The sequence below is a fragment of the Streptomyces sp. CA-294286 genome, assembly GCF_050947155.1.
Taxonomy (GTDB): domain Bacteria; phylum Actinomycetota; class Actinomycetes; order Streptomycetales; family Streptomycetaceae; genus Streptomyces.
In genome coordinates this window covers 1,075,369-1,131,840 of record NZ_CP192004.1, presented here as the reverse complement: position 1 = coordinate 1,131,840, position 56,472 = coordinate 1,075,369, and the positions used below count along the sequence as shown (strand labels likewise).

The window sequence follows — 56,472 nt, the reverse complement described above, 5'->3', positions numbered from 1 at the left end:
CGCCTTGGGTGAACCTGATCCGTACCTCACCTCCCATGATGCTTTCGAACGCTCATCTCGACGCTGGCCGACGGCCAGGCGGCGAACCTGCATCACGACGAACTGGAAGCCCAGCTCGAACAGCTGGGACGCGAACTGCTGCGGCAGCTCATGCAGGACCACCTCGATCAGCGCGCCAGGAAGGAAGAGGACACCCTGCGCGCGGACGGAGAACACCTGCGGGTGATGGGTCCGGAAGGACTGCTGCGGACCTGGCGGGAACGGGGACACAATCGGCTGCTGACCTGTGTGTCCGGGCAGGTGCGGGTGACCCGGATCGCCCATCGAGGCCGGAGCCTGGCCAACGTGCACCCGGCGGATGCGCAGCTGTCACTGCCCGCCGGCCGGCACGCGCGCGGGCCTGGCCCGGCTCGCAGTCCTGGAAGCGGTGCGCGGCTCGTTCGACCAGGCCGCCACAGCGGTCGAGCGGCGGTGCGGGAAGGTTCTGGGTAAGCGCCGCCTCAAGGAACTGGTGGTCGCCTCGGCCGTCGACATCACCGCCTTCTACGCGGCGAAGATCCCCACCCCGTGCACCCGTGACAGGCCGCTGTTCATCCAGGTCGACAGAAAGGGGGTGGTGATGAGGCCCGAGGCCCTGCGCGAGGCCACTCGCAAAGCCGCCGCCAAGACCGCCGCGGCCGGCAGGCGAGGTCGCCTCGCGCCGGGCGAGGAGCCCAGCCGGAAACGGATGGCCACCGTGGCCTGCGTCTTTGACACTCTGCCCGCACCCCGCACCCCGCCGACCGCACGACAACATCCACCGGCCCGGCGGCCGCACCGATACCCGACCGCCCCGGCCGGGCCTGAAAGCGGAGCGGAAATGGGTGACCGCCTCGCTGGTCCGCACGCCTGAACAGGTCATCGCTGACGCCTTCGACCAGGCTGCGATGCGCGACCCAGGTAAACAGCGCGAGTGGATCGTGCCCGTCGACGGCGCCCCGCCACCAACTCGACCTCATCCATGCCGAGGCCGCCCGCCGCGGCCACGCTGGTCACGTCCTGCTCGACTTCGTGCACGTCCTGGAGTACACATGGACGGCAGCCCGCGCCTTCCACCCGCCAGGCAGCCGCGCGGCCGAGACCTGGGCCGCCACCCACCTCACCACGATCCTCGCCGGACACGCCGACCGCGGAGATGTCCGCACAGGCAGCAGCCGAAGACCTCCCCGCCGCCCGCCGTGAGCAGGTCGCCGCCTGCCACCGCTACTTGACCGGCCACCTCGACCAGCTCCGCTACGACACCGCCCTGAAGAACGGCTGGCTCATCGCCACCGGCGCAGTCGAAGGAACTTGCCGCCACCTGATCGCCGACCGACTCGACATCACCGGCGCACGATGGGGACTCGACGGGGCCGAAGCTGTCCTCCATCTTCGTGCGCTGATCACGAACGGCGACTTACAGGACTACTGGAACTTCCACGCGGCCCGCGAACATCAACGCCTCTACCCCAGCCCTGACCAGCAGAACTACCGCCTCACCGCTTGATCCCGACCGTCACTCCAGAGGATCCACACCCAACGGCGATGCACCCCTGGTCCGCCTCGCAGAAACCGAGCCATGTCCCGGCGCGGGCCTCCTCGGGATCACCGCCGAAACAGCGGATCACAGCCGCCTCGTCGGTGGTGTGCACCGCGGTGACAGTACAGGCTTCCGCCAACCCGAGTTCGGAGCGCAGCAGTTCAGACGTGACCGCTCCCTCGTCCGTCAGTCGGAGGTGGTGGACGGTATTCGTCCGGGTGACGGTGGCGCGGCCGCGCTCGTCGCCTGCGAGCAGGAGCAGTCAAGAAAATCGACGCGTTCATGCCGTGGAGACTCCCGCGCGGGCAAGGATCCGCCCGCCTCAATGAGACACCACGTAGGCAGAACCCCTCACGTGCACATCAGGCCGTGCCGTCCCGGTGGACGAAGGGATGGCACGGCCCAGGAAGCAGAGACGATCGTTGCCGACGGCCTTTCAGCTACGCGCAACGACGGCGTCGCTGTTCTTCGCGACTCTCACGGCGCTGACCGTCGAAAACCGAAAGCGGGCCACCTGCAGAAAAATGAGCTTTCACCATTTTTGCGACTTTCGGCGGCCTGCTGTCGATTCCCCTTAGAAAGGGGCCTTTGCAGCGACATGTGCAATGGTGTGCTTGGGCCAGGCCCCGTCTGCCTCGCCCGGGGCGCCGGTCGTCGCAGAACCAGAGTTCGAGGCGCGATAGGTCCAACCCTTGGTCATAGGCAGTGAAATAGTCGGTGTGACACACTTCGTAGCTTTGGCACACGCCTTGCCATCCGAAGCAAACGTCTTCCCGTTATTACCGGAAAGAGCGACCGTGGGGCGCATGATCAGGGCCTTCTTCGAGCAGACCTGGGTACCGTACGCCTTGACCTTCGATCCGCTCACCCACATGGTGACGATGTTCTTGCAGCCCTTATAGGAACCCGAAGTGCTTTCCCAGGTCGTGCCTGCCGACGCCGAAGTTGCCGTACCCACGACACATGCAGCAGCGGTAACACCCACGGCAATCCCGCGCAGAATCTTATTCATTTCCATTCCCCCATGTATACCGGTCAGGCGCGTAGTCATGGCGCCTTCACCAACAGGACGAAACATAACACTCATGAGCCGGAAAAATAAACTCGGAGCATAAGGGAATTAAACTCCCAAAGCACGGGCCCGTCCGCGCGCCCGCAGGGGCAGCGATGCGCGGAACACGGATTGTCGTATCTGCGTGAGCAAGTTCGACTCCTGCGTCGAGGTATGCGCCGACACCCCGAGGGGCTCTCGCTTTCTGGACGACTCGGCACACCGTCAAGTGAGCTGTACTGAGTGGACGTTGAGTCCGTTTCTGGTAGCGGTCTCGTCCGGGCTGAATGAGGAAGCCTTGGCGAGTGAGGCGTCCGAGGCGGGTGCGGGTGATGTTGACGGATGCTTCGTCGGTGGGCATGCCGAGGAACTCGTGCAGCTCACGGGCTCGAAACACCTGGTGAACCCTCGCCTCCCGGGCCAGGGCTGAGCGCATGGTGCCCTGCCGCGGTTCGCTCCGATACTCGCCACCCCCGGCGCCTTTCCTGCCCCGCAGTCGGAGCACCGGTGGAGCGCGGAGACCAAGTACGACGGGCAGCGCGCTCGTGTACCTGCCGGGCGACGGCACGCTCGTGCTGCGCTCCCGGTCGGGGCCGCGGTGACGGAGGCCTATCCCGAGCTTCACTCGTTGGGCGATGCCTTGGGCGGGGTGCCGACGGTGCTGGACGGCAGATCATCGCCCTCGACGGGCAGGGGCGAGCGGATTTCGTGCGCCTGCAATCGCGGTGGGGCTGTCCGGCAGTCCGGCGAAGGCCGCCCGCCTCGCCGCACAAGACCCCGCGCATCTGCTCCTCTTCGACGCGCTGCATCTGGGCGGCCGCGACCTGACTCGCCTGCCTTACACCGAGCGCCGCTACACCTTGGAGGACCACGCTCTGCACGCCGCGCACTGGTCGACTCCCGCCGCGGTGATCGGGCACGAGGTCCTGGCACCCGCGCCCCGTCCCTGGCCGAGGCCGAGGCCATGAAGACCGCCACAGCGGCCACCGCCGCCTCGGGTGCCCGGCTGTGCTCGGCCGCGTTGGCGAGCAGTTCCGCCGCAAAGGAGTAGGCGAGCTCCGCTGTTGCCGATCCCGTTGCGCGAGGTCCGAATGAAGACCCGCCAGAGGCACGGGCCTCGGGGGAGAGACAGGCGCAGCCGTTGGCGACGGGACCGATCGCGGTTGGACTTGCGGCGAGCGCTGCCTGACCGCCCTCTGCTGATCACCCGACCAAGGCGGTGCAGAGAATATCGGGTGACCGGGCCGGTGTCGCCACAGGATGGGGCCATGGATGACACGACCCTGGTATCCCGTTTCCTCCGCGACGGCTTCGTGAAGCTGGAAGGCGCTGTCGCACCGCGCGTGGCCGCGGACTGCGCGCGGCTGCTGTGGCGGGAGACGGGCTGCGATCCAGACGACCCGTCGACGTGGACGCAACCCGTGCACCGGGTGCCCGGCATGATGCAAGGGCCGTTCGCCGCCGCGCCCAACTCCCCGTCGCTGCACCGCGCCTACGACCTGCTCGTCGGTGTGGGGCGCTGGGAGCCTCGCTACTCACTGGGCACGTTTCCGCTGCGCTTCCCGCACGAGGAGGAACCGGCCGACGCGGGCTGGCACATCGAGGGAAGCTATCTGCCGGAGGGAGAGAGCTGGTACTTCACCAATCTGCGCTCCCGGGGCCGGGCGCTGCTGATGCTGTTCCTGTTCAGCGAGGTCGGGGAGGAGGACGCCCCGACTCGGATCCGGGTCGGCTCGCACCTCGACGTGCCGAAGGTGCTGGAGAAGTACGGGGATGACGGGGCGAGCGGGCCGGCCCTCGCCCCCGATCTGGTGGCGGCGTCCGACCACCGGCCGCTCGCCCTTGCCACCGGGTCCCCGGGCGATGTCTTCCTGTGCCATCCGTTCCTGGTACACGCGGCGCAACCGCATCATGGGGTGAGGCCTCGCTTCATGGCCCAGCCGCCGCTGATGCCGGCCGCAGCATACGAACTGGAACGGGCCGACGCCGCGTACTCACCCGTGGAGATCGCGATCCGCCGGGGCCTGGGACAGGACACCCCCTGACCGAGAGGGGGCAAAAGCAACCACAGCGCCGGACAGGCGTGCTTCACGACCATCGCCGGCAAGGCAGTGGTGAGGAAGGGAAAGGACAAGAGAGACAGGGGTGTTGGAGCGACTGAATCAGGCCATGGCGCACATCGAGCGTCAGCTGGAGCGGACTTTCGACGTAGCCGAACTGGCACGCTTCGCGCCCACTTCCGAGCACCACTTGCGCCGGATGTTCTCCGCGCTCGCTGGCATGCCGCTGCCGGAGTACGTCCGACGCCGCCGGCTCACCCTCGCGGGCGCGGAAGTGCCCGCGAGGCACGACACGCTGCTGGATATCGCGGTGCGCTACGGCTACAGCTCCGGCGAGGCGTTCGCACGGACGTTCCGTGCCATGCACACCTGGGTGGTCTTCATTGCCTCTGGGCCGACACCACGGGCCATTCAGGAGCTGTGGCGGGACGTGTACACCAAGTGGCTTCCGTCGAACTCGTATCGCACCCGCACCGGCCCTGAGGTCCTGCGCACCCGCCTATCGCCGGACAAGACCGAGACTGACGCCGAACTATGGCTCCCCCGGTCGAGCCCGCGCACGGCTGAACGCAGCATGCTCGCACCGATCACCACTTCGTCTCAGCGTCTCGTCCGCCGCCCAAATGCGGTTGCCCCACCCCGGTGAAGGGGGTACGCCAATCTGCTTCCGCCCTATCGGGGAGCGCCTCTACGCTTCTCGCTCCGGGCCTCCACCCGCGGACTCAGGCCCCACAAACTCCTCGCAGACAAGGGCTGTCTACCCCGTGAGGTCTGCGCTGAGCGTGGTACGTGGAACGCAGACGACTGCGTCGTAGGCATCCAGGGCCGGCACAGGCAGGAAGCCGTCGTCCATGCGGATCTGAGTCGGCTCTGACAGGCCATGCTGTCGTGCATGCGCGCGTAGGGCCCGGGTGTCGATCATGGTGGGTGCTGTTGGGGCGCCTTCGAACAGTGCCTCCACACTGTTGGGTGGCGCAGCCGGGGCGTCAGTCGCGCACTGACGCATCCCGGCGGGGTGAGCCGGATCGGGCACGTTCGTCACGGTCCTCCCGCCACTGCTGGTCATCGCCACTGAAACGTAGTCGTTTCCGAGCTGCTGGGCGAGGGCGTGCCCCATAGGGACGCGAGGCAAGGGGGTGCCCTCGGGATTGGCCGTGCGCTGGATGTGGGCGTTGTGCGCGGCGAGCACGATGCGGGTGTCGGGGGCGGATCGGTCGAGTAGCGTCAGCAAGCTGTCGGCGAGGTAGCGATCGCGGGCGGAGAGGTCAGCTGCATCCGGCCTCCCGTTGAACAGCTCAGCCATTGCACGCTGCATCTGGTCTGGGCGCCAGGCCGCCCAGACGTCCGAGACTACGTCCTCGTACAGGGTGGGTCCTGCGGAGTGGATGAATACCTCGCGCATCGCCGTGACGCGGTTGAGCAGTTGACTGAGCGGGGCCGAAAGTTGGTCCTGGATCGCAGCGTCCAGGCCAAGGCGGGCCTGGGCCGAAGCAAAGCCCGAGCCTCCTGCAAGTGGCTCTGACAATTCAAGGGCAGTCCGGGCGTAGCGAGCTGCGTGGGGGTCGATGTCGGCCAAATGCCGGGCTACCGGTTCAAGAGCCGGAGCCAGGGAGCCGCCGGCCGCGGGTATGTCGAGTCCGGCGAAGTGGACTGGGCGCGCCGTTCCGGCGTTATGGGCGCGCAGCCACCGCAGGGTGTCGCGGCCTTCGGCCGACTGGCTCGGGTAGCCGCCGGTAGGGGGAGTGAGAAGGGCATCGAGATCTCCGTCGCCGCCCCGCATCCACACATCGACAGTCCGGCCGGAGGCGGTCCCGAGCTCCACGGCGTAGACGGTGAACCCGCGCTCTTGGATCAAGAAACGCAGTACTCGGTCCCGTAACAGCCCGTACTCCCGTATCTGATGGGAGCTTTCGCCCAAAGCGACGACGCGTGCACCGCCGATGAGACGATCCAACGGTGCCAGATCGTCAACTGCGGCATCGGCACCGCCAATCGACGCGGCGTTGCAGGCAGTCCATTCAGCAAGGGGCGTTGGGGCTGTGAGGTCCATGATCACGACCCTAGCAACCGGCGCCTGCACACCGAGCGGGCTCTGCTAAGTCAGCAGGGGGCGGCTACGCAGGGTACGAACGCTGAACTTCGCCCGGTCGCGCGAGGACAGTGCTCCCTTCGGTCGGAGGCCATCGGTGAGTGTCTCAGATCTGGTCCCGGCGGCGAGGCCGCAGCGGACGGTAGCCGGCCAGGTCGAGCTTGGCGCGTTCGGTGTCGACCTCGACGTTGATCGTGCCGTCCGCCGCAGCCAACGCGTCCACCAGCTGGTGCTGGACCGAAGCGACGAACGGGCTCCCGAAGTACACATCCTCCTGGCCGTCGAACTTTCGGTCGAACAGCATCTTGTGCACAGCCCGGACCTCGTCGATCGAGTCCAGATGTACCAGCGGTATGACACCGTCTCCCGCCACGAGCCCACATCCTCGGTCTCAGCAACCACGTACCGAGGAAACCGTAGTGGCAACAGAGCGGGTCTGAGCAAGATCCACTGAAAAAGAGCAAGATCGACCGGCACAGGACAGCCTCTCTCACTCCCGCACGTCGGCGCCCACTGACCTGTCGCAGTGCATGCTGAGCCTTCTCGCCGAACGTTGGGGGCCGATACCTGTCGGGCGGAGTGGGCAGGAGCCAGCGACGTGCTGCTGAGGCAGGCCATCAGCCGTTGTGCTCGGCCGTTGCGTCGAACCGTTCCCACACGCGAGGAGGCGGGACAAAGTGAGCTGTACTGAGATTTGTGGAGTCCCTGATGCCAGGGTTACGGTCCTGGCGAAGGAGAACCACCAGCACCATGGCAGCACCACGTAAGTACCCGGATGAACTGCGCGAGCGCGCGATCCGTGAGGTCCGCACCACCGGCCGCCCGATCGCCCACGTCGCGAAGGACCTCGGCATCCACAAGGAGGCCCTGCGCGGCTGGGTCCGCCAGGCCGAGGCCGACCGCGGCGAGCGGGACGACCGGCTCACCACCGCCGAGCTCGACGAGCTGAAGCAACTTCGCAGGGAAAATGCGGAGTTGAGGCGGGCGAACGAGATCCTGAAAGCCGCATCGGTGTTTTTTGCCCAGGAGATCGACCGTCCCCGGACGAGGCCGAGCAGGTGATCGACCACCTGCGTCACAGAGGTCTCGGGGTCGATCCCGTCTGCCGGGTGCTGGAGCTGTCGCCGTCGACGTACTTCGCCCGCAAGAAGCGGCCGAAGTCCGCCCGCCGGCTCCGCGACGAACAGCTCATGCCGCTGATCGAAGAGGTCCACGCCGAGTCGGGCGGTACCTACGGCGCTCGCCGGATCGCGCGGGCCCTCGGGCGCAAGGGTGTCGAGGTGGCCCGCTGCACCGTCGAGCGGCTGATGGCCGAGCTCGGCCTGGAAGGCGTCATCCGTGGCCGGCGGCGCCGGACCACGGTTTCGGAGCCGTCGGCGCCGCGTCCGCCGGACCTGGTCGACCGCGACTTCAGCGCCTCGCGGCCCGTCCAGCTCTGGGTCGCGGACATGACCTATGTCCGCACCTGGTCGGGGTGGGTGTATGTGGCGTTCGTCCTGGACGTGTACTCGCGGATGATTGTCGGCTGGCAGGTCGCGAACCACATACGGACAGAACTCCCGCTGGACGCCCAGGAGATGGGGCTGTGGCGGCGTCGGATCAAGAAGGACTCCGGGCTGATACATCACAGCGACCGCGGGTCGCAATACGTATCAATTCGGTATACCGGCCGGCTCTCTGACATCGGTGCCTCCGCGTCGGTCGGCTCCGTCGCGGACAGCTACGACAACGCGATGGCCGAGGCCCTGAACGGCACCTTCAAGGCCGAGCTGATCGAGATGCAGGGCCCCTGGAAGGACGTCGACCAGGTCGAGCGGGCGATCTTCCAGTGGATCACCTGGTACAACGAGGAGCGTCTTCACTCCGCGCTCGACTACGTTCCGCCGGCCGAATACGAAGGAGCCTTCTGGCGGTGCCACGAGCAAATCCCGCAGTCCGCCTGAACCAATCAAGATCGGACTCTACGAAACTCGGGGCAGCTCAAGAGCGGGCCCATGATGGTTCTGCTCACGTAAACGCCGGTTTCTGGCACAGATCTTGGGAGCGGTCGCGGAGGGCGCCCAGGGTGTTCGGTTCCAGGGAGGCGGCGACCGCAGGGACCGTCAGTGTTCACGCGATCTGGTCCACCACCAGCGCGTCGTTGCCCACTCGTTGCAGTCGGGCTCCGGCAAGGTGCGGCGCTCGAATTCCTCATCGGTAAGCGTGAGCAATCGGCCCAAGTCCCGTCCGGCTCCGGGCGGAAGACACAGCATCGCCCACTCCAGGTCATCGCGGGCATCTCCCACCCCGGGTGAAGCAAACGCGGAGGCGTCCAGGTAGCGTCCGGGCTGTTCAAAAGCCCACTCGAAACACGAGAGTGCTTTGGCGACCGCGTTGGGCCACATCTCCTGGTCTTCGACCCGGCGAATCGCTGCACGAGTCCGCGCGGAGACACCGGGGACCCGCAGAACCGGATACTGCCTTCGTGGCCGCCACCGCTGTACACGGACGGCCTTGGGACGCCTACGCAGCATCGCCCTTTCGGATCAGCATGAGGCCATCCTGCCACGGCTGGGCACCCCCATGCGCTGGCTGTATACCGGCCACAGCAGGAGTTCTCTCCATCTGGTTCTCGCGCAGCTCTTGGGGCACGTCGGGGTGGTACCGGAGGAGGATCATTTTGTGGAGTAGTTCGAATCCGGTCGGCCGTAGAGCTGCCGCTTGGTCAAACGGCTCCCGCAGTGGCTCGACCCCGGCGCCAAGACGACCTGCTCAGTCTCTGCAGTCTCGCCGCAGACATCGACCGAGACCGCACCGCCGTTATCGCCGGCCTTACCCCTGCCTGGAGTTCCGGTGGTGTTGCACGACATGTCAACCGGATCAAGATGCTCAAGCGCCAGTGGTTCGGCCGAGCCGGCTTCGGTCTCTTGCGCAAGCGTGTCCTGCTCCACCCGTAGAGCCCCGTTCCCGAGTCGCCGGAGGTGCTGGCAGACGCGGCTCAGTACGCCGTGTGTCGGAGGAGCTCCCGTGACTTCTGCTCCAGTGCGCCTGTCGACTCCTTTGCATGGGGCCCGAGCCGTCTTGAGGTAGTGGCTCTCGGCGCGCTCGGACTTCTGCCGGCTCACCTCGATGTTTGCTGTTCCAGCCAAGGCCAGCACCGCGGCAACGAAACCTTCGGACGGGCCGGCCATGGCAGCGTGCCCGGTTTCGCTGTGCCGGGCGAGCAGGGCAACGACGAACGCTTCGAATGCGAGGGGGTCAACCTGACACTCGTCAGCGCCGCAACGTGCGCCCACGCAGCCACCGGGACGCCGCTCGCCCGAGGCCGTCGACGCGGTGCGGCCGGGCACGGCGGAGCTGTGCGAAGACATCGAGCCGGTCGTGGAAGACGCGTCGTGAGGTGCTGCCCGACCTGAGCTCTTCTCCTGGTACGCCGAGGCCCACACCGGCAGTGGTGTGGGCCTCGGCGTACCCGGCCTGGACCGAGTAGAGGGCAGTCAGCCGACGAGCCTGCCGAACAGGTGGTTGGCAGGGGCGTCCGGGTCGTTGCCGTAGAAGAACTCCGCGACCGCCTGGTGAAATTCGGCGCGGTCCAGCGCACCGGAGCCGTCCTGGTCCAAGGCCGCGAAGACCGCGGCGCAGTCTTCGCCGGGAACGCCGGCGACCGAGTGGTACATCTGCTGGAACTCCGCCTGGTCGATCCTGCCGTCTCCGTTGAGATCGGCCAGGTCGAAGAAGCAGTTGGTCACCGGTGCGATCTGTTCCGGATACAGGGCCGGGTCGGTGAGGACCTGCCGGAACCCTTCGGTCATCTCCCGCAGATCGACCTTCCCGTCACCGTTCTGGTCCATGGGGGCGATGACCTTCGCCCAGAACCCGTCCATCCCCTCGGTGAGCGTGCGGGCTGTTGTGGAGTCCGGCGCGGCGCCACGAGCAGCGATGTAGCGCTCGCTCATCATCCGGACGTCCTGGTGGGTGATGAACCCGTCGCTGTCGACGTCGGCGCCGCGGAACCACTGGCCGTACTTGAGGTCTTGAAGTGCAGTCACAACTGCGCACAGTAGTCATGTGACTACGCGGGAGCAAATGCGGGTGTGGTGGTTCTCTCTGCGGACGGGGCAGCTTGCTCGCGGTGTGTGCCCACGGAGGGTGGGAGGACGACTCGAAGCGGCGAGGGCCTTCGTGGTCAGCGTTCGAGCGTGGGCGGTGCAAAGGCGAGCACCTCGGGGAGAGGGTCGCTGTACAGCTCGACGTCGACCAGCGCGCTGAGTGCGCTCGGGCCCTGGGAGAGGCGTGAGCACGGCCGGTCCGCCGTAAGGGAGTTCGGATTGCCATGGCGGTCCAGCGTGCCGCTCAGACCCGGCTGGGCCGGATCCCACCACGCCCCCGTGGACAGTTGTACGACGCCTGGCATGACGTCGTCCGACAGGACTGCGCCCGCCAGACAGCTGCCTCGGTCGTTGTAGACACGTACGACCATGCCGTTTTCTATGCCGCGCGACGCTGCGTCCACTGGATTGAGCATCGCGGGTTCACGGCCACGAATCTTGGATTCGAGGCTGCGGCCACCGTTGTCGTACTGGCTGTGCAGACGCGAGGCGGGCTGATTGGAGATCAGATGCAGCGGGAAGCGGTCCGCCAGAGCAGCGTGGAGCCACTCCACTGGTTCACACCATGTCGGATGTCCGGCGCAGTCCTCGTAGCCGAACGAGTCGATTTCCTCGGAGAAGATCTCGATCCGACCCGATGGCGTCGCCAGGGGGAAACGCTGCGGATCGGAGCGGAGCGCCGCGAAGCTGCCGGGAAACGGCCCGCCCAGCGCCGGTAGCTCAGTGGTGGAGCTTCGCCAGAACTCGTCGAAATTCGGCAGAGCGCTGTTTTCACCGACCTCGGACCGCGTCTGCTCGTAGAGGTGCCGGACCCACTCGGCCTCGGAGCGCGACTGTGTGAACTCCTGCCCGTATCCGAGCCGGGAGGCCAGGGCGGCGAAGATCTGGTGGTCGGTACGTGACTCGCCCTCCGGCTCGCGGACTTTCGGCATCGCGACAAGATGGGGATCGGAGAAGCCGGCAGCGAAGTCGTCGCGCTCCAGGCTGGTGGCGACGGGCAGGACGATGTCCGCGAACTTGGCATGGGTGTTCCACCAGGCTTCGTGCACCACCACGGTGTCAGGTGTCTGCCAGGCACGGGTCAACCGGTGCAGGTCCTGGTGGTGGTGGAACGGGTTGCCTCCGCACCAGTAGACCAGTCGAAGCTCGGGCAACGTGAGGCGTCGGCCGTCGTAGTCGATGGTCCTGCCCGGATGCAGCAGAGTGTCGGCGATCCTTGCGACTGGGATGAAGTCCGGGACGGGGTTGGGGACCTTGGGAACGGTTGCCACGGAGTGACGACCCGGGGCAACGCCGGTCGCGTCCATCGTCGCGTAACCTGCGCCCCAGCCGCCGCCGGGCCGGCCCATCGAGCCCGTCATGGCGGCCAGCACGACAGACATCCAGATCGGCTGTTCGCCGTGGTCTGCTCGTTGCACCGCGTAATTGACCATTATGAGCGAACGTTGGGTCGTCAGCCGGTGGGCAAGGCCGGTGATGGTGTCGCGGCTGACGCCCGTGATCTCCGCTGCCCAGGCTGCGTCCTTGGGAATGCCGTCGGATTCGCCGACCAGGTAGGAGGCGAAGCGGTCGAAACCGACGCAGCACCGGCGCAGGAAGTCCTCGTCGTGCCACCCGTTGACCAGCATCGTGTGGGCGATACCAAGCATCAGAGCGGTGTCGGTGTTGGGGACGACGGGCAGCCACTGGGCGTCGAGGAAGCCGTCGGTGTCGCTGCGAAGGGGGCTCACGTTCACGAACTGCACTCCGGCGTCACGACACTGGCGCTGCAGGTTCTGCGTCTGGTGCCTGGCCAGCCCGCCGGGGTTGATCTGGCTGTTCTTGAGGGCCAGCCCGCCAAAGGCCACCACGAGCTCGCAGTTCTCGGCGATCTCGTCCCACATCGGCATTCGGGACTGGTAGCTCCACGGATGCCCCCCGATCACATGGGGAAGGAGGACCTCCAGAGCCGCGGTGCTGTACGTGTTACGAGAGTCGGTGTATCCCCCGCCCAGCGCCAGGAATCGGTGAAGTTGACCCTGCGCGTTGTGGAATGCGCCCGCACTCGCCCATCCGTAGGATCCGCCGAACACCGCGCTGTGTCCGTGCTGTGCCCGCACCCGACTCAGTTCGTCACTCACCAGCGCGATCGCATCGTCCCAGCTCACTTCCACGAACACGTCCGAGCCTCTGGCCGAGTCTCGAAAGCGCGGCTCGCCGTTCAGCCAGCCCTTGCGCACCGCGGGACGCAACACGCGAGCCCTGTCGTCGGCGGCTGTCACCATGCCGGGGCCGATCGGCGACGGCGCAGGGTCATCGCCTCTTGGCTCGATGCGCACCAGGCGGCCGGAATCGACCACCGCGACGAAACTGCCCCAATGGGTCGCCACCGACAAGCGCCGTTCCGCCATGCGTCAACTCCACCCCGTAAGCCTCGCCCGCGCCCGCACAGCGGCTGCCGACCCCGCAAGGACCCCCATCCAGCCGTCGGCCCGCAGACCCGCAGACCCGCAGACCCGCAGAAAGGAGGCTTCCCTCGTGACCGGCTGTCCAACCCACCCGCATCCGGCCGAGGAGAGGGATCGCTCCCTCTGCCGTGGCCGGTGATCGCGGCAGACCACGACTACGGCTGCGACGCCTCCTTTGACCCACACTCCTCAGGACGCGCACGGTCTGGTCTTGATGCGCCAGAGGTCGTGCGGGCTTTCGCCATCAGCAAGGACACGGCTGCGCTCTTGACGGAATTGAGTACGAGCGCTCACACGCGGGGCGCGCCTCAGCCGGCCGCAGTCGACAACCGCCCCGGGATTTCCTGTACTCCAAAGGAGCCACACCAAGAGGACAATGAGCGAGCCGGCCGCCAGTGCGAGCAGGCCGCCCGAGCGGCGACTGCCCGCTCCAGGCAGCATGCGAGGATCGGACAATGAGCAATCCCCGCTGTGAGCTACTGCGTTGGCAGTTCGACATGACCTGGTCGCTGTTCACGTACCACCTGGAGCGGCTCGCCCCCGACGACTTCCTGTGGGAGCCCACAGGCCTGTCCTGGACAGTGCGCCCCGACACCGCAGGGAACTGGCTGCCGGACTGGGCCGACACCGAGCCCGACCCCGTTCCCGTCCCCACCATCGGCTGGGTGAGCTGGCACATCGGCTGGTGGTGGAGCACTGCTCTCGCTCACACACAGGGGCGTATCCCGCGTGAGCGTACCGACGTCACCTGGCCGGGCAACGGAACGGCAGCCGTCGTCTGGCTGCAGGATCTGCATACCCAGTGGCTGACGGTCCTCGACGAACTCACCGACGCCGATCTGGACTCCACCTCCACGCTGCCGTGGCAGACCCCGCCGGACAACACCGTTGGGCACATGATTGCCTGGCTGAACGCCGAGCTGATGAAGAACGTCGCCGAGATCGGGCAGCTGCGGCTGATCCGGGCAGCTGCGACGTCGCGACCCGGGAAGCGATAGGGCCCAGGAGACGGGCCGTCGTCCCGCACGGTCGCCGCGAGGCCGGGGCCCCACTGCTCCGCGGGTCGCAAGAAGAACACTGCCACTCCCACCCGCAGACCACGGGGCGGGGTGCGGGACTCACGTGGTACGGGACCCACGCGAAGGATCCTTCCGCAGGAGCCTGGCACTCAGTGCCGGGACAGCCTGCCCGTGGGTCGACGCAACGGCAGGAGGCCGGACGTGGAAGCCGGGACAGCCGAGGTGCCGGAAGAGTTCGAGCGCTCGCGCTCACGCCTGTTCGAACTGGCCTACCGGATGCTCGGTTCGGCCGAAGAGGCCGAGGACGTCGTCCAGGACACCCTTCCTGCGTGTGCACCGCACGGAGGCCGGAGCCATCGCCTCGGCACTGGCCTGGCTCGCCAAGGTCGCCACCACGTGTGCCTGAACCGTCTCACCTCGGCGCGGGTCCTGCGACGGAGCCACTCGGCCGTTGCTGCCGGAACCGGTACCGACAGCAGGCGGAGCCCTCGGCCCACTGGGCACCGCCGAGCGGCGCGACTGCGTGTCGATGGCCTTCCTGGTGCTGCGGGAACAGCTCAATCCGGTGGAGCGCGCGGTGTTCATCCTGCGTATCGCCTTTGCGTACAGCCACCAGGAGATCGTCGAAACCCTGGATCTTCGGAGGCGAACAGCCGTCAACCGTACGGGCGCGCACTTCGGCGGCTCGACGCTGCCGCTAGCCGCCGCGGCCCCAGCCGCCCTTCCGACCCGACCCCGCACCGCGAACAGTTGGCACGCTTCCTCACCGCCACACAGGACGGTGGTCTGCACGCACTGGAGGACATGCTGGCCGCCGATGCAGCGGTGTGGGTGGACGGGGGAGGTCGGCCCGGCGTCGCCAGACGCCCCATCAGCCGGGCCAGAAGGGCGGCTCGCTACCTGGTACGTGCCCTGCAGTCGGCCGGCTTCCTGCTCCGGCTCGTACCGACGGACAGCGCGCCCGCAGCCCTCGCCCGGGCAGGGACCGACCTGGTCGGCGTCCTGGTGGTGGAGACGAGGAACGGCCGGATCAATTGCCTGCGCATTGTCGCCGACCCCGCCAAGAAGGCGTTCGCGTCCCGGCTGTCACATCCGGGCGTGCCGTCCGGTTCTTGACGGGTGCACCGACAGCCGCGCGGAACCGGACGTCCCGACCCCGCGCCCTCCACGAAGGTCTCCCCTCATGACGAACCCGATCTTGGTGACGGGCGGCACCGGCAGCTGGGTGGCGCGCTGCACGGTCCACGGCAGACCGGAATCCGCCAGGATCCGCTCGGACTCCCGTTTCGCACGGTAGTAGGGCAGGCCGATCCGGTCGACGCCGACGATGGACACGTACAGGAGGTACGGGGGACGGCCGTCGGCCTGCGCTACTGCCGCTGCCGTGAGGTAGTGGGTGGCTCGTGCGCGTCGGCGCGGGTGTTGCTGGTGGCGCAGTGGATGACGGTGCCGGCTCCGGCCAGGGCCTCGTTCAGGCCGTGGCCGGCGAGCAGGTCACCGGACCGCCCGGGTACAGCCGATGCCAGGAGCTGCGGTGGGCTGTTGGTGAGTCGGAGGGGCGTGGGCTGCGGCTCAGTACGCGCACGGGATGTCCGGCGGCTCCCCGATCGGCGCGGTCCGTCTTCGTCAACACCGGTCAAGGGGCTCGTGTCGATCGTCCCACGGCACCTGATCGGTCTCCGGCGGCGCATGGGGCGCACGACGGCGGGCCGGTCTCCCCGGGAAGGGGTAGCCCGGCCCGCAGACGGGTGGGAGCGGCTCCTAGTGCCGCAAGCGCCTCACGGCAGGGCAGAAACCGCCTGGTCCGGCGTCAGTGAGGGTCACTGCTCCACGTAGGCGGCGAGGTTCGTCAGGGAAGAGGCGAGCCCCGCGGCATGGTCCTCCGTGGAGATGCCGTCCGGGACGTCCTCAGCAACGATGTCGACGCGCGTCCCCTCTCCGACAGCGGTGACTTCCCAAGTCATGGTCATCGTGCCGGCGTAGGCAGGATCATCGGAGACGAAGTCCACCGCCTGCACGACCCGCACACCGGGGACGATGTCGACGAAGCGAGCCTCGACAAGGTCGGAATCCACGGTCGCCTTGCCAGGCGCGCCCGACGCGTCGGAATAGGTCAGCACCAACCGGTACGACCCGCCCGGCCGACCATCGAAACGCTCGAACCTGCCAGTCATCCCGGCAGGAGGGAGCCATTCCGTGAGCGCCTCGCGATCGACGAGTGCGACCCAAACGCGATCAGGTGGCGCAGCGACCACCCGCGACGCCCTGTCCGTACGTGGCATGGCGCGACCGTAACATCACGCGTGCCCCTGCATAAGCCAGAGCTTCGCCGCGCACGACGCTGTGTGACCACGCACCCGCCGCCATCGAGCAATCGGATCAGGCTGAGCCTTCGCACAGTTCGGTATGCAGGCAGCCCCGCACCGGGTGTCGGCGGAAGCCCGCGGCCAGCGGTGCGTAGAGGTGGGCTGTCCGGCCGGGGCCTGGCCGCTCCTCGACTGTGACGGTGAGCAGCGCTGCGCACCGCCTCACGGGGTCGGTCGCGAGGGAAGTCGGGCCAAGTAAGCCGCTACGTCGGGCTGTCCCGGTCGGGCATCCGCAAGCCCTGGAGGCGAGCGTCTGGACCGGACAACCCAGGGTAGAAATCGCTCGGCGTCGAAGCGAGAGCGTCTCCTGCTGGTTGCAGCAGGAGACGAGAGCGCGAGTCCACCGTGACCACCGCCGTGACCCTGGTGGCTCGCCGCTGGTTGGACGGCACGAAAATGTTTGGTGTCCCGCTCGCCAGAGCGGGACACCAACGGTGTGTGAGCGTCAGACAGTGGGCGAGGCGGAGAAGCTGTAGCTGATCCGTCCCTTGCCGTCGTTCTTCCAGTCGATCTGCACCACGCTGTCGCCGAGGTAGCGGCTGCCGGCGGCAGCCTTGTGCTTCACGGTCGGGCTCGTGTAGCTCGTGTTGCCGTAGGCGTCGAGGTTGTTCAACTTGCTGCCCAGGCCGGTCCCGTACGCGGACTTGGACACGGGGTCGGGCCCGGACACGCTGCGCTTGACCTGGATCAGTGCGCGCGCGTCGTGGACGGAGGACTGTCCGGCGAAGCCCCAGGGGCCATCGACGGACACGTACGCCTTGGCGTAGATGTAGCCGCCTTCGCGCTTGGCGCAGGTCTTGACGGAGAAATTGAAGTTGTCATTGATCGTGTAGCCGGGGTGGTCGATGGACTTGGTCGACGTGGTGCAGCGGTAGCTGGCCGCGGACGCGGTGCTGGCGCCGAGGACCGTGGCTCCCGTGATCAGCGCCGCCGTCGTGGCGGTAGCGGTCAGGGTGCGCGCGATTCTCATCAGCTCTCCTTGTTGTCGTGTTCGGCAGGCAGGGTCATCACGCTCAGTGCGGTGCGTGGGGAGCTCTCGGGCCCGAGGCGCATAGGCCCCCGGGGCGCTCATGACTCAGCACGTGCGCGAGGCAGCTGCGCGAGCACGGTGTCCACCCCGTGCCTGCACATGGCTATGCGGAACGCTCGACCATGCGGATCGCCCCCCAGATGCAATGATCGTTTGGCCACCCTACGCAAGACTCCTTTGCAGTCGGCAACTGGGTTGGGCAGGCCGCGTATCGACGCCATGCGTGGAGTGGTGCCCGGCTACGCAGCCGCGGCGGTGACGCCACGGCGTTCGCGATCCCGCAGTACCCACTCCCGCAGGGCCGCCCGCTCCCGCAGGGCCGCCCGGTTGACGTCCAGGCAGCGGCGTCAGCGGCGATGCTCTTGCAGGTCGACCCGGGTGTGGGCTCGTACACGGTCACGGCATCGGCCTTGAACTCGTCCGAGTAGTCCCTCATCGCCATCGGCGGCCTACTCGCTTCCCTCCGGATCAAGCCGATCCAGTATCAGCGTGTCCACCACTCGGGGGAGGCCCCACACAGTTGCCCCGAGAAGGCGGCACGCGGCACAGGGTCCACCCGGCTCGCCCGTGGTCTGCCATGTGTCGAAGTAACCTGCGCGGATGATTACTTGTGTGGTCGAGTACGTGATTGATCCGGCGCAGATCGCGTCGTTCGAGCGGTTCGGGCGTCGCTGGATGGAACTGGTCAACCAGCACGGCGGGACACACCACGGATACTTCCTGCCGGGAGAGGGCGCCAGCGACAAGGCGCTTGCGCTCTTCAGTTTTCCCAGCCTCGCCGCCTACGAGGACTACCGCACTCTCTTCGGCACGGACCCGGATTTCGTGGAGGCAGACCGCATCCGGGACGAAAGCGGCTGCGTGCTCCGGTACGACCGCAGTTTCATGCGCCCGATGCTTCCCGAATCCCCCTGACCTCCGTTGCCTGCGCCCGCCGCACCAAGAGCGGCCGGCGCCTCGCCGGAGCAATGCGAACCGTGGGCGGCCTTGCGGGGGTGGCCGTCGAGGGGAACGTCCTTGAAGACCGTGACCGACGTCGCGGCGTCCACCGTGGCTCGGATCACAGAGGTGCGGGGCCTCGACCGTGGAATGCCACGGCGGTCGGCACGGTTGAAGCACGCGAATCCCATCTCGTATGCGTGCCTTTCGGTACTTGAGGAGGAACACTTCCGTGACTGACTCCGCGTCGCCCGCGACCCGCGCAGCCGAAGTTCTGTCCCGGCCCGTCGCGCTGAACGGCCTGACCGTTCCGAACCGGATCGCGATGGCCCCCATGACCCGCCAGTTCTCGCCCGGCGGCGTCCCCGGCGAGGACGTCCGGTCGTACTACGCGCGCCGGGCCGCCGCAGGCGTGGGTCTGATCATCACCGAGGGCACCTACGTCGGCCACGAGTCGGCGGGCGACAGCGACAGGGTGCCGCGGTTCCACGGCGAGGAGCAGCTGGCCGGCTGGGAGCGGGTCGCCGCGGAGGTGCACGCGGTCGGCGGCACGATCGTGCCGCAACTGTGGCACATCGGGATGGTCCGCACGGCGGGCAGCCCACCCTTCGCGGACGCCCCTGCGGTCGGCCCCTCCGGCATCGCGGCCGACGGCACCGAAGGCGCGGGCAGGGCGATGACGCAGGGCGACCTGGACGACGTCGTCGGTGCGTACGCGCAGGCGGCCAAGGATGCTGAGCGCATCGGCTTCGACGGCATCGAGGTGCACGGCGCCCACGGCTACCTGCTCGACCAGTTCCTGTGGGAGGGCACGAACCGCCGCACCGACGGTTACGGCGGTGACCTCGTCGCCCGGACGAAGTTCGCCGCCGAGATCGTCGCCGCGATCCGGGGGAACGTATCGGCCGACTTCCCCGTGATCTTCCGCTACTCGCAGTGGAAGCAGCAGGCGTACGACGCCCGCCTCGCCGAGAATCCGCAGGAGCTGGCGGCCATCCTCGAACCGCTGACCGCGGCCGGCGTCGACGCCTTTCACGCCTCCACCCGGCGCTACTGGACCGCCGAGTTCGACGGTTCGGACCTGAACCTGGCGGGCTGGACGAAGAAGCTGACCGGGAAGCCGACCCTCACGGTCGGGTCCGTCGGTCTCGACGGCGACTTCATCCGCGCCTTCGCGGGCGAGGGATCGCGGACCAAGGGCATCGACGACCTGCTGGAGCGCATGGAGCGCGAGGAGTTCGACATGGTCGCCGTCGGAAGGGCCTTGCTCCAGGATCCGCTCTGGGCCGAGAAGGTCCTCGCGGGCCGCTTCGACGAGCTCGCTCCGTACGACGCGGCGGCGCTGAAGACCCTCAGCTAGTGAACTGGTTGTGAGGTCGTGGGTCGCCACGTGAGGCGTCCGCTGTCTCGGATTGCGGTGCTCGCCTGCGGCAGGTCACGCGTGCACGCTGTGCTGTGGGTATGTGCGATACCCGCCTGGAACCTGTCGTGTTGTCGGAAGCCGAGCGGCTGACGCTGGAGAGCTGGGCCGAGCGCCGCTCGACCGCACAGGGGCCGGCCGTTCGCGCACGTACCATGTCGGCGTGCGCGAACGGCTGGAACAACACCGTCATCGCCGCGCGACTCGGTGTCGGCGTGACACCGTGCGCCGCTGGCGCACACGGTTCCTGGCCCAGCGCCTCGACGGACTCGCGGACGAGCCCAGGATTGGGGTCCCGCGGACCCTCACCGACGCCCAGGTGGAAGAGGTCGTGGTCCGCACCCTGGAGCGGTCTCCTCCGGGCGGGACGCACTGGTCCAAGCGGGAACTGGTGTCCTCGACGAGATCGACCGTCAGACCGATAAGGCCCTGGCGGCCCACGTCATCTGCGACAACCTCTCCGCCCACAAAGCGCCCTGGTGCACACGTGACTGCTCGCGCACCCGCGCTTCCACCCCCACTTCAACCCTGTCTACTCCTCCTGGATCAACCAGGTCGAGCTGTGGTTCGCCGAGCTGGAACGACGCGGCCTCGAACGCGGGATGTTCTGCTCACTCGACTCACTCGACGACCTCAAGACCGCACTTGAAGAGTGGATCAAGATCTGGAACGACGATGCCCGGCCCTTCAAGTGGACCAAGACCGCCGGCCAGATCCTCGACCGCATCTGCCGCTACTGCGACAGAATCCCCGCACCAGGTCACCAGGTCACCAGGTCGCCGGGTCACCAGGTCACCGGGTCACCAGGGCGCATTCTCCTGCCGGCGAAAGACGAGCCGGCGAGCGCCGTCATGCGTAACGGCGCTCGTCGGGGCAACGAACCGCCGTCCGGTCGCGGAAACCTGCGAGGAGATGCTGTCCGACCGGAAGGTCGGCGGCGTCGACGCCGAGGCCGCGCAGCTGCTCGGCGGGGGCCACACCGTACAGCGGCGACAGACCCGCCACACCATCCACACCCCCCGCATCCAGCCGTTGACCGATCACGAACCTCATTCCGGCTGGAGCAACACGCCTCCTCACACCACGGAGAGCAGGTCCACCACGAAGACAAGCGTGGAACCCGGCGGGATGAGCGGCGAAGGGGACTGGTTGCCGTAGCCGAGACGCGGAGGAACGATGATCTCGCGTCGACCGCCGACCTTCATTCCCCTGAGCCCCCGGTCCCAGCCCTTGATGACCCTGCCACCGCCCACAGCGAACTTGAACGGCTCGTCCCGGTCCCAGGAGGCGTCGAACTCCCTTCCGGACTCGAAGGTGACCCCGACGTAGTGGACCCGTACAACCCGGCCCGGCTTCGCCTCGGGTCCATCCCCGACGACAAGGTCCCGGACGGTCAGCTCCTGGGGAGCATCACCCTCCGGAAGCTCGATCTCGGGCTTGCTCGGTTCAGTCATCGCAGCCTCATCGCTCTTCGCTCCCTGCCGGAGTCCCTCGTACGGAACAGCCGGGCGCATGGTCGCTCCATGCGGGAGATGATCACGCTACCGGGACGCTGTTCTTCGCGCCGCAGGACCGGCTCAAGGACTGCCACCGGGCAACGAAGTGTCCAGTGCGGAGGAGAGACGGCCTGCGCCGCGCCCCATCACCGGAACGGGCCGCCCCGCGGCCCATGCCTCAGTGCGCCACGGGAGAGGTCGCTGAAATCTTCCGCGAGATCCGCGTTCTGGCACAGACCTGGGGAACGGTCGCCGAGGGTGGCCGTGTCGTTCGATTGCAAGGTGGTCGCGAGCGCGGCTGTCCGGCCCGAACGCTCACCCCATAGCCTCCGCGTAGGAAAGCTGATCGGTTCCAGTGCCGCTGCGTCATCTGCGTCATCTGCCATGACTACGGTGACCGAGACGAAGCGGACCGCATGGATCTGACGATCATCGAGAATGTGCGGTCACTGACCGGCCGTCGGCTCCAACTGACCGGCCTCTGACCGACGACCGGTCGACGCTGACCGTTGGTCGGCCCGTCCGGACTGACCGGTGGATACCCGGTGGCTGGCCGGTTGCCAATCAGGGTGCTGTCCGGTCACCGACCTGTGCCGCCGTTCCTGCTGGCCGATCACTGCCCCAGGCACGGACGGTCACTAGCCTGAGGTAATCAACCGTCGTTCTCGCTAGCCGCCTGACCGGGCCGCTGGCCGCTGGCCGCTCCGTGACAGCGCCCGTTTTTGCGTGGGCCGTGCGGTCGCTGACCGCCGCCGAAGAACGGGACGACAGCGAGGCGCGCAAGACGGCGTTTCTGCTGCACCTCGCCGAGGCAGACCTGGACGGGTTCCCTCTGCGGAGCTACACGGGCGCCGCGCGCCTGCAGTTCCGCCGGTACGAATCCCGAGGGAGATGGTGACGAGTTCCGCGATCCTCATGAGGCTGTTCCCGGGGTTGGACAGTTCCGAGGATCGACCCGGGGCCACCGCAAGCGGCCTGGGCTTCTCAACAACTCCCGCGAGCAGCAAGGCCCTTCAACAGACCTCACGGCCTTCTGATGAGGGCCGGGCTGTCCTCCACGGGATCACGGGTGGTGCCGAACGAGCGTTTCGGGCGTCACGAGCGGTGGCTAAGGTCAGCATGCGGGACGGACCCCGGTGACCGCGCTCCTTGCGGTGTGCCCGCGTGAACGTGCCCGCGGGAACGCGGCGGGGGTCGCGGACCGAGAGTGGGCACGGTGGCCGCCGTCCCCACGCTCGACTCACCGACCGGCCGACCTCGACGCTGCACGTCGACGGAAAGAGGGATGTCACCCGTGACCAGAACGTCCTCCTCACCTCTCGCCGAGGGCTCGCCTCGCACCTACGGCCTGGGGCCCCGCGTGGTTGCGGTGCTGGTGTTCGGCTCCTCGGCCGCGGTCCTCGTCGTCGAGATCGTCGCCCTCCGCCTGCTGGCCCCGTATCTCGGCCTCACCCTTGAGACCAGCACGATGGTGATCGGCATCGCACTCACCGCGATCGCCCTCGGCTCCTGGCTGGGTGGGATCATCGCCGACCGGGTCGAGCCACGTCGGCTCATCGGGCCCGCACTCGGGGTGTCGGGCGCGGCCGTGGCGCTCACCCCCGCCGCACTGCGAGCCACCGCGGAGTGGGCACCGGCGATGCTCTTCCTGATCGCGTCGCTGACCATCCTGGTGCCCGGCGCACTGCTCGCCTCGGTGACGCCGATCGTGACGAAGCTGCGCCTCACCAGCCTCGCCGAGACCGGCACAGTGGTCGGACGCCTGTCCGGCGTCGGGACCGTCGGCGCCATCGTCGGCACCGTCCTCACCGGCTTCGTGTTCGTGTCCCGGTGGCCCGTCAGCGGGATTCTCATCGGCCTCGGAACCCTGCTGCTGGCCGGCTCGGCGCTGATCGAGTGGCGCACGCGAGGATGGAGCGGCACCCCCGCCCTGGCCATGGTGGTCGTCGTCGGCGGGCTTGCCACGACGGTGGTGCCGGGCAGTTGCGACACGGAGACCAGGTACCACTGCGTCCAGGTCGTCGCGGACCCCGTCCGGGACGGCGGCCGCACGCTCGTTCTGGACGGTGTGCGGCACTCCTACGTCGACATCAACGATCCGACCTTCCTGAAGTTCGCTTACGTGCGCGCCATGGCGTCGGTGGTCGACAGCTCCTTCCCCGCGGGCACCCCCCTCGCCGCCCACCACCTGGGCGGCGGCGGGCTCACCCTCCCCCGCTACCTGGCGGCCACGAGGTCCGGCACGCGCAGCACGGTGTCCGAGATCGACAGCGGAGTCGTGCGCCTGGACCGCAACCGACTCGGGCTGCGGTCGGTACCTGGTACGGAGGTACGCGTCGAGGACGGCAGGCTCGGCCTGCGGCGCTTGGGCGCCGGCAGCCGTGACCTCATCGTCGGCGACGCCTTCGGGGGCGTCAGCGTGCCGTGGCATCTCACCACCGCGGAAGCGATGGCTGACGTACGACGCGTCCTCAACGAGGACGGGCTGTACATCGCCAACCTCATCGACCACGGTGACCTGGCCTTCGCGCGTGCCGAAGTGGCCACCCTGCGCGGGACATTCCAGCACGTCTCCCTCATCGGTCGACCCGCCGACATCGGCGTCGACCCGAACGTCACCCCTGTAGGGGGCAACATGGTGGTGCTTGCCTCCAACCGGCCAGTCGATCTACGGAAGACGCAGGAAGCGCTGGACGCCCGGCAGATCGGATGGAGGATCGCTACCGGCGAGACGCTCACCTCCTGGATCGACAGCGCCCCAGTGCTCACCGACGACTACGCGCCCGTCGACCAGCTCCTCCAACCCAGCCCGCAGTACAACCGGTAACAGGACACACCTGAGCCCCGTCCCGCCGGGCTGCCCCGCGCTCGAACGCCGCGACCGAGCACCGCGGTGAGGCAACTGCCACTGGTCGCGCCTGTTCCACGTGCTTGCGCCCGGCTCGGCCCCGGCCGCCGCCGAACGGATGCAGGACGGCAGCGGGCCCTCCCTGCCCGAGGGAGGCGCCCCCAGGGTCCCCGACGGCATGGTCCAGCCCAGCAGGACCGTCCAGCAGTGCGGTGTCTACCTCGTCGACAAGGGCGACAAGCCCGTCACCGTCAAAAGGGAAACAAGGCCCGCTCCCGCTCCGGAAAGGTTGTTTGTTGACGCTTGGTCAAGGCTTCGCCCTCTCCTTCCGGCGCCGCTGACCCCGGGCCCGCGCGGCTGAGGGCGCCCGGGCCGGCATGTCCCGCTCGGCCTCCCGGACCCTTCTTCCGTGCCGTCCCGACACCGCACGATGCCTGTCCGACATCCACGCCAAGAAGCGGCTCCCGCCGAACGCCATGGGGTCCTTCCGTGGAACCGAAGGGCATCGCGAAGGCGATCCCAGGCCCCGGACGGACGCCATCAGGTCAGCGCCACCGGTCTCACTGCCCGAAACGGGCCAGGCAGGACCCCCGGATGACGCAGCCCCATCCGGGCCACCACTGAGGTACCTCGGTGAGCTGCTCGTGGTGCGGTTCAGAGGGCGAAGCCCACGTGGGTGACGTACTCGTGGCTTCCACAGTCGGAACCGATGTCGCCGATCACGTCGTCCCAGTCGGTGGCCAACAGGTCAGGGCTGGGCGGGTGCGGTGCCGAAGAGCGGGGTGAAAGGGTCGCCTTCATGTCCGAGGACAAGACAGGATGCGGCCTCCGGTCCCTGGGTGAGCTCGGTGAGTCGGGCCAGGGCCGTCGCCTCGGACGGCAGGCCGGCCGGGTCGAGCCCCAGTGCCTGGGCGGCACGGTCGCGCCGCTGATCGAGGTCGGGCAGATTGTGCCGGTAGTCGCCGGCGACAGTCCGGAGTTCGTCGGCCGTCCGCCGGGGAGCGTCCCGCCACCACGGTGCCACGAGACACAGCCGCACCAGTTCCGGCAGCCCGAGAGCGATCAGGCCGGCCTCGCCCTCCAGGCTCACGTACACCACCGGGCGTTCCTCACCCCCCTCCCCGGCGAAGCAGAACGCGTCCCCTGAGCCTGCCCGCGCGAACTGCTCCAGCCTGGCCCCGGAGGCGAGCCGAACCCCGTCCTCCAGCTCATACGGGGTCGGGTCCGTCGCGTCGAGATCCGCGACTCCAGCGAAGAACGCGACGACCCCCTCGTCAGTACCCAGAAGGGGCAGCAACGCTCCCGATTGGTCAGGGCTGGCCGGCGCGTTCGATCGGTTCACCCGGCCACCGTATCTCCGGCCGCTGTCAGCAGCGAGGCAGACCGGAACAGCCCGGACGGGCGTCGCCTCTGCGCTGACCTGCGGTTCGGCCGCCGGTACAACTCCGCACCAGCTGATGGCCGTGCTCGGGCGCGAGGTACTCCGCGGTTTTCCCTCCCCGATCGACGTGCTGATCGACACGACACTGCCCAACTTGCCTGTGCACAGCCTCATCTTCGGGCTGGCAGCCGACACGGTCTTCGGGTTCAGCTCCCTGCTGGAGTCACCCGTAGAAAACGACTCCGCTGCGCCGCGGCCGTCGGTCACCCGGGCAACGTTCCACTCGCAGGGCTCCTCGATGTCAGACCGGGCTCGTACCCTGTGGTGCCACCCCGCCCACGGGGGGCACGTGAAGAGGGCCTGGGGCGCGAGCTTCCCTCGGAGATCCGTGAACTGCTACGGGGGCACAACGGCAGTGGCGTCTTCACCCTCCCGCCCTACTACGGCATCCTCAACACGGCCGCGATCTTGAGTGAGTGGGAGTCAAGAGTCCACATCTACGGTCAGGGCGAGTGGGTGACGTACTTCCCTCCTTACGTGCCTTTCGCGAGCGACGGGGGCGGAGGCGTGCTGTATCTGGACGCCAGCGATCCCGCTGATCCACGCGTACGTGATCACGACAAGCAAGGCGGGTCCGTCAGCGTCAGTTCCCACCCGATGTGGCAGTCGGTCACCTCACTCCTGCACCACACGGCGGAGTCGCTGGAGAGCGGTGAGCCCACCGACAGATACCTCCGCCCCACCGAGCGAAGCGACTTCCTGCAATGGCGCTTCGTCGGAGAACCGGAATCGCCCAAGGAGCGAAGAATCGGCAAGTACGGGGTGCCGATCGACGAATAGACCGTCTCCGGTACAGCTCACGTCGCACCGTGGCCGTCCTCCGAGGACGCGAGGCGCTGCATGCGGGAGGGGCGTACGTGTAATCGACCAGCACGGCGGCATGGGCCGCGAAGCACATACTGGTGGACGCACGGAGCCCTGCGGACGTCGCACTGCGTCACCGCGAGCCGCTCCACGTGCTGCGTTCTGGCATCGGTGCCGCCCACAGCGACGATGCCAGGCCGCCCGGAGCCCCGCCTTCGTACGCACACGCGCGGCCCATGGTCGGGGAGGCGGTGGCGGACGGCACTCGCTCTCGACGCGACGACCCCCAGAACCGGGTATCGGCATCGACCTCCGTCAGGTCATCGCCACGGGGCATCATCGGTCCGGAAGAACCGCCGCAGCACCCGGTGGATCACCTGCCGGTGTTGTCGCCAAGGCCGCCCCCGCACTTCACCAGGAGTGAGGCGGGCGACCGCCCGAGGGGACGACCGGCTCGATGCGTCAGAACGGATACGCAGCAGTCGTACCCGTCGGCCTCACAGTCGGGATTTCAGCACATCGACCTCGCAGCCCGGTGCGAACGGGTCGAAGCCGTGCTCGATCAGCCAGCGAACTGCCAGCAGGCTCCGCGATGACCACCAGGCGCGGATCACGCCGAGGTCGACGTCGGTGCCGTAGCCGGCGAGGACGTCGTCGAGGTGCTCCTCATGTCCGAGCGTGAAGGTGGCGAGGTCGTACAGAGCATCGCCCCGGCCCGCCTCCGACCAGTCGATGATGCCGGTCACCTCGTCGCCGTCGACGAAGACATGCGCGATCTGCAGGTCGCCGTGCGTGAACGCCGGAGTCCACGGGCGCAGCGCCGCCCCGGCGACCCGGCGGTTGCGGGTCACCAAATCCACGGGCAGGAGACCGTTCGTCACGAGCAACCCGCATTCGGCGTCGAGCTCCGCCGCCAACGCGACGGTGCTCCGACCGGCCAGGCCGGGCCTGGGCGGCAGCGGTGCTTCGTGCAGCTTCCGGATGGCGGCACCCGCCGCCGCCCACGCCGCCGACGATCCGGTTGACGGCCCGCCGAGGCGCCCGAGCGTCTGGCCCGGCAGTGCGGCGATCGCCAGCACGGGCGGCTTGCGCCACAGGACCTTCGGGGTCGGGACCGGCGCGAGGGACATCGCCTCGATTTCGATGTCCGTACGCGCCTGATCGGCGTCCACCTTCAGGAACACGTCGCCAACGCGCAGGGTCGCGCGTTCGGAATGGGCGACGACGACTTCGACCTCATCCATGGGCGACCAGTATCCCGCAACGCACGGGGTGTCGGTGGTCACGAGGACGCCGCGCCGAAGCGCGAACGGCGCGGGCTCCGGCGGGAATTCGATGCGTTCGCGGCCTCGCGGCGTCCACCGTCGCCCCCGTCGCTGTCGCGGTTCACGCCTGCCCGCACCGTTCCACCAGTTCCCCCGGCACGAGTGGTGCGGTGTCTCCGCCGTGCGACCGCCAGTGCGGTCTACTGGGGTTCGGTGGCGATCTGGATCAGGTTGCCGCAGGTGTCGTCGAGGACGGCGGTGGTGACGGGTCCCATGTCCACGGGTTCCTGGGTGAAGCGGACGCCGAGTTCTCGCAGGCGCTGGTACTCGGCTCGCACGTCGTCGACGGCGAACTGGGCGAGCGGGATGCCGTCGCGGACGAGTGCGTCGCGGTAGGGCCGGACCGCCGGATGCCCGGCGGGCTCCAGGAGGAGCTCGGTGCCGCCGGTTTCGTCGGGCGAGACGACGGTCAGCCACCGGTCCTCGCCGCCCACCGGGACGTCGCGCTTCTTCACGAAGCCGAGGATCTCGGTGTAGAAGTGCTCGGCCTTGGTCTGGTCGTCGACGAAGACGCTGGTCAGGTGGATTCTCATGGTGTGCTCTCCTTCGTCTCGGGGGCGCCGGGCAGGGGCCATCGCTCGGCGATCTGCCGGAGCGGGGCGGTGTTCAGATCATGGAACTTGTAGCGGCCCTCCCGTCTGGTCTCGACGAGCCCGGCGGCCTCCAGTACGGCAAGGTGCTGGGAAACCCCCTGACGCGAGAGGCTGAGACGGTGCCTCGTGCTCAGCCGTCCGCAGAGTTCGAACAGTGTCTGTCCGGACTTCTCCGTCAGCTCGTCGAGGATGGTGCGGCGGGTCGGGTCGGCCAGTGCTTTGAACAGATCGTCGGCCACCAGCCCAGCATAGGCAAGTAATGACTTGCCCATCAAGTCGAGGCGGGGTGCGCGTCTCGGGCATCGACGCGCGGAGCGGAACGAGCACAGCGCCCCTCCCCGTGGCGTGGTCGTCGTCCTCGGCCCTCGGAGCTCCTCTGTCGCCCCCGGTCTCCGGGCCCGCAGCGAGAGCGTTGCTCTGCGGGCCCGCTGCTGTCCGCGCGAGGCCGCGTATGCGGTCCACGCCCGCGAGGGGGCGTACCGGACCGGGCGATAGACAGCGCTTCGTCGTCGGTGGCCGAGGGAGGTCCGCACGGCACGATCCAGCCATAGAACCTCACCTTCCGGAAGTTACTTTCCGATCCCCGTCGGTCACCGGTAGTGTCGATCGGGCATAGGACGGACAACACCCGCCACTTGCGGTCGCGGAGCGGCGTGTTCGCGAGGCACCGCGGTCCCGAGAGAGGATGCGGCTTCTCGTGAGCATCGCCCGTACGCCCGGTCACGGCTTCTCCCAGGGGACGGGGTTCCCCGAATTGCGCCGGGAGGAAGGCCCGCCGGCCCCGTGGCGCGAGCTGGCTCATGCCTCGTGGTTCGCACTCCCGCCCTCCGCGCTCCCGGCCCCGCCGGGCAGGCCCGCTCTGGCGGGATACCTCGTTCTCGTACCTACGGACGCGGAGGCCCCGGGCACTCCCCCGGCCCCGGCTCTCGCGCAGCAGATCCAGGTGAACACCGACTCCCGCACCGTCACGGTGGCCGGACACCGACTGCACCTCACCCGGCTTGAATTCGATCTGTTCGCGCATCTCGTCGCCCACCCTCGGCGGGTGCACACCCGCGAGATGCTGTACGCCGCGCTGTGGCCCTCCCCCGTCTCCGCCGACCACCGGACCATCGACGTCCACATCGCGCGCCTTCGGCGGAAGCTCGGCTCCTCGTACCGCAAGGCGATAGAAACGGTGCGGGGCGTCGGCTACCGCTACGTCGCGTGCTGAACCGCATCGGCTTCCGGCGGAGGGATGGCGCCCCCACGAACGGATTCCTCGGTGGCCGGTCACGTCAGCGAGGTCGACGGCAGTCGTGATCTCCGCCCTTCCCGGAGGCGGAAGGGAAAATGGCGCATGTAAGCCGGAGGTTGCCGCCGCGGGGTGCGTGTGCGCCGCGGGTCGCGATCTCGGACTGCCTGGTGGCGGAGGCGAGGCCGGCGCAGGAGGCGAGGTGGGGGGCGGTGGGGAGAGGCTGGTGCCGTCGCCGACGGTGGTCAGCAGGACGGCGGCGGCCCTGACTCCGACCCCGGGCACCAAGGTCACGACCTGGGAAAGAGCCCGAACCCCCACCGCCACCTTCGCTGCATGAAAACCCAACAGACCCGGCACCACGCGCTAGACGAAAGACAAGAGGAACCCCCCAACTCACTGACCCTGCCCAGCACTTGCCCCCGCAGTGCCGGGCGTCGTCAACGCGCTCGCCGGAGTGGACCCACTGAACCCCGTCAGTCACTCGCCACAGAACGGCCTGAAGCCTTGCAGAAGGGGGCTGAACACCCCTCTCAGCTTGTTCTTCCACCTGCGCGCAGACGGGCGCGCAGGACTGCCGCACCCTCCCCCTCAAGGTCCTGGCAGGCCTCAGTGCGGCCTGCCATCGCCATGACCAGAGAAAGGGTCGGCCCCCGGAGCAAATCCCCCGAGCCGGTGGTGAACGGTCCGTCCGTGGCCTCGACCCGCAGGCCCGCGACGGCAGTGTTGCTCGCGACGGTGAAATCGCGGCCGGCGAAGAACCGGGCCACGGCGGTCGTCGTGGCCACCGGGGGCGTCCGCACAAGACCCAACGGCCGACGGATGTCCTCGCTGTGGACGACCATCTCGCCCAGCCAGGCCGCAGTATGTCCTGTCGGCCCGGCAGGCCCGGCGACAACTTCGCGAAATCGCCGCAGGGTCTCTTCAGGTGTAGCACCGCGGTGCTCTGCGAGTCGTCGGTCGTTGTGCAGATCCGGGTCGAACCGAGCGGCCAGCATGCTCAGCAGCCAGCGCCACATCCTCGTGCTGGCACCTGCCGTCAGATGCGCTACGACCTCCTCCACGGTCCAGCGTTCACACAGTGATGACTTCGCCCACTGGGCCTCGCTGAGCCCGGTGAGGTCTTGAGCAAGCGCGGACCGCTCGACGTGGATCGCCCTTTCCAGAGCTTTCCGGTCTTCCAGAACGTGTGGTTCAGCCATAGGGAAGCCTCCAGAGATCAGGTGTCCTCCATCTGACTCCTCGCGCCGCCCAAACTCATCGACTGCACCCGCGTGCGAGCCCCATTCGATCTTGCGTGTCCTCGCTTCGCCTGAACCGGGCCGTGTTCAGGCCGGGGTTTCGGCCCACGCCTCGTGCGGTGATGATCGCCGTATGGGGCGCAAGTTCCTTCGCCACCCGAGCCTCCGACACGCCTCTGCTCGGCCTTGGGTTCCCCTGCCCCGTACGTGCGCGCCGGGCCACGGGTCCGCGAGCACGGGAACAGACCGAGACTCCTGCGGCGCCCTCTTCGGCCACCAACCGGAGACTGCGGGCGTGAACGGCCGCGTGGCGAAGTCGTTCCGTCGCCAGTGCGCGGTCTGGTCGACAGCACGTCACCGGAAATGACCGGCGAGAGTGCCACACACTCGCCACACACTCTTGGTTAATCTCATGCAGATGGAGATCCGAACGTTCAAGGAGTCTGACTGGCCGCAGGTCTGGCCGGTCGTCGAGCAGATCATCCGCAAAGGGGACACCTTCTGCTATGACCCGCTGCAAACGGAGGAGCAGGCGCACGACTTGTGGGTGGTGCCACCGCCAGGGCACGTCGTGGTGGCCGTGGAGGACCAGCGCGTACTCGGCACCTCCAACATGTATGCCAACCGGCCAGGCCCGGGTTCGCACATTGCCAGCGGAAACTTCATGGTCGCGCCAGAAGCTCGCGGTCGGGGTGTCGGACAAGCATTGGGCGAGTATCTGCTGGACTGGGCGCGAAGCAGCGGATTCGCCGGTGTGCAGTTCAACGCTGTCGCGGCCTCCAACGCACCTGCGGTCAAGCTGTACGAGCGTCTCGGGTTCGCCATGATCGGCACCGTTCCCGGCGCGTTCCGGCATCCGACACTGGGTCCGGTCGGCTTGCATGTCATGTACCACAACCTGGGCTCGTGACTACCCTTCCGAGTCGTCCGCATGTACCGCCAGGCCGTAGGCGTCGGCATAGGATCACATCGACAACGACACCTGCGCCGTCCAGCAACCGGGCGAAGTAGCACGGGGTGTGCCCGCGCTCCCGCTCTCAGGTCCATCCAAACAAGGCGCAAGCGTTGGGAGGCCAGCGCGGCAACAACGGGGTCGAAGTCCAGCACCATCCCCGCGCCCCTCTCCACCCACGACTCATAGCCCACGTAGGTCTGCAAGGTCGACGCCCAGTATTCGCCGGTGAAGCTCTCCCGCCCCCTTGAACGAGGCGAACGGCCGTACCAGCGACGCCATTTCGAAGGGCACTGCCCACCAGCTCGCCAACGGATCGGACCTCTCGACGCCGTCGGCATCGACGAACCCGACCTCGACGCCCGAGGCGTACTCCCCGGCGACGACCACCGCTGCGGGCCTGTCCATTAACACCCCTCTGCCCTGCCGGGATCGTCCCCGCCCCTGCGAGAGTGGAGCACCTTGTGGACCGCCGTGGCGGAGAGCCGCATACCGTCACGCGAAAGGGTGACAACCTGCCACACACAATCTGGTCGAAGCAGGCCAGCAGAGGTTCGCCCGGGCCCGGAGGGTGAGCGCTCCGACCCCTGAGGCACTTACGTCTGGCTGGAGAGAGGAGTTCGAAGCTCCACGCGGAGTCGAACCGAGGTGTCGATGGGGAGTCCCGTCCTGGAGTAGCGAAGCTCTTTCGAGTAGTTCAAGATGAGGTCGAGATCCCGCAACTGCCGCTGCAATTCAGAGGCCAGAGCTTCGTCCGAATCAGGGACGAGCTCGGCTACTTCTTGCTCGGCGAGGTACTCCAGATGTTGAACAGCAGCTTCCACCGCCCGGCGGCTGGTCCAATGGGCGAAGTCGTAGCAGCCGAACAGATAGACGTGCGCGGCATCCAACGTCGCAGTTACGGCAGCCTCGTCCGCATCATCGGGCCCGTCCTGGCCGTCGTTGTGGCAGTACTCGCTGAGCATGTACTCGGCGACACCACGCTTCACCGCTGAGAAGGCAGTCGTGTCACCGAGGACGCCTTCCCACACAGAGTTCAACAGAGGACGAAGGCCCACGGTGAACGGTGCCTGCTCGTTCTCGGGCAGCGCCTCGTGCCGCCTCATGAGCCGTTCCGCAACGCCAGCAGTGAACACGCCACGTTCGTTGGCCGACGCTGCCTTCAGCCGCTCCTCCACCACTACCGAAAGCTCTTGCCACCTGTCCATACGAACCATCCCCGAAGTTGTGAAACCGGCATGCTCACGCCAGCAACCGCGATCATCGCATTCACCAGGGACAACGCATCAAGCACGGATTCTTGGCACGAGTGAGGGATCCAGCTGACGCGGCTGCCCCGCCCACGGACCAGGTCAACTGAGGCGCCGAGCGAATCGGGCCGGGTCAGCTGAGACAGGGGCCAGATCGCTTGAGACGGGACACATGCACTCCGGCACCAGACCGGCAACCCACCGTGTCCGCTGGCATTGAACGTGAGCCGTTTGCCGGCGAAGTCGGACGGCCTCAGGAATTCCTCCCCTTCACTCGACAGCCTCCGGGGAAAGCGGAAAGGCGTCACGCAGGCGTGGCAGGGCCGCCGTCACGACGGCACGGACGTCCGCCTCGCGCAACGGGGCGGAGAACAGCGCCGAACTGAACGAGAAGCCCTCGACCAGGGCGAACAGCAGGAGCGCCTCACGGTGGAGGGCCTCCTCGTCGACCGAGCGGTCGGCCAGCGCATCGCGCAGCAGCGAGAGGAACAGCGCCGCGCCTGCTAGGGAGGTAGCCGCGACGTCGGCCGCGAGCTTGGCGTCCGTGCGCGCCAGGACACGGTATTCGACGAGAGCGATGTTCTCCCGGCGCTCCTGCTCAGTGGTCGGAGCGGCGAATGCGGTCACATCCACGATCCGTGCGACCGGGTCGTCGGACGTCGTCGCGGCGCGGCGCGCGGCGCGCGGCGTGAGGACGCCCCACGTGAAGCACATGACCTCACGGAGGGTGTCGCCGAAGTAGTGCCGGATGCTCCCGATGGCCAGGCCGGTGCGCGCGGAGATCCGGGCGAGGGTCACCGAACGGATCCCGTGCGCGGCGATCTCACCCTGCGCGACGCCTTCTACGCCCGCACGGCGGACGGCGCCTGCGGCCATGACTTCGACACGAACATCGCTGTGCGCTGCATGGACTCACCCCGTCCGACGCCGGAGGAACAGACCGCGCTCGCGCGCAAGATCGGGAAGGTCGCCCCGATGTTCGACATCGACGTGTTCACGACGGGCAACTACCACAGCGAATGCGAGGCGTGGCCCGCGCCGCCGACACGCGACGAACCCTGGCTCGCCGATGTCCAAGGCCTCCCCGAGACGCTCGTCGTGTCCGTCACCGGCGATCCTGCGACACCGCACGAGGGCGGCATCGCGATGGCTCAGGCTCTCGGCGGGAGCCTGCTCACAGTCGACGGCAAGCAGCACGGCGCCTACCTCCTCGGCGGCAGCAAGTGCGTCGACGACGTGGTCGATGAATATCTCCTCCACCTCGAAATCCCGCCCGCCGACGCCCGTGGCAGCCCGTGACAGGCGCTGCTCGGCCCTGGTGACGTGAAGACGCAGCCGTACTCCACCGCCTGGCCGTACCTCCCCGCCCCGCCAGCTGACTTTCCGTCCACGGCCACTTCGGCAGGGGCCGGGCGTGCGCGGTGTGCCCCGCCGACGGCGAAACACCGAAGCTCGGCCTGTCGCCTCCTTTCACTCGTAGGTGTATGACATGCGGAAGCCGCCCCAGCACTTCATGCGGTACGTACCGTCGAGGGGACAGGCGCTTTGCTGATGCCCTGTCACTTGTGTTCGGTTACCCATAAGGAGCGGCAATGCCCGGTCAGGACTTCCTCACCGCAAAGATCGAACAGGGCTTCGATCACCTCGACGCGAACGGCAGCGGCATCCTCACCAAGGACGACCACGTGGAGATGGGACGCCGGGTGGCGACCTCGCTCGGCCACGCCGAGGGCTCCCCGCAGGAGACGCAGATCATCGACGCCTACACCGCCATCTGGCGGGACGTACATGCGCCTTTCGTCCCGGCCGGGGCCCAGGGCATCTCCAAGAGCCAGTTCATCGCCTCGACCCGCACGCTGGCAGACGACTTCGAAGCCGCCGGGGCAGCCCTCGGAACGCTCGCCGAAACATACCTGGCCATCGCCGACATCGACCAGGACGGCCAGATCAGCCCCGACGAGTTCCTCGCCTTCCAGCGCGGGCACTTCCCTCAGCTGACCGAGGCGATGGCGGCCGAGGCATTCAGCCACCTCGACATCGACGGTGACGGAATGCTGTCACCCGCCGAATTCACCAACGCCGTCATCGAGTTCTGGTCCAGCACGGACCCCCACGCCACAGGCAACTGGTGGATGGGACGCCACCCGTCCCCACAAGGCTGAACCAGCCACGCCGGCTTCCCGCAGATGCCACATCGGGTCCCCCGGGCAGAGCCCTGCTGACACTGCGGGGCACCCACAGCTGACACTGCGGGGCACCCACCACGGCGCACAGATCGGCAGCGGCCCTTGTGCGACGACGACCGTGGCCTTGGGCACGCCTGCGCCCGTGAACCTCATCGCCCGCTGGCACTGCCGTCGGACAGGGAGGCACACCAGCGGGGATCGGCATGCGGAGGGAGGCACCGCTGCAGCACCTTGCCAGGTGTCTCCCCCTCGGTCTGCCCGGAACGAAGTCATCACCATGCCCGCAGCACTTCTTGCTCGGGGATCACCCCCACCTCGGAGCGGGCCAACGCCCCCGGGCCATGACGCACGGTCGAGGCGGAGGGTGTGTCAGGCGGTGGCGATACCGGCGAGGGAACTCTGGAGCCGACGGACCGCTTCCTCAGCGTCCGTGTACTGCTCGGAGGTGGGCGGCTCGGTGCCGAAGGTGGAGCCGGCATCGGCGGGCATGGCGCGCCAGTGCAGGACCGGGCTGAGGGCGGTGGCGGCAGCGCCGAGGAACCAGGCCAGGCGTCCATGAACATGGGCCAGGGCGATGGCCACAGCAGCGAGTGCTTCCCGCAGGTGTTTCAGCCGGTCGACCCCGGCCAGTGCCTGCTGATACTGCGGGGCGCCCACAACGTCCCGCAGATCAGTAGCCGCTTTTGCCGCGACAGCGCGGTCTGCGTCCGTCACGAGCCACACGTGCTGGCGTATCTGCCGTTCGGCTTCTTCCACCAGTTCTTCGACGGCCGTCAGAATGTCCACCCGGTCATTTTATGCTCACCAGAGGTGAAGCGCCGGTGAAGCTTGCGGATGCCCGGCTCGTCAGTACGCGAAGTGGGCTTCCGCCGCGAAGTCCGTACTCCGGAACACCGTTTGGGTCATCAACCCGCCCCTCATGCCTGGTAAGGCACCGACGGCCTGGTCGCTGTCGCGGGGAACGGAGCCGGCCCGCTGGGGGCGTGCGTGAGATCTTGCTCTTCATGACTGCGCCCCCAGGCGGATTGCCCCTTCACCGAGTCCGACCAGACCGGAGGGTGCCGCGTTCTGTCAGCGCGTGCGAAGCGATGGTTCTTGGCTGCGATCTGCACGAAGGACCTGCCGTCCTTTTCACGCTGAGAGGTTGATCGTCGCCCCGGCGGTGGTGTGGTCGGCGCGATCCGCCTTCGTACGGAGTGCTTGACGATCTGGTGACGGGCGCGATCGCCGGGTGGGCGGTGCTGGGTAGTGTGCTGGGCCCTCGTCAGGTCCGGTCGCCGGGGAGTGGTCCAGAAGCCCTGACGGAAGTGCGTCGTGGTGCAGCTGTCAGCCTGGTTGCTCGTTGGTCTGTCCGCGGGCCAGGCGGAGTCTCCTCCGTGGATCGTTTCGGACGGACTGTGCCTGCGCTCTGATCGAGCCGTTGCTCCCGGCCCCGGGACCGAAGCTGAAACCCGGTCGACCGCGAGTGCCGGACAGTCGGGGCGGCATCCTCTTCGTGCTGCATACCGGCATCCAGCCACGGGAGATCGTGCGCATCCGCACCACCACCGCGGACGTCGCCACCGTACTCGTCCCCACCGCCGCCAGCCGCAGCGGCGACCGTGCCGACACCACCAGGAGCAGGGCGCCCACGGCGCCGAGCACTACGGGCGACGGGCGACGGGCGACGGCAGCATCACCGCGGACACGGACCCGCCACCCGGGCCCACCTGCGGGAAGCGAGAGGTCCTCCTCCCGGCCGTCATCGGCCTCGACGACGGGGTCCGCGGCCGGCGATTTCCCGCACTTATCGGTCTTGTGTGAGATAGACCACTTTGGGGGGTCATAGGCAGAGGCGGTCACCCCGGCCTACAGTCCTGTCGTTTGCGGAGTATTCAACTCCGCGTCGTCCGGCCCCACCCTCCGCTCCGTACACGACCTGTACGCGCATGCGGAGACCGGGCCGATTCCCCGACTCACAAGGAACCGGGAACATCCGCATGGGCACGTTGGAAAACTGGGTCGTCGAGCTCAATGACGTCTTCTGGACATACCTGCTGATTCCGCTGGTCGCCGTCGCCGGCGTCTGGTTCACGCTGCGCTCCAAGGTCGTGCAGATCCGCCTGATCCCGGAAATGTTCCGGGTCTTCAGGGACAAACCGGAGTCCGGCGTCAGCCCCTTCGGCGCCTTCACCATCTCCGCCGCCGCGCGGATCGGCACCGGCAACATCGCCGGTGTGGCCACCGCGATCACCATGGGCGGCCCCGGAGCCGTCTTCTGGATGTGGATGATGGCCCTGGTCGGCGGCGCCTCGGCGTTCGTCGAGTCGGTCCTGGCCCAGCTGTACAAGGTGCGCGACACCGAGCCCGGTACGTACCGAGGCGGACCGGCCTACTACATGCAGAAGGCGCTCGGAATGCGCTGGCTCGGCGTGGTCTTCGCCGTTCTGATCACGCTGACGTTCGGGTTCGTGCTGACCGCGGTGCAGTCCAACACGATCACGGTGGCCACGAAGGGCTCCTTCGGCTCCGACGCCTCCTGGTTCAATCCCGTCCTCGGCGTCGTGCTCGCCGTGCTGCTCGCGCTCGCGGTGTTCTTCGGCGTGAAGCGCCTGACGGCCGTCACCAAGGTCATCATCCCGGCGATGGCCGCGCTCTACCTGCTGACCGGCCTGGTCATCGTGCTCCTCAACCTCGGCAACGTGCCGGGCATACTCGGCGACATCATCGGCGGCGCCTTCGGCTTCCGCGAGGTCGCGGGCGGTGCCGTGGGTACGGCGATCCTGCAGGGCGTGCGGCGCGGCATGTTCTCCAACGAGGCGGGCATGGGCTCCGCCCCGAACGCCGCCGCGGCCGCGGAGACCACGCACCCGGTCAAGCAGGGCCTGGTCCAGACCCTCGGCGTCTACTTCGACACCCTGGTCATCTGCACCATGACCGCCTTCGTGATCCTCTCCGCCAACCCGACCCTCGGTCAGCGCGGCGGCGCGGACGTCACGCAGGCCGCCTTCACGGGCGCGCTCGGCGACTGGGCCGGTCACCTGCTGACCCTGGTGGTCTTCATGGTCGCCTTCAGCTCCATGATCGGCAACTACTACTACGGCGAGTCCAACATCCAGTTCATCACCCGCAGCAAGACCGTGATGAGCACATACCGTGCGATGGTCATCGCCTGCGCCGTCCTCGGCGCGATCGGCTCCGTCCCGCTGGTCTGGAGCCTGGCGGACGTCACGATGGGCGCGATGGCCCTGGTCAACCTGATCGCGATCATCCCCCTCAGCGCGGTCGCCTTCCGTCTCCTCGACGACTATCTGGCCCAGCGCAGCCAGGGCCTCGACCCGGTCTTCCGCAAGGACCGGGTTCCGGGCCTGCGCGGCGAGGTGGAATGCTGGGGCCCGTCGGACCAGGACACCACACCGCAGGAGCGGGCGCCGGTCCGCTCGCTCTGAGACGGACGCGCCCTCGCGCGACCGTACGCATCGAAGGGCGGCATCCCGGGAGGGGTGCCGCCCTCGGGCTTTTCGAGTCCGGACCGCGAGCCCCGGGTGCCGCGACGAGCCGAGGCGCGAAGGCATCACGGCGCACAGCGGCAGCGCGGGCGGCCGCCACCACCGCGTCCACGGCGACATCCACTGACCCCACACCCACATCGACCAGGCCGTCGCCGCGTTCGAAGCCGCCCGCGCCGAGGCCGAACAGCACAAGGCCACGGACGAGCGCGCCATCACCCAGTCCCGGCACTCGTCGAGGTCGATGCCCGCGGCGGCCGGTGCTCCCACACGTACGCGAGCGCCGGACTGGCAGGGTCGCGCACGAACCGGGCACGTCTTCTCCCACATGAAGTGCTGGAAATCCTGCGCGATTGCCGACTCAAAGGCGACGGCGCCCACCCGCCGTGCTCGGCATCGTCTACCCGCACCACCTCACCCTCGCCGGATAGGCAACGGGCGGCACCATGGCCGACCTTGCCCTGACCCGACCCAAGACCAGTGACGGGACAAGTCTTACAACGCCTTGTCTGCGCCACCGCATGATCACCAGGACTTGGATCGATCCGGACTCAGAGAGTACGGTCGCGTCGGTCTACTACGGCTGCGCCGATAATGACGGCGAAGCTGCACAGGATCAGTAGCGGCCCGATGATGATGCGAGGCACGAGAAACTCGCTGTCGGAGATACCTAGCTTGGACAGGAGCGCAGGGGAAAGCGCGCTGATCAGCAGCAACATCCCGGCTACGCCTCGCATCCGAGAAGCACGCTCGCTCGCACTCTTTCGCAACCATGAAGGCGCCCTGCCGAACAGGAGAGCCAGCGACGGGGGAAGCAGCACAACCACCCAGGCTGCTATCCAGATCCAGTTGAACATGATGCGAACACCTTCTCAAATAGGGCTGGCGACTTGATATTTCATTGCACATTGGCAGGGATCTGGGCATTTGGGGCTGCAAGGCCGGTACCTCGCTGCCTCGACTGCGCGACGAGCTAAAAGGCTGTCCCGCAACTTGGGAGCCCGCCTACTGACGTCCGGTTCGATCCGCTTGCCGGGACCGGTGAGGTCGCGCTTCGGGGCGCGATGAGACAAGCCGATCCGTCTGTGGTGGCCTACTGCCCCTCTTCCCGAATCGCGGGAAAACGCTGAGCGAATGCCGAGCACCGGCGTGAGTAGTAGGACGAACCACGACTGCGGAACGATCCTTATGCTCCAGGAACGGTTCCCAGCCGGTTCGTGTGGACTCGATGAGCATGTCGGTGGCCGACAGCACGTCCCTCGTACCGGGCGATCGCATCCTCGTCCCCCTCCATGACCGGCGAGCGGCACGGCCGGCGACGCGCTCTTCGCCCCTGTCGCCTCCAGCCCCTTCTGCTCTTCCTCCGTCAGCGTCGACATCCTGCCACGGTGACAGGTACTCGTACTTCGAGTCGGCGGCCCCGTCCGTCTGAACCCATGGAACTCGTGTCGTGCATGCCTTCTCGCAACTGATACGCGGTCCCCCCGACACAGCCCTTCAGGCGTAGCAGCGCCGCGGCGGTGTGCTGAGCGACAGAAGAAGTGGGACCTGCCGAAACTGCAACTCCAGGCCATGGAAAGAGATCGGCGCGCGGGAGAAGCGTGGGATGAGCTGGGCGAAGACCGCGTGGAGTTCCATCCGGACCAAGGGGGCGCCGATGCAGCAGCGGGCCCCGTGACCGAATGTCAGGTGCGCGGGAGTGCTACGGGTGGCGTCGAATGTGTCCGGGTCGGTGAAGGCGGCGGGGTCGTGGTTGGCAGCGCCGGTGTCGAGCATGACGAGGTCGCCCGCTGGAATGGTGGTGCCGTCGATCTCGATGTCGGTGCGGGCGTAGCGGGGGATGCCGCCGCCGGACTTGCTCGGCATCCGCAGGATCTCCTCCACCACTCCGGGCAGCAGGGCGAGGTCCTTGAGGGCGGCCTGCCAAGTGGGGGCGGTGGTGAAGGGTCAGTCGGTGACAGCGGCGACGGCCAGGCGGTGGGCGAGGCCAGCGCGATCACGGCCGGTGAAGCCGGTACCGACACTTCCCACCTTGCCCACCCATCACAGTCCGCCGCCGGGCCGCGGTTCGACGAGCAGCACCGCGCCGGGCACGCCGGCCACAACACCTCAGCCGGGTCCCAGCCGCCGAGCACGCAGTCCGCCACCCGCCGAGCACGCAGCCCACCACCCGCTGACGCCGCAGGTCGACGCACGACCGGGGGCGCGCGCCCGGGTCGTAGACGCCGCGTCGCGCTTGAGCACGACCCTTCGAGCCCGTGGAAACGGGCCGGCTCGGAATCCTCCCGGCTGCCCCGCCACCGACGCCTGCGTCGACCGGTTCCGGCCGTGCAGACAGAGACCCTGCAGAGCCCGGCGGCGCTCGATGTCCGCGAGGCCAGTCGGATCGCAACCGCCCGGATGCAGGGCGTCCAGAAGCACCGGATGCGCGGGCAACGTCCGGGCGAGGCGGGCGGCTCCGGCCGGGCTTGCGGCGGGCGTCACCCTGGACTGCGGACGCCTGAAGTCCGGGCGGCGCCGAAGGCAACGATCTCCCCGCCCAGCACGGCCGGGCTACCGATCCGCGTCACACCACGCCGGAGGCCGTGATGGTGACCGGTGCCTTCGTGGTGCCCTCCTGCGAGCCCTGGGCTTCGGCCTTACGGACGACCTCCATGCCCTTGACGACCTTGCCGAAGACGACGTGCTTCCCGTCGAGCCACGGGGTCGCGGCGGTGGTGACGAAGAACTGCGAACCGTTGGTGTCCGGACCGCTGTTGGCCATGGAGAGCGTGCCCGCGTCCGTGTGCTTCAGCGAGAAGTCCTCGTCCTTGAAGGTGTCACCGTAGATGCTCCGGCCGCCGGTGCCGTTGCCCGCGGTGAAGTCTCCGCCCTGGAGCATGAAGTCCGGAATGATCCGGTGGAATTTGGAGCCCTTGTAGCCGTACCCCTTCTCGCCGGTGGCCAGGGCGCGGAAGTTCGCGGCGGTGCGTGGCGCGACGTCGTCGCGCAGGGCGAATTCGATACGCCCGGCGGACTTGCCGTCGATGGCGACGTCGAAGTAGACGTTCTTGCCCTGGGACACCGGCTTCCCCGACGTGGAACGGTCGGCGGCCGGCGTCTCCTTGCCGGAACAGCCGGAGAGGAGCGGAACCGCCAGGGCAGCAGCGGACAGAGTGGTGAGGAAAGAGCGACGGCGCACGCGAACAGGCCTTTCGGACGTGAGAACAGAGTCAGGTGAAGACAACACCATGTTCTCCCGGACAGGAGTCGAGTACGAAGCAGCCCCGCCCCGGCCCCCGGTCGAGGCGAGGACCACGTCAGTCCTCCCCCGGCCCGTGACCGGCCTTGAGCGCCAGCTGCTGGAGAAGTTCGCCCGACGAGACGTCGCTGCGCCCCGCGTCGTGCAGCTCCGCCAGCTGGTGGAACACGAACGCGAACACGCTCACCAGGCGCGCGGTCGACCTGCGCAGCTCTCGTTCCTCCTCTTCGGAAAGGCCGGGTGGCAGGGCCCCCTCCAGGAGTTCGGCCACCAGCTCGCCGACCACGCGTCCGTCGGCGGGTTCGTGGCCGTGCGGGTCGCGGTGCATGTCCCGGTACCACTGACCGCTCTGGGTCAGCACGCCGATCACTGTGGAGAGCATCTCGTGTTCCTTCATGCTCTTGAGCGTAGATCGACGTGCGCCGCCCTACGCACCGCTTCCCGTCGATCACTTGTGGTAGTTCACCACCTCCGGCCGGGCGGTGCGTGCGCAGGACAAGCGGCGCCGGCCCCGCGCGTGACGCCGGGCGAGGTCATGGGCCGTAGGGGCGCGTGGTGTGCCTACGGGGCACATGGGGCGGGGCGGGCCGTTGATCTGCCGGAAGGCGTGGGCAGTTGCGCGGTGGAGCGTGAGCCGGTCCGGATTGCTCCAACAGCTCACATAGCAGACCTCACCGGTCGACCACCGCGTACAGGCTGGATACCGCGGCACCGCGCCGCCGCTTGGCCTCGATCGTCGTCATTCCCGCGTGCAGGCCGGTCGCGCCGTGGCCGTAGGCGTCTTCGATGGGCAGGTAGTACATGAGGTTGAAGTACAGGTAGGGGGTTGGGTGCTGCCGGTCGACGGCGACTGCACGGATCCACGTCGTAGACCCGTAGTGGTAGTACAGGCAGACCCCGATCATCCGCTGCCTGGCGTAGGCGGCCACCACACGTGCTTCGCTGCCCATCGCCGACGCCTGCCGCTCCAGCACCGCGGTCATCGCGTCGATACCGTCCCGGTCGTGTCCGTGATCCTGCTGGTGTCCGGCGAGCAGAACCCCGGCGTCGTGGCAGCAGTCAGCGAGCACCTGCTGGCGGACATCGAGTCCGGCCGCGGCGAAGGCACGGCGTTCTCGGCGTATGCCGACACGGCGCTGCGGGGGCAAAGAAGCGAGGTAGTCGTCGAAACCCGCGCCCGGTAGGGGGATGAGGGCGTCGTCCTCCAAGCAGAAGGGTTGTTCGGGGTAGAGGGGGGCGAGCCGGGTGGCGGCCGGGGCGGTGAGGTAGGGCCACCAGTGTGTGGTGTGGTGCCGCTGGGAGAAGTGGCGTGCGGCGTCCCGCAGGAGGACGAGGCAGGCGTCGCGTTGTCCGGCCTTGAGGCCGGGGTCGGTGAGGGGGGTGTTGTGGTAGCCGCGCCGTGCCCCGGCGATCACGCGAGGCCGCAGGTGTGCGGGCAGAACGGCGCCGGGCTGGTAGTAGTCGTTCGGTTCGTCCCGCACCAGGTAGAGGGGCGCGGCGGCGAGCAGGCTGCCTCTGCGGTCCCGTACGAGCGCATACGCGCACGTGGCGGTGGGGTCTTCTTCCTCGCCGGCGAGCCACTGGTGGGAGAGGTAGAGGCCGGCCGGTCGGGCGAGGTGTTCCCACTCGGCGGCGGGAACGGCATGGAGGGACTCGACGATGCTCGTGATCAACGGGGCTTCCTCCGACGATGGCGGTTGGGGGCTTTCAGAGCGGGCGCGGCGAACAAGGCGATCAGGCAGGCGGCGGCTTCGACACCCCATGGCAGGAGCGGTCCGGCTTCCAGCAGCAGAGCGAACAGGGCGGGAGCCGCGACCATGCCGATCGCCCACGAGAACTGGTACAGGCCCTGCGTGAAGCCCCCGGCAGCCTCGGGCGTCAGGCTCACCGACAGTTCACTCAACGCCGGGCCGAGGAGGATCTCCGCCGCGCTGAACAGTGCGATCGCGACCACGAGAGCCGCCCAGGCGGTGAAGGCGAGGCGGGGCAGCGCGGGAAGTGCGAATGCCCCCATGGCCAAGGTCATGGTCAGGTATCCGGCCGCCACGGCGCGGCGTGGCACCTTCGGCGCCACGTGCGCGGTGATGGCCGTCGAACACGCGGAGACGATGACGGTGTTGATGACGAAGAGCACACTCGCCGCCGACGCGGGAAGCCCCAGGGTGCGAGTGGTGTAGAGGGCGACGAGCACGGCGAGGATGGCATGAGCGAGCACATAGGGGAGGTTCACCGCCACGAGCAGCAGGTAGCGGCGCGAGTTGTCCGCCCGGGTCACCAGCGCACTCGGCGAGGCGTCCTTCCGTACCGGTGGAGTGGTGGTGAGGGCGGCGAAGCAGGCGGCGGCCAGCAGGTAGGTCGCGGCATCGACCGCGATCATCCACCACAGGGAGCCCTTCCCGAACACCGTCAGGGCCCCCGCCGCGGCGGCGGACCCCGCGGCCAGGCCGATGTTGCGAAGCGAGCCGGTGAACGCGAACCACGACCGGCGTTCCTCGGGCTCGGTGACGTGCGTGATCAGGGTGCGCTGCGCGGTGAAGTACATGTTGATCCCCGCCTGCACCAGCAGGTACACGCCGGCGACGTGCCAGAGCTCGCCCGCGAGCAGAAACAGGGCGAACCCGGCGGCGGAGAGGATGTTGGCCCACACCACGACCTGTTTCGGTCCCACACGGTCCATGAGGCGTCCGGCGAGGAACGTGACCGGTAGCGCGATGGCCTGCCCCGCCGACATCGCGACGCCCACCTGCCCCAGTGGCAGGCCTCGCACGTCGGTGAAGTACAGCAGCCCCAGTGGCAGGAGCATGCCGTTGCCGACGGAGTCGATCAGGTTGCCGGTGATGAAGAGGCCGTGACCGCGCAGTGCGGGAACACCGAGACGGTCTGCGGTGCGGGTGCGGCGGCGGGCCTGGGTGGTCACGCTCATGGGCTCAGCAAGGAAGCGATCTTGCCCATGGCCTCGGCCGCGGGGAAATCGGTCGCATCGTGCAGCTCCGTCAGGGCTTTCACGGTCTTGTCTTCGTCGCCTTCGGCGAAGGTGACCACGACGATGTCGCCGTGCGAGGCACCGTCGATGACCAGCTCGTGCGCGGTGACCACCTCGACGTGTTCCCGAAGCCCGGCCACCACCGCCGGGGGGATGCGGCCGTCGGCGAGGAATTCGATCGCCCACCCGGCCCGTTGCACCATGCCGCCGGCGAGGGGAAGGCCGCGGGCCATGCGGGTGAGGGAGGCGAAGGTGTTCGTGCCGGACGCGGCGCACGACAGGGTGGTGGCGCCTCCGATGCGCGGATTGACCTCCAGGATCACGAACTGGCCGCCGGTGTGGACCATATCGACGTTGATCGACCCGATGACTCCCAGGTCGGCGCAGAGGGTGACCAGGGTGCGGGCCACTTCGGCGAACGCGGCGTCCGCCTCCACGCGGGGCCCGCACCAGCGCAGATCGGCGAAGGTGAACACCGGATCCGCTCCGGCGCGTCCGGTCCAGCACAGCGGTAAGACCTGGTAGGAGCCGGGCCGTCCCACGATGTCCACACTGCACAGGTCGCCTTCGACGACTTGTTCCACCACCGCCGACACCTCCGGCGAGGACGCGAGATAGGAGTCGAGGTCGGCGGGGGAACGCAGGGTACGGATGCCCATGCTGGTCGAGTCCCACACGGGCTTCACCATCAGCGGAAAGCCGATCTGTTCGGCCTGCACTCGTAGCGCGTCCCGGTAGCCGGGCACGCGCAGACCCCGTCCCGCCAGCAGATCGGAGTCGGCACGGAACCCGTCCGGCACCCTCAGCCCGGCCTGCCTGCAGAGCTGCTTGGTCTCCCACTTGTCCACCAGCAGTATCGTCGCCGCGAGCGGCGTCATGATCGTCGGGATGCCCGAGGCGTCCAGGAAGGTCTTGGCCGCGGCGTCCCGCAGCGCGTTCTCGCACGGCAGCGAGATCGACACCGCCGCATCCGCTCCCCAGGCGGCGACCGCATCCGCGAGCTCCCGCGGGGTCACTTCCCGATCAAGCCGTTCCCGGTACCCGGGGAAGTCGTCGTCACCCGCGCTGCCGCTGGTGTAGAACAGTCCGGCCTCGACCCCGTCGGCCGCCAGCGCGCGTACGGCCTGCTGGATGTACGGGTCGGCGCGCTGGATGCCCACCGACCGCAGAAACGCCATCTTCCGCACCTCTCAGCCCACTTCCACTCGGGACCGGGCGGCGACCTGATCGGCCAGCTCGCGTGCTTGCCCAACCGTTGCCGCGCGGGCCACCACGTGCCCGATCCGGCAGGCCGAATCCGCAGGCTCAGGCACCGTTTCTCCCGGCCGGAGGTGCAACTCGCTGTGCGTGCCCGGCGTTTCGGGGATGACCACCCGCCGCAGCACCCCGCCGCGCTCAGGCAGCAGGAACCGGATCGTCGCTGCGTCGGCGCGGGAGGCGACGGTGTCGGGGACGCGGCCGAGTACGGCCTGAAGGTAGGCCACGGCTTCCCTCACGCCCGTCGCGGCCTCGACGACCTCACAGAGGTTGTCCCCCGGCAGACGGGCGCCGGTCTCGATCACGTACGGAATCTCCGAACCCGGAGGGATCTTCACCTCCGTGTGTGCGATCCCGTTGCGCACACCGACGGCGAGCGCTGCCCGCGCCGCGGTGTGCTGCACCCTCCTGGCGAGCGGCGAAGCCAAACCGGAAGGACAGGTGTGCCCGGTCTCGATCCGGTACCGGCCCTCGGTGGTGTCCTTCCTTACGACCGGCAGAGGGTAGGCGACCCCGTCCGCGACCACCGTTTCGCACGAGTACTCCTCCCCCGGGACGTACTCCTGCACCAGAGCCCGCGTGTCGAGTTCCAGGCCGTGCGGGGAGGCGTGCGTGTACTGCTGGGCCGCGCCGACCGCGCGGGTGAGCTGATCCGGACCGTCCACCACGGACACACCCCATGAGCCGCCCTGCTCCGCGGGCTTCACCACCAGCGGCCAGCCCAGCTCGTGTGTCCGCGCGACCTGGTGCGCCTCGGCCGCATCGTGGACGACCGCCCAGCGGGGGGCGGTGATCCGGGCGGTGGCGAACGCCTCACCCATCAGGATCTTGTTCCTGGCCGCCCGCGCGAGCAGAGGGTCGTTGCCGGGCAGGCCGACCCGCTCAGCGAGCAGTGCGGCGAGCGGGGTGAACAGCTCGAAGCAGGCGGCCACACCCGCAACGGCGCGGTGCCCACAGAAGACCTCCATGTCCCCCAACGCCCTTTCGGTATCCGTGAGATCCGTCACGCACACCCCCGCGAAGGCGGACCGCAACCAGCCCGGGTAGTCGTCGTAGACGTCCTTGTGCGTGGCCGCGTACAAGCGCAATCCCAGCTGGTCAGCGGCCTCGACGAGGAAACGCCCCGCGTTCCCCATCGGTTCGATCACCAGCACTCCCGGCCCGCTCGGGCCCGCTCCGCATGTCATTCCACCAGCAAAGCCGCGGGGCGGAGGCAGCGGCTATGGGCCTGACCGACGAAAACAACTAGCCGCCCAACGCGCCGATTTGGAGCAACGTCCAGCCAACCGGCCAGTAGCCACAGGGCATTTGGTGCGCATGGCCCATGGAACCGCACAAGCATTCCGTGGTCGGATCACCACGCCAGGTAACCGCACCCTCGATCCGAACGGGAAAGCCGCATCGTGACCAGCCTGAAGCAGCAACTCGCCGACCACATCGACCGGGGCGTCGTCCCGCCCTACCAGTACTCCTACCCGCCCCGCTCCACCTACCGCCCCCTCCCGGAGGGCAAGTGGGCCATCGCTGACGTATGGGCCAAGGACCTCGTCAACCACCAGGTCCCCGAGCTCAACCTCTATCTGCACGTCCCCTTCTGCGACCGCAAATGCGGCTTCTGCAACCTCTACACCGTCATCAGCACCGACGAGGACGTCTTCGACGCCTACACCGACGCCCTGTGCACCCAGATCCGGGATCACGCGGAGATCATCCAGGCCCGACGCCTGCGCACCCTCTACATCGGCGGCGGCACCCCGGCCCTGCTCAAGCCCCGCCACTTCGAGCGGATCTTCACCACCCTCGGGGACATCTATCCCAACTGGCGCTCCACCGTCGAAGAAGTCGCCGTCGAAGCCACCCCGTCCTCCATCGCCGACGAACCCGCAGAGTTCAAGGCCCTCCTCGACATGGGCCTCACCCGCGCCAACGTCGGCATCCAGTCCCTCGTCCCCGGCGAGATCCGCGAAGCCGGCCGCGGCGGCGAGGACGAGGACGTCATCCGCCGCGCCGTCCACACCGCGCACGAACTCGGCCTCCCGGACCTGTCCACCGACCTGATCATGGGCTTCGCCGGACAGACCCCCGAAACCTGGCGCCACAGCGTGAACGAACTGGCCGAACTCCGGCCCACGACCATCAGCACCTACTTCCTCACGGTGCGGCCGGACGCCTGGTTCTCCAGGACCGGCGCCTACCAGTACATGTGGCAGCCCGAGTTGTACGACCGTTACGACTACGCCCGCGAGGTCTTCCTCGACCACGGCTACGTCCAGGAAGGCTCCGTCCGCTACAAGAGGCCCGGCCGTGGCGGCTACGTCCAGAAGGTGCTCACCTTCCACGGCGTCCCCCTGCTCGGCCTCGGCGTCGGCGCCCGCTCCTACACCAGCGTGCTCGACTACATGACCGGCAGCGTGAAGCCCTCGACGGCCGAGGTCGCCGACTACATCAAGAGGGCCAAGAACCACGAACTGGCCGCCGTCACCGGCTTCCAACTGACCGGCGAAGAAAACGTCCGCAAGCGCCTCGTCCTCGACGCCTTCGACCTCGACCTCACCGAACTCGACCGCTTCGGCTACCAGCAGCACGCCGCCGAGTTCGAACCCATCCTCGACGCTGCCGAGGCCAACGGACTCATCCACCGCCTCGGCCGCCGCATCCAGCTCTCTCCCAAGGGCTTCAAATACCGCGACATCCTCTCCTGGATGTTCTACTCCGAGCCCGTCAAGGCCCTCGACCGCGAGTACTACGAGAACCTCCACGCGGCGAACAAGCGTGCCCGGAAGAACATGGGCGCAACCCCCGTACGCATCACCGGCATCGACCTGCGCGAGGGCATCGCATGACCGACCTGTACATCGCCGCGGGCGGCGGAGGCGACCCCATCGGCACCCTCATCGCCGCCCGCACCATCACCGTCGACCCGGCCCCGCCGCTGATCGCCACCTACGCATGGGAACGCCCCGAGGTCGACCCCACCCACAGCCCCCTCGGGAAACGGGACTTCGCCGGGCTCGCCCGCGAAGCCGGCGGCGCCGCAGCGTTCACGTCTGCAACCCGCCCCCGTTTACCCGCCGGGTCCACCATGCCCGGCCTCGCCAGGGACCTGCCTGCCCGGCTGCTGCTGCTCGACCCCACCCACGGGCTCTCCTCCCTGTCACGGCAGATCGCATCCATGGCCGAGGCCGCGGGTGGCCGCCGAATTCGCATCGTCGACATCGGCGGCGACGTCCTCACCCACGGCGACGAGCCCGGCCTGTGCAGCCCGTTCGGGGACGCCTACACCCTCGCCGCCTGCCACCTCACCGGTATCCTCACCACCGTCTACCTCGCGGGACCCGGCCTCGACGGAGAAATCGGCGAACACCCCCTCCTCGAACGCCTCGCCGGGCACCTCCCGCTCATCCCCAGCCGGAGCGCCGCCTCGGCAGCAGCCCCCGCACTGGCCTGGCACCCCTCCGAGGCGTCCGCGTTGTGGGCGGCCGCCATCCACGGCACCCGCGGCACCGTCCGCACCGCCCGGGACACCATCCACCTCACCGACGTCTCTCCACGTCTGTACCACCTGCCGCTTCAGGAAGCCCTCGGCCACAACCCGGTCGCACGGGCCCTCGTCGACGAGCGCCCGGCAACTCTGGACGCCGCAGCCGACCTCTCCCACCGGCTCACCGGCATCCACGGGCTGGAACCCGAGCGCGACCGAACTCCGCAGCCGGAGCCGCCCGCTGACCCGCCCGCTGGGAACACCGGCTTCCGCAGCCAGGACGTGACCATGAAGACCCTCCGCGAAGCGGCCTGCGGAGCCGACCACGTCACCTTCCGGTATGCCGCGCGCACCCTCGGGCTCACCTGGACGGACATCCCGGCCCTCCGAGGGATCCTGAACACCGGCACCCCACTGCTCCAGCTCACCTGAGCCACGCCGTAGGGCCGGTGCGCGTGGGGGCTCTTCACGGAGCGGACCGGCTGCGGGAGAAGGCCACGGTCGTCACCGTGGTGATCGGTGACACCCCGACGTGCCCGCCCGGCGGGGCACAGCCGTCACGTCGGCGCTGCCCGGTCTTCTTGTCGATACCGACGACCGGGCACGCCCTTTTGCCGCTCACGCCCCGCTGCGTGAGGCGAAGGTGGAGGCGCGTTCCTCGGACAAGGCACGGCGCCCCTGGGAAACGGACCGGTCCGGGCCTTGAGGTCCGTCGCGTCCCGTGAACCGGGGTGCCGACCGGCTACGAGGTCGCTCCCCGGTCACCGCCACCGCCCGACACGGCCCGAGGAGGCGGTGCGCTCCGGCTGTCGGAACATGGACGGGGCGAGTGGGGCCACCATGTGGCCCGGCCTCCGAGGTGCATGATCGCCGGTACGAGCACCGCGCGTACGAGCGTGGCGTCGAGAAGGAGTGCCGCGGCCAGGGAGAAGCCGAAGAGTTTGACAACGGTCAGGGACGATGTGGCCAGCACGGCCACGGCCAGGATGAGAACGGCAGCCGCGAGGGTGATCAGGCGGCCGGTGGACTCCAGTCCGTGACGTACGGCACCCGGATGGTCGCCGGTGCGGCGGTCCTCCTCCATCATGCGGGCGAGAAGGAACATCTCGTAGTCCATGGTCAGGGCGAAGGCGAGGAACAGGACAAGGACCGGAGTGGACATCTCCAGCCGTCCTGTGACGGTGAACGGGCCCAGGAGCCATTGCAGGTGCCCGTGCTGAAAGACCGTCACCATGATCCCGGCGATGGCCGTGAGGCTGAGGGCTGCGACCAGGATCGCCTTGATCGGCACAAGCACGCTACGGGTGTAGAGGAAGAGCGCCGCGCCCATGCCGAGGGCCACGAGCCCTGCGGCCAGGGGGAGGCGATGCACCAAGGCGTCCTTGGTGTCTGCGAACAGCGCTGCTGGTCCCCCCACCAGCCGGTGGGAGCCCTCCGGGGCCGGGACGGCCCGCACGTTCGTGACGAGACGCTCTGCGGCGCTGGAGTCCGGCGTGACCGCGGGTACGGGGACCACATGCAGCCACGTGCCCGCCGAGTTGGAGTACTGAGCGGGGGATGCCGTTCCTGGAGCGGCCGTGCCCGTACGGAACACACCGGCGGCCGAAACGACCTGGGCCACTTCAGGCACTGCGGAGAGCCGGGCCGAGTAGGCGCTCAGGGCGTGCGGGCCGCCTCCGGGGTCGAGGCCGGGCAGCGCGACAGTGATCGGGCTCAGTGCCGACTCGTCGAAGTGGCGACGCAGGTGTTCACCGGCGACGTGCGCGGAGGAGGTGCTCGCCAGGGCGCGGTCGTCGGCCAACTGGAATCGGGCCTCGGAGGCCGGGAGAGCAAGAACCGTCAACACCCCGAGGGCGGCGCTGCCCCACAGTACGGGGTGACGCTGGATCCTCTGACTGAAGGTGCGCCACAGGGCGTGGGTACGGGGAACGGACGTACGCCGGCACCTGCTGAGACGATCCCCGAACAGGCTGAGCAGCGCGGGGAGTACGAAGACGGAAGCCGCCGCGGCGAGGGTGACGACGATGACACAGGCCAGGCCCATCGAGCTGAGGAAGTACAGGGGGAAGCAGAACAGGGCACAAGCGCACAGGGCGACGGCGCCTGCCGAGAACAGCACGGTGTGGCCTGCGGTCCTCGCGCTCTCAAGGATTGCCTCCGGGCCGGTACGCCCGCGCTGCCGTGCGTCGCGGTAACGGGTGACGATGAACAGGCTGTAGTCCACCGCCAGTCCGAATCCGAGCGCGGTGGTGAGGTTGACGGTCAGGAGCGAGATTTCGGTGACCGGTGCGAGCAGGTGGAGCAGGGCGAGAGTGCCTCCGACGGCCACCAGGCCGACGACGACCGGTAGCAGACCGGCGAGGAGCGATCCGAGGGCGAGCGTCAGCACCGCGAATGCGGCGGGTGCGCTGAGAAGCTCGCTGCGCTGCGCATCGTGCTGGACCTGTTCCATGGTCTGCGCGCCCGCGGCAGCGGGACCGGTCGCCATCACCGTCAACGACCGCTGCTCCCCGGACAGTTCGCGGGTGATCGTGCTCGCCGAGCGAGCCGCGTCGCTGCTGTCTCCTGTCAGCTGAAGCAGAACAAGGGCGGCACTCCCGTCGTCCGAGATCAACTCGGGGAGTCGGGAGTCCCACCACGCCGTTGCCCTCTCCACGCCCGGCAGTGTCGCAGCGCGCTGGACCAGAGCGGTACCGTCGCCCGTGGCCGTGCCGGTATCGACGCGACCGCCCCCGCGCGAGGAGACGACGAGGATCAGGTCGGGTCGACTGGTCCCGGTGTGCGTGCGGATCCACTGCTCGGCACGCGCGGCTTCGCTCGCGGTGGCTGTGGTGCCTCCGAGGCCGAGCCGGCTGGTCATGTGCAGGGTCGACCAGCCGCCCGTGCAGACCACCAACGCAGCCAGGACGAGGACGAGGGCTCTGTGCCGGGTGGCCCACCCGGCGCCCGCGGCCACAAGGGCCGCGGGAGTCGCTGACCGCACTGGTTTACGCCGAACGGGGCCGGTTCGCAGTCCTGCCACCCGACCCTGAAGGGGTGCAACGGATCATCGCGTTGATGAGGTGGTCCATGGCATCCACGCTGGGACTGTCGGTCAGGTTCGACAGCAACCGCACCATGAAGCGCATGGCTTGCGGGGACTTGACCGCGTTCTGGGTGACCAGCGAAGTGAACGAGGGCCGGGCCATCAGCGCCGAGAAGGCACATCCCAGACGGTAGTACCGGCCGAGGCGGGCCTCCATTTCTGACGGGTAGCGTTCCAGGGCTCGCTCGCGGGAGGCTCCGGCGTACCGGGCGAGCGCCTGGGCCGCGACGTCCGCGGCCAGTTCGCCGGACTCCATGGCGTAGGTGATTCCCTCACCGTTGCACGGGTTGACCATGCCGCCTGCGTCGCCGATGAGCATGAGGCCGTTGCGGTAATGAGGGAGACGGTTGAATCCCATCGGCAGGGCTGCCCCGCGGAGCGGGCCGTCGGCATTCTCCTCGGAGCGCAACCCCCACTCCTCGGGCGTCCGCGCCAGCCAGGTGGTCAGCATTCTGCGGGTTTCCATCGAGCCGGTGCGGGAATCGTTGAGGACACCGAGGCCGACGTTGACGCGGCCGTCGCCCATGGGAAAGATCCAGCTGTATCCAGGCAGCACGCGGCCGTCGGGGCGGCGCAGATCGAGCCACGATTCCAGGTAGGGGTCCTGATGCTTCGCGGGGCTGTGGAAGTAGCGTCGGACAGCGGTGCCGACGGGCCTCTTCTCCAGCCGCGCGATCCCTACTGCCAGGGCCAGCCTGCCGGCAACGCCGTCCGCCGCGATCACCAGCGGGGCGGTGAAGTCCATGGGCTGTTGGTCGGGGCCGAGCGCGGAGACACCTACGACCCGTCCGCCCGCGTCCAGCAGCGGCGTGGTCGCCTTGGTCCGGGTGTGCAGTCGGGCCCCGGCGGCGACCGCGTGTTCGGCGAGGATCCGGTCGAAGTCGTGACGGGTGCGGGTCAGACCGTAGCCGGGGAAACGGCCGCTCTGCGGCCAGTCCAGTTCGAGCGTCCGCCCGCGCGAGACGAACCTCAGACCGCGATTGCGTTTCCAGCCGGGGGCGGTGATGTCGACGCCCATGCGCACCAGCTGGTGGACAGCGCGTGGTGTCAGGCCGTCGCCGCAGACCTTCTCCCGGGGAAACTCCGCCTTCTCCAGGAGCGCCACGTCCACTCCCTGGCGTGCCAGGTGGTAGGCGGCGGTGGCACCGCCGGGCCCCGCTCCTACCACGATGACCTGGGCGTGGGTCCGGAGCGTCCGATTCATGTGCGTGCCTCCGTGGACAGGGGGTCGGCACTGGCGCGGGGCAGGGGGCGCACGGCGCGGTGCAGCGCGACGATGCCGCCGGTGAGGTTGCGCCATGCCACCTGCTCCCAACCTGCCCCTGCGATCACGGCCGAGAGTGTGCGCTGGTCGTGCCAGGCTCGGATGGTGTCCGACAGGTAGGTGTAGGCATCCGGGTTGCTGGAGGCGCAGCGGGCGATGCGCGGCAGACCACCCATGAGGTACCGCAGGTACACGGTCCGGAAAGGTGTCCAGGTGGGGTGGCTGAACTCGCAGACCACAAGGCGTCCGCCCGGGCGGACGACCCGGGCCATCTCCCGCAGCGCGGCGGGCACGTCGACGACATTGCGCAGTCCGAACATGATCGTGACCGCGTCGAAACTCGCGTTGTCGAAGGGCAGGGCGAGGGCGTCGCCCACCTTGAGGGTGACCGGGCGGCGCTCTCCTTGCTCCACCATGCCGGGTGACCGGTCGATGCCGACGACGGTCGCCCCCGACCGTGCCAGTTCCTCGGTGGACACACCGGTGCCGCACGCGACGTCGAGGCACCGTTCCCCGGGGCGCAGCGCGAGGGCTTCGCGCGTACGGGTGCGCCACGTCCGGTCCCGCCCGCCGGAGAGCACCGTGTTGGTGAGGTCGTAGCGGTGGGCGGCTTGGTCGAACATGCGCGTGACGTCATCCGGCCGCTTGGCCAGCGTGGCACGAGCCATGTTCTCCTCCTTGATCGATGGGATCGCTGACAGGGCCGTCACAGATTTCCGCGCTGCTCCTGCTCGCGCTCCACGGCTTCGAACAGCGCTTTGAAGTTGCCCTTCCCGAATCCCTGGCAGCCGTGGCGTTCGATCAGCTCCACGAAGAACGTCGGCCTGTCCACCAGGGGGCGGGTGAAGATCTGCAGCAGGTAGCCGTCCTCGTCACGGTCCACCAACACCCCCCGGCTGCGCAGCTCGTCGATGTCTGCACGCACGGATCCGATGCGCGAGCGGAGCACCGGGTCGCTGTAGTACGTGTCCGGTGTGGGCAGGAAGTCGATGCCGGCCGCGCGCAGGGCGTCGGTGGCAGCGAGGATGTCGTGGGTTTCCAAAGCGATGTGCTGGGTGCCGGGGCCTCGGTGGTGGTCGAGGTATTCGTCGATCTGTGAGCGGCGCTGTCCCGGGGCCGGCTCGTTGAGGGGCAGCTTGACCTTGCGGGAGCCGTCGGCGACGACCTTGCTCATCAGCGCCGAATACTTGGTGGCGATGTCGTCCCCGACGAATTCCGCCATCAAGGAGAACCCCATGGTGCGTTGGTAGAAGTCGACCCAGTGGTCCATGCGCCCGTGTTCGACGCATCCCACCACGTGGTCGATCCGGTGAAACAGCTGTGGTCCGACGGGTGTGGGTCCCCCGGGGCCAGGGGGTTCGAAGCCCGGCAGGAAGGGCCCGTCGTAGGAACGTCGCTCGACAACGGTGTGCCGGAGTTCCCCATAGGCGGCGATGGCTGCCGTACGCACCGCGCCGAACTCGTCCTCCGTGTCGCGCGGTTCCTCCAGTACCACCGCGCCGGCCAGTACCGCGTGTTCCAGACCTTCGTCCAGGTTGGCCACCTGGAGGGCGATGTCGCTGACCCCGTCTCCGTGTACTGCCGCCCATCGTGAAGCGCTGCTGTCGGGGTGGCTGCCCCCGGTGAGGACGAAGCGGACGTCGCCCGAAGACAGGACGTACTCGGCATGGCCGTCGCGCGTGCTCGTGGGGCGACGCAGTGCGGTGATCTCCATGCCGAACGCGGAGACGTAGAAGTAGGCCGCCTGCCGGGCGTTACCGACGCACATGCGTACGTGGTCGAGGGCGATGACGTCCCAGGGGCGCGTCGACATGGTGCGGCGCTCTTCCCTCGCAAGGGGGGAAAGGCCGAGGACGGTGTGTTTCAAGGCTGGAATCCCTTGCGCCGAGGATGAGCGACATCGCAGTACGCCGGATCCGAAAGTAACTCCCGGTACGGGGGCCCGCGCGCTGCGTGATCCGCTCGGGTGCTCTCTGTGCTCTTCGGGTCAACAGCACGAGCGTCGAGGCGGAGCCCGGGACCAACCTTGCCCAGCGAGGCCATACGCCCCCCGGAGGAACACATGACCATTTCCGTGACGACTGACGCGACGAACCCGACCGCATCCCTGGCGACGCCGGCAGCCGAGGCGCTGGACATGGACCGCTTGTCCTTCATGCTCTTCGGACACGCGGCCTTCCAATACCTCCATGCGGCCTGTGAGCTGAAGCTGCTCGACCTGCTCATGGAGCGCGGT

Annotated in this window: 50 protein-coding genes and 7 pseudogenes (1 of these 57 only partly in view); 21 read left to right on the top strand and 36 right to left on the bottom strand. The window is 68.3% G+C overall.

Annotated features, from left to right (window positions below):
* Positions 1 to 4 precede the first annotated feature (4 nt).
* A pseudogene (locus ACQPZG_RS04980) lies at positions 5 to 1,525 on the top strand (ISKra4 family transposase).
* A gap of 607 nt (positions 1,526 to 2,132) precedes the next feature.
* Here the strand turns inward: ACQPZG_RS04980 and ACQPZG_RS04975 are convergent.
* Positions 2,133 to 2,645, bottom strand: coding sequence for a hypothetical protein (locus ACQPZG_RS04975; protein ID WP_433544522.1), 513 nt, complete (start codon positions 2,643 to 2,645; stop codon positions 2,133 to 2,135).
* Between the two features lie 689 nt (positions 2,646 to 3,334).
* Between ACQPZG_RS04975 and ACQPZG_RS04970 the strand changes: the two genes are divergently transcribed.
* From ACQPZG_RS04970 to ACQPZG_RS04960, 3 genes and pseudogenes are all read left to right on the top strand, one after another.
* Positions 3,335 to 3,577: a hypothetical protein gene (locus tag ACQPZG_RS04970; RefSeq protein ID WP_433544521.1), complete on the top strand. Its 243-nt coding sequence runs from the start codon at positions 3,335 to 3,337 to the stop codon at positions 3,575 to 3,577.
* Between the two features lie 300 nt (positions 3,578 to 3,877).
* The gene (locus tag ACQPZG_RS04965) at positions 3,878 to 4,654 is read left to right on the top strand and encodes a phytanoyl-CoA dioxygenase family protein (RefSeq protein ID WP_433544520.1); all 777 of its coding nucleotides are present in this window, start codon (positions 3,878 to 3,880) and stop codon (positions 4,652 to 4,654) included.
* Between the two features lie 100 nt (positions 4,655 to 4,754).
* A pseudogene (locus ACQPZG_RS04960) lies at positions 4,755 to 5,213 on the top strand (AraC family transcriptional regulator); the annotation flags it as partial.
* Between the two features lie 213 nt (positions 5,214 to 5,426).
* Here the strand turns inward: ACQPZG_RS04960 and ACQPZG_RS04955 are convergent.
* Both ACQPZG_RS04955 and ACQPZG_RS04950 read right to left on the bottom strand, forming a co-directional pair.
* Positions 5,427 to 6,719, bottom strand: a complete 1,293-nt coding sequence (locus tag ACQPZG_RS04955) for an erythromycin esterase family protein (RefSeq protein WP_433544519.1) — start codon at positions 6,717 to 6,719, stop codon at positions 5,427 to 5,429.
* Between the two features lie 145 nt (positions 6,720 to 6,864).
* Positions 6,865 to 7,131 (bottom strand): hypothetical protein, encoded by a 267-nt coding sequence (locus ACQPZG_RS04950; RefSeq protein WP_433544518.1) that lies wholly within the window; start codon positions 7,129 to 7,131, stop codon positions 6,865 to 6,867.
* 377 nt (positions 7,132 to 7,508) lie between these two features.
* On the opposite strand from ACQPZG_RS04950, the gene ACQPZG_RS04945 reads away from it, so the two are divergent.
* A protein-coding gene (locus ACQPZG_RS04945; protein ID WP_433544517.1) for an IS3 family transposase occupies positions 7,509 to 8,701 on the top strand; the annotation gives its coding sequence in 2 pieces (ribosomal slippage) (positions 7,509 to 7,773 and positions 7,773 to 8,701; 1,194 coding nt in all).
* A gap of 711 nt (positions 8,702 to 9,412) precedes the next feature.
* Here the strand turns inward: ACQPZG_RS04945 and ACQPZG_RS04940 are convergent.
* The 4 genes and pseudogenes from ACQPZG_RS04940 to ACQPZG_RS04925 all read right to left on the bottom strand — a co-directional run bounded on the left by ACQPZG_RS04940 (position 9,413) and on the right by ACQPZG_RS04925 (position 13,236).
* A complete protein-coding gene (locus ACQPZG_RS04940) occupies positions 9,413 to 9,688 on the bottom strand; it encodes a hypothetical protein (RefSeq protein ID WP_433544655.1) in 276 nt (91 codons plus the stop codon).
* Positions 9,689 to 9,889: 201 nt separating this feature from the next.
* A pseudogene (locus ACQPZG_RS04935) lies at positions 9,890 to 10,108 on the bottom strand (DUF6086 family protein); the annotation flags it as partial.
* A 126-nt stretch (positions 10,109 to 10,234) separates the two neighbouring features.
* Positions 10,235 to 10,786, bottom strand: a complete 552-nt coding sequence (locus ACQPZG_RS04930) for an EF-hand domain-containing protein (protein ID WP_433544516.1) — start codon at positions 10,784 to 10,786, stop codon at positions 10,235 to 10,237.
* A gap of 137 nt (positions 10,787 to 10,923) precedes the next feature.
* Positions 10,924 to 13,236, bottom strand: a complete 2,313-nt coding sequence (locus ACQPZG_RS04925; protein ID WP_433544515.1) for a molybdopterin-dependent oxidoreductase — start codon at positions 13,234 to 13,236, stop codon at positions 10,924 to 10,926.
* 512 nt (positions 13,237 to 13,748) lie between these two features.
* Here ACQPZG_RS04925 and ACQPZG_RS04920 point away from each other — a divergent pair.
* Positions 13,749 to 14,291 carry a DinB family protein gene (locus tag ACQPZG_RS04920; protein ID WP_433544514.1) on the top strand — a complete coding sequence of 181 codons (543 nt, stop codon included), beginning with the start codon at positions 13,749 to 13,751 and terminating at the stop codon, positions 14,289 to 14,291.
* 771 nt (positions 14,292 to 15,062) lie between these two features.
* The gene (locus ACQPZG_RS04915; protein WP_433544513.1) at positions 15,063 to 15,428 is read left to right on the top strand and encodes a hypothetical protein; all 366 of its coding nucleotides are present in this window, start codon (positions 15,063 to 15,065) and stop codon (positions 15,426 to 15,428) included.
* Here ACQPZG_RS04915 and ACQPZG_RS04910 read toward each other — a convergent pair.
* The 3 genes from ACQPZG_RS04910 to ACQPZG_RS04900 all read right to left on the bottom strand — a co-directional run bounded on the left by ACQPZG_RS04910 (position 15,399) and on the right by ACQPZG_RS04900 (position 17,648).
* Positions 15,399 to 15,647, bottom strand: coding sequence for a hypothetical protein (locus ACQPZG_RS04910; RefSeq protein WP_433544512.1), 249 nt, complete (start codon positions 15,645 to 15,647; stop codon positions 15,399 to 15,401). The genes ACQPZG_RS04915 and ACQPZG_RS04910 overlap by 30 nt on opposite strands.
* 485 nt (positions 15,648 to 16,132) lie before the next feature.
* Complete coding sequence (locus ACQPZG_RS04905; RefSeq protein WP_433544511.1) at positions 16,133 to 16,594, bottom strand: SRPBCC family protein; 462 nt, start codon at positions 16,592 to 16,594, stop codon at positions 16,133 to 16,135.
* A gap of 529 nt (positions 16,595 to 17,123) precedes the next feature.
* Positions 17,124 to 17,648, bottom strand: a complete 525-nt coding sequence (locus ACQPZG_RS04900; RefSeq protein WP_433544510.1) for a hypothetical protein — start codon at positions 17,646 to 17,648, stop codon at positions 17,124 to 17,126.
* Between the two features lie 660 nt (positions 17,649 to 18,308).
* Here ACQPZG_RS04900 and ACQPZG_RS04895 point away from each other — a divergent pair.
* The 3 genes from ACQPZG_RS04895 (at position 18,309) to ACQPZG_RS04885 (ending at position 20,716) form a co-directional block, all read left to right on the top strand.
* Entirely contained in the window at positions 18,309 to 18,623 is a 315-nt protein-coding gene (locus tag ACQPZG_RS04895) for an NIPSNAP family protein (protein ID WP_185030182.1), read from the top strand.
* Between the two features lie 256 nt (positions 18,624 to 18,879).
* Positions 18,880 to 20,007 (top strand): NADH:flavin oxidoreductase, encoded by a 1,128-nt coding sequence (locus ACQPZG_RS04890; protein ID WP_433544509.1) that lies wholly within the window; start codon positions 18,880 to 18,882, stop codon positions 20,005 to 20,007.
* Between the two features lie 103 nt (positions 20,008 to 20,110).
* Entirely contained in the window at positions 20,111 to 20,716 is a 606-nt protein-coding gene (locus ACQPZG_RS04885; protein ID WP_433544508.1) for a helix-turn-helix domain-containing protein, read from the top strand.
* 200 nt (positions 20,717 to 20,916) lie between these two features.
* Here ACQPZG_RS04885 and ACQPZG_RS04880 read toward each other — a convergent pair whose 3' ends face one another.
* Entirely contained in the window at positions 20,917 to 21,111 is a 195-nt protein-coding gene (locus ACQPZG_RS04880; protein ID WP_433544507.1) for a hypothetical protein, read from the bottom strand.
* Positions 21,112 to 21,143: 32 nt separating this feature from the next.
* Positions 21,144 to 21,521, bottom strand: coding sequence for an FKBP-type peptidyl-prolyl cis-trans isomerase (locus ACQPZG_RS04875; RefSeq protein ID WP_433544506.1), 378 nt, complete (start codon positions 21,519 to 21,521; stop codon positions 21,144 to 21,146).
* Between the two features lie 1,327 nt (positions 21,522 to 22,848).
* On the opposite strand from ACQPZG_RS04875, the gene ACQPZG_RS04870 reads away from it, so the two are divergent.
* Positions 22,849 to 24,390 (top strand): fused MFS/spermidine synthase, encoded by a 1,542-nt coding sequence (locus ACQPZG_RS04870; RefSeq protein ID WP_433544505.1) that lies wholly within the window; start codon positions 22,849 to 22,851, stop codon positions 24,388 to 24,390.
* A 769-nt stretch (positions 24,391 to 25,159) separates the two neighbouring features.
* Here ACQPZG_RS04870 and ACQPZG_RS04865 read toward each other — a convergent pair.
* Positions 25,160 to 25,753, bottom strand: a complete 594-nt coding sequence (locus ACQPZG_RS04865) for a hypothetical protein (RefSeq protein WP_433544504.1) — start codon at positions 25,751 to 25,753, stop codon at positions 25,160 to 25,162.
* Between the two features lie 363 nt (positions 25,754 to 26,116).
* Here ACQPZG_RS04865 and ACQPZG_RS04860 point away from each other — a divergent pair, with 363 nt between their 5' ends.
* Positions 26,117 to 26,632, top strand: a complete 516-nt coding sequence (locus ACQPZG_RS04860) for an SMI1/KNR4 family protein (RefSeq protein ID WP_433544503.1) — start codon at positions 26,117 to 26,119, stop codon at positions 26,630 to 26,632.
* A 521-nt stretch (positions 26,633 to 27,153) separates the two neighbouring features.
* Here ACQPZG_RS04860 and ACQPZG_RS04855 read toward each other — a convergent pair.
* The 3 genes from ACQPZG_RS04855 to ACQPZG_RS04845 all read right to left on the bottom strand — a co-directional run bounded on the left by ACQPZG_RS04855 (position 27,154) and on the right by ACQPZG_RS04845 (position 28,813).
* A complete protein-coding gene (locus ACQPZG_RS04855) occupies positions 27,154 to 27,900 on the bottom strand; it encodes a phosphotransferase family protein (RefSeq protein WP_433544648.1) in 747 nt (248 codons plus the stop codon).
* Positions 27,901 to 28,121: 221 nt separating this feature from the next.
* Entirely contained in the window at positions 28,122 to 28,514 is a 393-nt protein-coding gene (locus ACQPZG_RS04850) for a VOC family protein (RefSeq protein WP_433544502.1), read from the bottom strand.
* Complete coding sequence (locus ACQPZG_RS04845) at positions 28,511 to 28,813, bottom strand: ArsR/SmtB family transcription factor (protein WP_433544501.1); 303 nt, start codon at positions 28,811 to 28,813, stop codon at positions 28,511 to 28,513. Before ACQPZG_RS04845 ends, ACQPZG_RS04850 begins: the two co-directional genes overlap by 4 nt.
* Before the next feature lie 458 nt (positions 28,814 to 29,271).
* Here ACQPZG_RS04845 and ACQPZG_RS04840 point away from each other — a divergent pair, with 458 nt between their 5' ends.
* On the top strand, positions 29,272 to 29,787 hold the full coding sequence (locus tag ACQPZG_RS04840) for a winged helix-turn-helix domain-containing protein (RefSeq protein ID WP_433544500.1): 516 nt from the start codon (positions 29,272 to 29,274) through the stop codon (positions 29,785 to 29,787).
* A gap of 106 nt (positions 29,788 to 29,893) precedes the next feature.
* Here the strand turns inward: ACQPZG_RS04840 and ACQPZG_RS04835 are convergent.
* From ACQPZG_RS04835 to ACQPZG_RS04825, 3 genes and pseudogenes are all read right to left on the bottom strand, one after another.
* Positions 29,894 to 30,114, bottom strand: a pseudogene (locus tag ACQPZG_RS04835) (transposase); the annotation flags it as partial.
* Between the two features lie 227 nt (positions 30,115 to 30,341).
* On the bottom strand, positions 30,342 to 31,010 hold the full coding sequence (locus ACQPZG_RS04830; protein ID WP_433544499.1) for a maleylpyruvate isomerase family mycothiol-dependent enzyme: 669 nt from the start codon (positions 31,008 to 31,010) through the stop codon (positions 30,342 to 30,344).
* Between the two features lie 207 nt (positions 31,011 to 31,217).
* Positions 31,218 to 31,394 (bottom strand): annotated as a pseudogene (locus ACQPZG_RS04825) (LacI family transcriptional regulator); the annotation flags it as partial.
* A 73-nt stretch (positions 31,395 to 31,467) separates the two neighbouring features.
* Here ACQPZG_RS04825 and ACQPZG_RS04820 point away from each other — a divergent pair.
* On the top strand, positions 31,468 to 31,959 hold the full coding sequence (locus ACQPZG_RS04820) for an N-acetyltransferase family protein (protein ID WP_433544647.1): 492 nt from the start codon (positions 31,468 to 31,470) through the stop codon (positions 31,957 to 31,959).
* A 225-nt stretch (positions 31,960 to 32,184) separates the two neighbouring features.
* Here the strand turns inward: ACQPZG_RS04820 and ACQPZG_RS04815 are convergent, their stop codons facing one another.
* The 3 genes from ACQPZG_RS04815 to ACQPZG_RS04805 all read right to left on the bottom strand — a co-directional run bounded on the left by ACQPZG_RS04815 (position 32,185) and on the right by ACQPZG_RS04805 (position 34,049).
* Positions 32,185 to 32,409: a hypothetical protein gene (locus ACQPZG_RS04815; RefSeq protein ID WP_433544498.1), complete on the bottom strand. Its 225-nt coding sequence runs from the start codon at positions 32,407 to 32,409 to the stop codon at positions 32,185 to 32,187.
* A gap of 188 nt (positions 32,410 to 32,597) precedes the next feature.
* Entirely contained in the window at positions 32,598 to 33,218 is a 621-nt protein-coding gene (locus ACQPZG_RS04810; protein ID WP_433544497.1) for a hypothetical protein, read from the bottom strand.
* A gap of 303 nt (positions 33,219 to 33,521) precedes the next feature.
* Complete coding sequence (locus ACQPZG_RS04805; RefSeq protein ID WP_433544496.1) at positions 33,522 to 34,049, bottom strand: hypothetical protein; 528 nt, start codon at positions 34,047 to 34,049, stop codon at positions 33,522 to 33,524.
* 12 nt (positions 34,050 to 34,061) lie between these two features.
* Between ACQPZG_RS04805 and ACQPZG_RS04800 the strand changes: the two genes are divergently transcribed.
* Positions 34,062 to 34,550 (top strand): alpha/beta hydrolase, encoded by a 489-nt coding sequence (locus ACQPZG_RS04800; protein WP_433544495.1) that lies wholly within the window; start codon positions 34,062 to 34,064, stop codon positions 34,548 to 34,550.
* 293 nt (positions 34,551 to 34,843) lie between these two features.
* Positions 34,844 to 35,413 carry an EF-hand domain-containing protein gene (locus ACQPZG_RS04795; protein WP_433544494.1) on the top strand — a complete coding sequence of 190 codons (570 nt, stop codon included), beginning with the start codon at positions 34,844 to 34,846 and terminating at the stop codon, positions 35,411 to 35,413.
* A gap of 393 nt (positions 35,414 to 35,806) precedes the next feature.
* Here ACQPZG_RS04795 and ACQPZG_RS04790 read toward each other — a convergent pair whose 3' ends face one another.
* Positions 35,807 to 36,223 (bottom strand): hypothetical protein, encoded by a 417-nt coding sequence (locus ACQPZG_RS04790; protein WP_433544493.1) that lies wholly within the window; start codon positions 36,221 to 36,223, stop codon positions 35,807 to 35,809.
* Positions 36,224 to 36,845: 622 nt separating this feature from the next.
* On the opposite strand from ACQPZG_RS04790, the pseudogene ACQPZG_RS04785 reads away from it, so the two are divergent.
* Positions 36,846 to 36,950: pseudogene (locus ACQPZG_RS04785) on the top strand (IS5/IS1182 family transposase); the annotation flags it as partial.
* A 466-nt stretch (positions 36,951 to 37,416) separates the two neighbouring features.
* Entirely contained in the window at positions 37,417 to 38,865 is a 1,449-nt protein-coding gene (locus tag ACQPZG_RS04780) for an alanine/glycine:cation symporter family protein (RefSeq protein ID WP_433544492.1), read from the top strand.
* 611 nt (positions 38,866 to 39,476) lie between these two features.
* Here the strand turns inward: ACQPZG_RS04780 and ACQPZG_RS04775 are convergent.
* From ACQPZG_RS04775 to ACQPZG_RS04740, 8 genes and pseudogenes are all read right to left on the bottom strand, one after another.
* Positions 39,477 to 39,782, bottom strand: coding sequence for a hypothetical protein (locus ACQPZG_RS04775; protein WP_433544491.1), 306 nt, complete (start codon positions 39,780 to 39,782; stop codon positions 39,477 to 39,479).
* A 640-nt stretch (positions 39,783 to 40,422) separates the two neighbouring features.
* Positions 40,423 to 40,833 (bottom strand): annotated as a pseudogene (locus ACQPZG_RS04770) (cytochrome P450); the annotation flags it as partial.
* A 658-nt stretch (positions 40,834 to 41,491) separates the two neighbouring features.
* Positions 41,492 to 41,989, bottom strand: coding sequence for a peptidylprolyl isomerase (locus ACQPZG_RS04765; RefSeq protein WP_433544646.1), 498 nt, complete (start codon positions 41,987 to 41,989; stop codon positions 41,492 to 41,494).
* A 235-nt stretch (positions 41,990 to 42,224) separates the two neighbouring features.
* Positions 42,225 to 42,563 carry a hypothetical protein gene (locus tag ACQPZG_RS04760; RefSeq protein ID WP_433544490.1) on the bottom strand — a complete coding sequence of 113 codons (339 nt, stop codon included), beginning with the start codon at positions 42,561 to 42,563 and terminating at the stop codon, positions 42,225 to 42,227.
* A 274-nt stretch (positions 42,564 to 42,837) separates the two neighbouring features.
* Positions 42,838 to 43,839 carry a peptidogalycan biosysnthesis protein gene (locus ACQPZG_RS04755; RefSeq protein ID WP_433544489.1) on the bottom strand — a complete coding sequence of 334 codons (1,002 nt, stop codon included), beginning with the start codon at positions 43,837 to 43,839 and terminating at the stop codon, positions 42,838 to 42,840.
* Entirely contained in the window at positions 43,836 to 45,089 is a 1,254-nt protein-coding gene (locus ACQPZG_RS04750; RefSeq protein WP_433544488.1) for an MFS transporter, read from the bottom strand. The genes ACQPZG_RS04755 and ACQPZG_RS04750 overlap by 4 nt, the downstream gene beginning before the upstream one ends.
* Entirely contained in the window at positions 45,086 to 46,327 is a 1,242-nt protein-coding gene (locus ACQPZG_RS04745) for an ATP-grasp domain-containing protein (protein WP_433544487.1), read from the bottom strand. Before ACQPZG_RS04745 ends, ACQPZG_RS04750 begins: the two co-directional genes overlap by 4 nt.
* Before the next feature lie 12 nt (positions 46,328 to 46,339).
* The gene (locus ACQPZG_RS04740) at positions 46,340 to 47,554 is read right to left on the bottom strand and encodes an ATP-grasp domain-containing protein (RefSeq protein WP_433544486.1); all 1,215 of its coding nucleotides are present in this window, start codon (positions 47,552 to 47,554) and stop codon (positions 46,340 to 46,342) included.
* A gap of 255 nt (positions 47,555 to 47,809) precedes the next feature.
* Between ACQPZG_RS04740 and ACQPZG_RS04735 the strand changes: the two genes are divergently transcribed.
* Together ACQPZG_RS04735 and ACQPZG_RS04730 are read left to right on the top strand one after the other, a co-directional pair.
* Entirely contained in the window at positions 47,810 to 49,249 is a 1,440-nt protein-coding gene (locus ACQPZG_RS04735; protein WP_433544485.1) for a coproporphyrinogen-III oxidase family protein, read from the top strand.
* Positions 49,246 to 50,319: a DUF1152 domain-containing protein gene (locus ACQPZG_RS04730; protein ID WP_433544484.1), complete on the top strand. Its 1,074-nt coding sequence runs from the start codon at positions 49,246 to 49,248 to the stop codon at positions 50,317 to 50,319. Before ACQPZG_RS04735 ends, ACQPZG_RS04730 begins: the two co-directional genes overlap by 4 nt.
* Positions 50,320 to 50,353: 34 nt before the next feature.
* On the opposite strand, the gene ACQPZG_RS04725 is transcribed toward ACQPZG_RS04730, so the two are convergent.
* The 5 genes from ACQPZG_RS04725 to hppD all read right to left on the bottom strand — a co-directional run bounded on the left by ACQPZG_RS04725 (position 50,354) and on the right by hppD (position 56,049).
* Positions 50,354 to 50,509 (bottom strand): hypothetical protein, encoded by a 156-nt coding sequence (locus ACQPZG_RS04725; protein WP_433544483.1) that lies wholly within the window; start codon positions 50,507 to 50,509, stop codon positions 50,354 to 50,356.
* 120 nt (positions 50,510 to 50,629) lie between these two features.
* On the bottom strand, positions 50,630 to 52,747 hold the full coding sequence (locus ACQPZG_RS04720; protein WP_433544482.1) for an MMPL family transporter: 2,118 nt from the start codon (positions 52,745 to 52,747) through the stop codon (positions 50,630 to 50,632).
* A gap of 127 nt (positions 52,748 to 52,874) precedes the next feature.
* A complete protein-coding gene (locus tag ACQPZG_RS04715) occupies positions 52,875 to 54,176 on the bottom strand; it encodes a geranylgeranyl reductase family protein (protein WP_433544481.1) in 1,302 nt (433 codons plus the stop codon).
* Positions 54,173 to 54,904: a demethylmenaquinone methyltransferase gene (locus ACQPZG_RS04710; protein ID WP_433544480.1), complete on the bottom strand. Its 732-nt coding sequence runs from the start codon at positions 54,902 to 54,904 to the stop codon at positions 54,173 to 54,175. Before ACQPZG_RS04710 ends, ACQPZG_RS04715 begins: the two co-directional genes overlap by 4 nt.
* 38 nt (positions 54,905 to 54,942) lie before the next feature.
* On the bottom strand, positions 54,943 to 56,049 hold the full coding sequence (hppD, locus tag ACQPZG_RS04705; protein ID WP_433544479.1) for a 4-hydroxyphenylpyruvate dioxygenase: 1,107 nt from the start codon (positions 56,047 to 56,049) through the stop codon (positions 54,943 to 54,945).
* A 249-nt stretch (positions 56,050 to 56,298) separates the two neighbouring features.
* Between hppD and ACQPZG_RS04700 the strand changes: the two genes are divergently transcribed.
* A protein-coding gene (locus tag ACQPZG_RS04700) for a methyltransferase (protein ID WP_433544478.1) crosses the window boundary here: on the top strand, positions 56,299 to 56,472 show its beginning. The gene runs 927 nt beyond the window's last position; 174 of the gene's 1,101 nt are visible here — the first part of the coding sequence; it begins with the start codon at positions 56,299 to 56,301; the stop codon falls past the right edge of the window.

What these genes read in the sequence shown, in the direction of transcription:
- ACQPZG_RS04975 (WP_433544522.1), bottom strand. Translation starts at nt 2,645, where the DNA reads ATGAGTGTTATGTTTCGTCCTGTTGGTGAAGGCGCCATGACTACGCGC.
- ACQPZG_RS04965 (WP_433544520.1), top strand. Translation starts at nt 3,878, where the DNA reads ATGGATGACACGACCCTGGTATCCCGTTTCCTCCGCGACGGCTTCGTG.
- ACQPZG_RS04955 (WP_433544519.1), bottom strand. Translation starts at nt 6,719, where the DNA reads ATGGACCTCACAGCCCCAACGCCCCTTGCTGAATGGACTGCCTGCAAC.
- ACQPZG_RS04925 (WP_433544515.1), bottom strand. Translation starts at nt 13,236, where the DNA reads ATGGCGGAACGGCGCTTGTCGGTGGCGACCCATTGGGGCAGTTTCGTC.
- ACQPZG_RS04920 (WP_433544514.1), top strand. Translation starts at nt 13,749, where the DNA reads ATGAGCAATCCCCGCTGTGAGCTACTGCGTTGGCAGTTCGACATGACC.
- ACQPZG_RS04905 (WP_433544511.1), bottom strand. Translation starts at nt 16,594, where the DNA reads ATGCCACGTACGGACAGGGCGTCGCGGGTGGTCGCTGCGCCACCTGAT.
- ACQPZG_RS04900 (WP_433544510.1), bottom strand. Translation starts at nt 17,648, where the DNA reads ATGAGAATCGCGCGCACCCTGACCGCTACCGCCACGACGGCGGCGCTG.
- ACQPZG_RS04895 (WP_185030182.1), top strand. Translation starts at nt 18,309, where the DNA reads ATGATTACTTGTGTGGTCGAGTACGTGATTGATCCGGCGCAGATCGCG.
- ACQPZG_RS04875 (WP_433544506.1), bottom strand. Translation starts at nt 21,521, where the DNA reads ATGACTGAACCGAGCAAGCCCGAGATCGAGCTTCCGGAGGGTGATGCT.
- ACQPZG_RS04870 (WP_433544505.1), top strand. Translation starts at nt 22,849, where the DNA reads ATGTCACCCGTGACCAGAACGTCCTCCTCACCTCTCGCCGAGGGCTCG.
- ACQPZG_RS04855 (WP_433544648.1), bottom strand. Translation starts at nt 27,900, where the DNA reads ATGGATGAGGTCGAAGTCGTCGTCGCCCATTCCGAACGCGCGACCCTG.
- ACQPZG_RS04850 (WP_433544502.1), bottom strand. Translation starts at nt 28,514, where the DNA reads ATGAGAATCCACCTGACCAGCGTCTTCGTCGACGACCAGACCAAGGCC.
- ACQPZG_RS04830 (WP_433544499.1), bottom strand. Translation starts at nt 31,010, where the DNA reads ATGGCTGAACCACACGTTCTGGAAGACCGGAAAGCTCTGGAAAGGGCG.
- ACQPZG_RS04820 (WP_433544647.1), top strand. Translation starts at nt 31,468, where the DNA reads ATGGAGATCCGAACGTTCAAGGAGTCTGACTGGCCGCAGGTCTGGCCG.
- ACQPZG_RS04815 (WP_433544498.1), bottom strand. Translation starts at nt 32,409, where the DNA reads ATGGACAGGCCCGCAGCGGTGGTCGTCGCCGGGGAGTACGCCTCGGGC.
- ACQPZG_RS04810 (WP_433544497.1), bottom strand. Translation starts at nt 33,218, where the DNA reads ATGGTTCGTATGGACAGGTGGCAAGAGCTTTCGGTAGTGGTGGAGGAG.
- ACQPZG_RS04795 (WP_433544494.1), top strand. Translation starts at nt 34,844, where the DNA reads ATGCCCGGTCAGGACTTCCTCACCGCAAAGATCGAACAGGGCTTCGAT.
- ACQPZG_RS04780 (WP_433544492.1), top strand. Translation starts at nt 37,417, where the DNA reads ATGGGCACGTTGGAAAACTGGGTCGTCGAGCTCAATGACGTCTTCTGG.
- ACQPZG_RS04775 (WP_433544491.1), bottom strand. Translation starts at nt 39,782, where the DNA reads ATGTTCAACTGGATCTGGATAGCAGCCTGGGTGGTTGTGCTGCTTCCC.
- ACQPZG_RS04760 (WP_433544490.1), bottom strand. Translation starts at nt 42,563, where the DNA reads ATGAAGGAACACGAGATGCTCTCCACAGTGATCGGCGTGCTGACCCAG.
- ACQPZG_RS04750 (WP_433544488.1), bottom strand. Translation starts at nt 45,089, where the DNA reads ATGAGCGTGACCACCCAGGCCCGCCGCCGCACCCGCACCGCAGACCGT.
- ACQPZG_RS04745 (WP_433544487.1), bottom strand. Translation starts at nt 46,327, where the DNA reads ATGGCGTTTCTGCGGTCGGTGGGCATCCAGCGCGCCGACCCGTACATC.
- ACQPZG_RS04730 (WP_433544484.1), top strand. Translation starts at nt 49,246, where the DNA reads ATGACCGACCTGTACATCGCCGCGGGCGGCGGAGGCGACCCCATCGGC.
- ACQPZG_RS04720 (WP_433544482.1), bottom strand. Translation starts at nt 52,747, where the DNA reads ATGACCAGCCGGCTCGGCCTCGGAGGCACCACAGCCACCGCGAGCGAA.
- ACQPZG_RS04715 (WP_433544481.1), bottom strand. Translation starts at nt 54,176, where the DNA reads ATGAATCGGACGCTCCGGACCCACGCCCAGGTCATCGTGGTAGGAGCG.
- ACQPZG_RS04710 (WP_433544480.1), bottom strand. Translation starts at nt 54,904, where the DNA reads ATGGCTCGTGCCACGCTGGCCAAGCGGCCGGATGACGTCACGCGCATG.
- hppD (WP_433544479.1), bottom strand. Translation starts at nt 56,049, where the DNA reads ATGTCGACGCGCCCCTGGGACGTCATCGCCCTCGACCACGTACGCATG.